The 56,654-nt window shown below is 63.8% G+C and carries 50 protein-coding genes (1 of these 50 only partly in view); 23 read left to right on the forward strand and 27 right to left on the reverse strand.

The genetic code is table 11. The features are described 5' to 3' along the window. The 7 genes from F0Q04_RS14345 to ppa all read right to left on the reverse strand — a co-directional run. Positions 1-931: the 5' portion of an ABC transporter ATP-binding protein gene (locus F0Q04_RS14345; protein WP_182341573.1), read on the reverse strand. 644 nt of this gene lie to the left of the window's left edge; only the first 931 of its 1,575 coding nucleotides appear in the window; its start codon is at positions 929-931; its stop codon lies off the left edge, out of view. A gap of 138 nt (positions 932-1,069) precedes the next feature. Further along, complete coding sequence (locus F0Q04_RS14350; protein WP_116927690.1) at positions 1,070-2,074, reverse strand: BMP family protein; 1,005 nt, start codon at positions 2,072-2,074, stop codon at positions 1,070-1,072. A gap of 426 nt (positions 2,075-2,500) precedes the next feature. Further along, on the reverse strand, positions 2,501-2,839 hold the full coding sequence (locus tag F0Q04_RS14355; RefSeq protein WP_133248230.1) for a hypothetical protein: 339 nt from the start codon (positions 2,837-2,839) through the stop codon (positions 2,501-2,503). A 17-nt stretch (positions 2,840-2,856) separates the two neighbouring features. Further along, a complete protein-coding gene (locus F0Q04_RS14360) occupies positions 2,857-3,255 on the reverse strand; it encodes a phage holin family protein (protein WP_021025096.1) in 399 nt (132 codons plus the stop codon). A 107-nt stretch (positions 3,256-3,362) separates the two neighbouring features. After that, positions 3,363-3,680, reverse strand: coding sequence for a DUF883 family protein (locus F0Q04_RS14365; RefSeq protein WP_043338381.1), 318 nt, complete (start codon positions 3,678-3,680; stop codon positions 3,363-3,365). Between the two features lie 235 nt (positions 3,681-3,915). After that, on the reverse strand, positions 3,916-5,028 hold the full coding sequence (locus F0Q04_RS14370; RefSeq protein ID WP_182341575.1) for an NAD(P)/FAD-dependent oxidoreductase: 1,113 nt from the start codon (positions 5,026-5,028) through the stop codon (positions 3,916-3,918). 136 nt (positions 5,029-5,164) lie between these two features. Further along, positions 5,165-5,692 (reverse strand): inorganic diphosphatase, encoded by a 528-nt coding sequence (ppa, locus tag F0Q04_RS14375; RefSeq protein ID WP_116927687.1) that lies wholly within the window; start codon positions 5,690-5,692, stop codon positions 5,165-5,167. Between the two features lie 262 nt (positions 5,693-5,954). Here ppa and F0Q04_RS14380 point away from each other — a divergent pair, with 262 nt between their 5' ends. The 5 genes from F0Q04_RS14380 to F0Q04_RS14400 all read left to right on the forward strand — a co-directional run bounded on the left by F0Q04_RS14380 (position 5,955) and on the right by F0Q04_RS14400 (position 11,577). Next, on the forward strand, positions 5,955-7,388 hold the full coding sequence (locus F0Q04_RS14380) for an aldehyde dehydrogenase family protein (RefSeq protein WP_116927686.1): 1,434 nt from the start codon (positions 5,955-5,957) through the stop codon (positions 7,386-7,388). 251 nt (positions 7,389-7,639) lie between these two features. After that, positions 7,640-8,269: a DUF2889 domain-containing protein gene (locus tag F0Q04_RS14385; RefSeq protein ID WP_182341577.1), complete on the forward strand. Its 630-nt coding sequence runs from the start codon at positions 7,640-7,642 to the stop codon at positions 8,267-8,269. A 444-nt stretch (positions 8,270-8,713) separates the two neighbouring features. Beyond that, positions 8,714-9,697, forward strand: a complete 984-nt coding sequence (locus F0Q04_RS14390) for a TRAP transporter substrate-binding protein (RefSeq protein WP_116927684.1) — start codon at positions 8,714-8,716, stop codon at positions 9,695-9,697. Positions 9,698-9,782: 85 nt separating this feature from the next. Further along, entirely contained in the window at positions 9,783-10,289 is a 507-nt protein-coding gene (locus tag F0Q04_RS14395) for a TRAP transporter small permease (RefSeq protein ID WP_182341580.1), read from the forward strand. Beyond that, positions 10,282-11,577 carry a TRAP transporter large permease gene (locus F0Q04_RS14400; RefSeq protein ID WP_182341582.1) on the forward strand — a complete coding sequence of 432 codons (1,296 nt, stop codon included), beginning with the start codon at positions 10,282-10,284 and terminating at the stop codon, positions 11,575-11,577. Before F0Q04_RS14395 ends, F0Q04_RS14400 begins: the two co-directional genes overlap by 8 nt. A 63-nt stretch (positions 11,578-11,640) precedes the next feature. On the opposite strand, the gene F0Q04_RS14405 is transcribed toward F0Q04_RS14400, so the two are convergent. The 3 genes from F0Q04_RS14405 to F0Q04_RS14415 form a co-directional block, all read right to left on the reverse strand. Further along, positions 11,641-12,531, reverse strand: coding sequence for a LysR family transcriptional regulator (locus F0Q04_RS14405; protein ID WP_021025105.1), 891 nt, complete (start codon positions 12,529-12,531; stop codon positions 11,641-11,643). 82 nt (positions 12,532-12,613) lie between these two features. Then, the gene (cycA, locus tag F0Q04_RS14410; protein WP_182341584.1) at positions 12,614-14,017 is read right to left on the reverse strand and encodes a D-serine/D-alanine/glycine transporter; all 1,404 of its coding nucleotides are present in this window, start codon (positions 14,015-14,017) and stop codon (positions 12,614-12,616) included. A gap of 132 nt (positions 14,018-14,149) precedes the next feature. After that, on the reverse strand, positions 14,150-14,761 hold the full coding sequence (locus tag F0Q04_RS14415; RefSeq protein WP_182341586.1) for a DUF6630 family protein: 612 nt from the start codon (positions 14,759-14,761) through the stop codon (positions 14,150-14,152). 196 nt (positions 14,762-14,957) lie between these two features. Between F0Q04_RS14415 and F0Q04_RS14420 the strand changes: the two genes are divergently transcribed. The 5 genes from F0Q04_RS14420 to mmsB all read left to right on the forward strand — a co-directional run bounded on the left by F0Q04_RS14420 (position 14,958) and on the right by mmsB (position 19,728). Beyond that, positions 14,958-16,481 carry a CoA-acylating methylmalonate-semialdehyde dehydrogenase gene (locus tag F0Q04_RS14420; RefSeq protein WP_133856063.1) on the forward strand — a complete coding sequence of 508 codons (1,524 nt, stop codon included), beginning with the start codon at positions 14,958-14,960 and terminating at the stop codon, positions 16,479-16,481. 60 nt (positions 16,482-16,541) lie between these two features. Beyond that, complete coding sequence (locus F0Q04_RS14425; protein WP_182341588.1) at positions 16,542-16,967, forward strand: lysozyme inhibitor LprI family protein; 426 nt, start codon at positions 16,542-16,544, stop codon at positions 16,965-16,967. Positions 16,968-17,047: 80 nt separating this feature from the next. Further along, positions 17,048-18,214 (forward strand): acyl-CoA dehydrogenase family protein, encoded by a 1,167-nt coding sequence (locus F0Q04_RS14430; RefSeq protein ID WP_182341590.1) that lies wholly within the window; start codon positions 17,048-17,050, stop codon positions 18,212-18,214. A gap of 42 nt (positions 18,215-18,256) precedes the next feature. Then, positions 18,257-18,757 (forward strand): TfoX/Sxy family protein, encoded by a 501-nt coding sequence (locus F0Q04_RS14435; RefSeq protein WP_182341592.1) that lies wholly within the window; start codon positions 18,257-18,259, stop codon positions 18,755-18,757. 41 nt (positions 18,758-18,798) lie between these two features. Beyond that, entirely contained in the window at positions 18,799-19,728 is a 930-nt protein-coding gene (mmsB, locus tag F0Q04_RS14440; RefSeq protein ID WP_260720271.1) for a 3-hydroxyisobutyrate dehydrogenase, read from the forward strand. A gap of 27 nt (positions 19,729-19,755) precedes the next feature. Here mmsB and F0Q04_RS14445 read toward each other — a convergent pair whose 3' ends face one another. After that, on the reverse strand, positions 19,756-21,069 hold the full coding sequence (locus F0Q04_RS14445) for a glutamate carboxypeptidase (RefSeq protein ID WP_116927675.1): 1,314 nt from the start codon (positions 21,067-21,069) through the stop codon (positions 19,756-19,758). Positions 21,070-21,194: 125 nt separating this feature from the next. On the opposite strand from F0Q04_RS14445, the gene mnmC reads away from it, so the two are divergent. The 8 genes from mnmC (at position 21,195) to F0Q04_RS14485 (ending at position 29,662) form a co-directional block, all read left to right on the forward strand. After that, on the forward strand, positions 21,195-23,225 hold the full coding sequence (gene mnmC, locus F0Q04_RS14450; RefSeq protein ID WP_182341594.1) for an FAD-dependent 5-carboxymethylaminomethyl-2-thiouridine(34) oxidoreductase MnmC: 2,031 nt from the start codon (positions 21,195-21,197) through the stop codon (positions 23,223-23,225). Between the two features lie 335 nt (positions 23,226-23,560). Further along, positions 23,561-25,360: a nitrite/sulfite reductase gene (locus F0Q04_RS14455; RefSeq protein ID WP_182341596.1), complete on the forward strand. Its 1,800-nt coding sequence runs from the start codon at positions 23,561-23,563 to the stop codon at positions 25,358-25,360. An 18-nt stretch (positions 25,361-25,378) separates the two neighbouring features. Then, positions 25,379-25,780: a DUF934 domain-containing protein gene (locus F0Q04_RS14460; protein ID WP_116923947.1), complete on the forward strand. Its 402-nt coding sequence runs from the start codon at positions 25,379-25,381 to the stop codon at positions 25,778-25,780. Next, positions 25,777-26,415: a phosphoadenosine phosphosulfate reductase family protein gene (locus tag F0Q04_RS14465; protein WP_116923948.1), complete on the forward strand. Its 639-nt coding sequence runs from the start codon at positions 25,777-25,779 to the stop codon at positions 26,413-26,415. Before F0Q04_RS14460 ends, F0Q04_RS14465 begins: the two co-directional genes overlap by 4 nt. Before the next feature lie 50 nt (positions 26,416-26,465). Next, a complete protein-coding gene (cysD, locus tag F0Q04_RS14470; RefSeq protein WP_116923949.1) occupies positions 26,466-27,398 on the forward strand; it encodes a sulfate adenylyltransferase subunit CysD in 933 nt (310 codons plus the stop codon). Next, positions 27,398-28,759, forward strand: a complete 1,362-nt coding sequence (locus tag F0Q04_RS14475; RefSeq protein WP_182341599.1) for a sulfate adenylyltransferase subunit 1 — start codon at positions 27,398-27,400, stop codon at positions 28,757-28,759. The genes cysD and F0Q04_RS14475 overlap by 1 nt, the downstream gene beginning before the upstream one ends. Positions 28,760-28,876: 117 nt before the next feature. Continuing rightward, the gene (gene fdxA / locus F0Q04_RS14480) at positions 28,877-29,206 is read left to right on the forward strand and encodes a ferredoxin FdxA (RefSeq protein ID WP_021025807.1); all 330 of its coding nucleotides are present in this window, start codon (positions 28,877-28,879) and stop codon (positions 29,204-29,206) included. A 63-nt stretch (positions 29,207-29,269) separates the two neighbouring features. Further along, complete coding sequence (locus F0Q04_RS14485) at positions 29,270-29,662, forward strand: antibiotic biosynthesis monooxygenase family protein (RefSeq protein WP_232539351.1); 393 nt, start codon at positions 29,270-29,272, stop codon at positions 29,660-29,662. 65 nt (positions 29,663-29,727) lie between these two features. Here F0Q04_RS14485 and F0Q04_RS14490 read toward each other — a convergent pair whose 3' ends face one another. Further along, positions 29,728-30,396 (reverse strand): pyridoxamine 5'-phosphate oxidase family protein, encoded by a 669-nt coding sequence (locus F0Q04_RS14490; protein WP_313900083.1) that lies wholly within the window; start codon positions 30,394-30,396, stop codon positions 29,728-29,730. A gap of 68 nt (positions 30,397-30,464) precedes the next feature. Next, positions 30,465-32,369 (reverse strand): propionate--CoA ligase, encoded by a 1,905-nt coding sequence (locus F0Q04_RS14495; RefSeq protein ID WP_182341601.1) that lies wholly within the window; start codon positions 32,367-32,369, stop codon positions 30,465-30,467. Between the two features lie 254 nt (positions 32,370-32,623). Between F0Q04_RS14495 and F0Q04_RS14500 the strand changes: the two genes are divergently transcribed. The 3 genes from F0Q04_RS14500 to F0Q04_RS14505 are packed head-to-tail and all read left to right on the forward strand — an operon-like array spanning position 32,624 to position 34,532. Then, a complete protein-coding gene (locus F0Q04_RS14500) occupies positions 32,624-33,853 on the forward strand; it encodes a nucleoside recognition domain-containing protein (protein WP_116923953.1) in 1,230 nt (409 codons plus the stop codon). Between the two features lie 29 nt (positions 33,854-33,882). Further along, a complete protein-coding gene (locus F0Q04_RS24045; RefSeq protein WP_232539352.1) occupies positions 33,883-34,077 on the forward strand; it encodes a hypothetical protein in 195 nt (64 codons plus the stop codon). Then, a complete protein-coding gene (locus tag F0Q04_RS14505; protein ID WP_232539353.1) occupies positions 34,050-34,532 on the forward strand; it encodes an N-methyl-D-aspartate receptor NMDAR2C subunit in 483 nt (160 codons plus the stop codon). The genes F0Q04_RS24045 and F0Q04_RS14505 overlap by 28 nt, the downstream gene beginning before the upstream one ends. 11 nt (positions 34,533-34,543) lie before the next feature. Here F0Q04_RS14505 and sbcB read toward each other — a convergent pair whose 3' ends face one another. The 6 genes from sbcB to dnaE all read right to left on the reverse strand — a co-directional run bounded on the left by sbcB (position 34,544) and on the right by dnaE (position 45,524). After that, positions 34,544-36,001: an exodeoxyribonuclease I gene (sbcB, locus tag F0Q04_RS14510; RefSeq protein WP_182341604.1), complete on the reverse strand. Its 1,458-nt coding sequence runs from the start codon at positions 35,999-36,001 to the stop codon at positions 34,544-34,546. A 53-nt stretch (positions 36,002-36,054) separates the two neighbouring features. Beyond that, positions 36,055-37,509: a cardiolipin synthase gene (gene cls / locus F0Q04_RS14515; protein ID WP_182341606.1), complete on the reverse strand. Its 1,455-nt coding sequence runs from the start codon at positions 37,507-37,509 to the stop codon at positions 36,055-36,057. 112 nt (positions 37,510-37,621) lie between these two features. Beyond that, a protein-coding gene (locus tag F0Q04_RS14520; RefSeq protein ID WP_182345607.1) for an IS3 family transposase occupies positions 37,622-38,997 on the reverse strand; the annotation gives its coding sequence in 2 pieces (ribosomal slippage) (positions 37,622-38,508 and positions 38,508-38,997; 1,377 coding nt in all). Positions 38,998-39,084: 87 nt separating this feature from the next. Continuing rightward, the gene (gene clpA / locus F0Q04_RS14525; RefSeq protein WP_116923957.1) at positions 39,085-41,427 is read right to left on the reverse strand and encodes an ATP-dependent Clp protease ATP-binding subunit ClpA; all 2,343 of its coding nucleotides are present in this window, start codon (positions 41,425-41,427) and stop codon (positions 39,085-39,087) included. 63 nt (positions 41,428-41,490) lie between these two features. Continuing rightward, on the reverse strand, positions 41,491-41,865 hold the full coding sequence (gene clpS / locus F0Q04_RS14530) for an ATP-dependent Clp protease adapter ClpS (protein WP_021025816.1): 375 nt from the start codon (positions 41,863-41,865) through the stop codon (positions 41,491-41,493). Positions 41,866-41,978: 113 nt separating this feature from the next. After that, on the reverse strand, positions 41,979-45,524 hold the full coding sequence (dnaE, locus tag F0Q04_RS14535; RefSeq protein WP_116923958.1) for a DNA polymerase III subunit alpha: 3,546 nt from the start codon (positions 45,522-45,524) through the stop codon (positions 41,979-41,981). Positions 45,525-45,752: 228 nt separating this feature from the next. Between dnaE and F0Q04_RS14540 the strand changes: the two genes are divergently transcribed. Beyond that, positions 45,753-46,562, forward strand: coding sequence for an outer membrane protein assembly factor BamD (locus F0Q04_RS14540; protein WP_116924449.1), 810 nt, complete (start codon positions 45,753-45,755; stop codon positions 46,560-46,562). 73 nt (positions 46,563-46,635) lie between these two features. Here F0Q04_RS14540 and F0Q04_RS14545 read toward each other — a convergent pair whose 3' ends face one another. Continuing rightward, positions 46,636-48,684 (reverse strand): ATP-dependent DNA helicase, encoded by a 2,049-nt coding sequence (locus F0Q04_RS14545; protein WP_182341608.1) that lies wholly within the window; start codon positions 48,682-48,684, stop codon positions 46,636-46,638. 197 nt (positions 48,685-48,881) lie between these two features. Here F0Q04_RS14545 and F0Q04_RS14550 point away from each other — a divergent pair, with 197 nt between their 5' ends. Further along, a complete protein-coding gene (locus tag F0Q04_RS14550; protein WP_182341610.1) occupies positions 48,882-49,706 on the forward strand; it encodes a PP2C family protein-serine/threonine phosphatase in 825 nt (274 codons plus the stop codon). Positions 49,707-49,784: 78 nt separating this feature from the next. Here the strand turns inward: F0Q04_RS14550 and F0Q04_RS14555 are convergent, their stop codons facing one another. The 7 genes from F0Q04_RS14555 to F0Q04_RS14585 all read right to left on the reverse strand — a co-directional run bounded on the left by F0Q04_RS14555 (position 49,785) and on the right by F0Q04_RS14585 (position 56,648). Beyond that, positions 49,785-50,582 carry a MetQ/NlpA family ABC transporter substrate-binding protein gene (locus F0Q04_RS14555; protein WP_027010639.1) on the reverse strand — a complete coding sequence of 266 codons (798 nt, stop codon included), beginning with the start codon at positions 50,580-50,582 and terminating at the stop codon, positions 49,785-49,787. A 111-nt stretch (positions 50,583-50,693) separates the two neighbouring features. After that, positions 50,694-51,824, reverse strand: coding sequence for a DUF6817 domain-containing protein (locus F0Q04_RS14560; protein WP_116924451.1), 1,131 nt, complete (start codon positions 51,822-51,824; stop codon positions 50,694-50,696). A 148-nt stretch (positions 51,825-51,972) separates the two neighbouring features. Continuing rightward, entirely contained in the window at positions 51,973-52,638 is a 666-nt protein-coding gene (locus tag F0Q04_RS14565) for a methionine ABC transporter permease (RefSeq protein ID WP_021025822.1), read from the reverse strand. Between the two features lie 20 nt (positions 52,639-52,658). Then, positions 52,659-53,711 carry a methionine ABC transporter ATP-binding protein gene (locus F0Q04_RS14570; protein WP_182341613.1) on the reverse strand — a complete coding sequence of 351 codons (1,053 nt, stop codon included), beginning with the start codon at positions 53,709-53,711 and terminating at the stop codon, positions 52,659-52,661. 172 nt (positions 53,712-53,883) lie between these two features. Continuing rightward, a complete protein-coding gene (locus tag F0Q04_RS14575) occupies positions 53,884-54,603 on the reverse strand; it encodes a hypothetical protein (protein ID WP_182341616.1) in 720 nt (239 codons plus the stop codon). A gap of 3 nt (positions 54,604-54,606) precedes the next feature. Then, complete coding sequence (locus tag F0Q04_RS14580; RefSeq protein ID WP_116923963.1) at positions 54,607-55,059, reverse strand: DNA polymerase III subunit chi; 453 nt, start codon at positions 55,057-55,059, stop codon at positions 54,607-54,609. A 14-nt stretch (positions 55,060-55,073) separates the two neighbouring features. Further along, on the reverse strand, positions 55,074-56,648 hold the full coding sequence (locus F0Q04_RS14585) for a leucyl aminopeptidase (protein ID WP_182341619.1): 1,575 nt from the start codon (positions 56,646-56,648) through the stop codon (positions 55,074-55,076). Positions 56,649-56,654 lie beyond the last annotated feature (6 nt).

Genomic DNA, 56,654 nt, shown 5'->3' on the forward strand with positions numbered 1-56,654 from the left:
TATCGGCCAAGGCCACCTGGCCGTTACCCGAAACACCGGCAATCGCCACCATCTCCCCGGCCTTGAGCACCAGCGACACATCGACCAGGCGATCGCGCGCGGTGGATTTGGCCGAGGCCGTGGTGTGCACATTGCGCAGGCTGCAGACTTCGTCGCCCACCTTGGCGGCAGGTTGGCGCTCGGGCAGGCTCACCGCCTCGCCCACCATCCACTGCGCCAGCTGCGCCTGCGTGGTGCCTGCGGTCGGCGCCTCGGCCACCAACTTGCCGTGGCGCAGCACGGCCACGCGGTCGGCCACGCGCAGCACTTCGCCCAGCTTGTGGCTGATAAAGATGATCGACAGGCCTTGGGCCACCATCTGGGACAAGGTCGCAAACAGCGCCTCGCTCTCCTGCGGGGTCAGCACGGCCGTGGGCTCGTCCAGAATCAAGATCCTGGCGCCCCGGTACAGCGCCTTGAGGATTTCCACCCGTTGGCGCTCGCCCACCGACAGGTTGCCCACCCGTGCATCGGGGTCCACCACCAGGCCAAACTGGCGTGCGACCTCGACCAGTTTGGCGCGGGCCTGGCGCTTGGCTGACTTGAGGCGCAGCAGCGATTCGCTGCCCACCATGATGTTGTCCAGCACACTCAGGTTGTCGGCCAGCGCAAAGTGCTGGTGCACCATGCCGATGCCCGCAGCCAGCGAGGCGCGCGGCTGGCCCGGCGGCAGCGGCTGGCCCATCACCTCAATGCGCCCCTCATCGGCCACATAGTGGCCAAACAGGATCGACATCAAGGTGGATTTGCCCGCGCCGTTCTCGCCCAGCAAGGCCACGATCTCGCCCCGATGCAGGGTCAGCGAAATGGCGTCATTGGCTACCAGCGGGCCAAAGCGTTTGGTGATGCCGTGCAGCTGGAGCACAACAGGAGAGGAACTTGGAGGAGACATGGGCAACAGGCCGCTGGGTTCGCTGGGCAGGCGACGGGGCCTGGCAGCTGGCACAAAAACAGCCCCGGCATGGGCCGGAGCTGGAAGTTGGTGGCGCCGAGCTGCTATAGCGCTGCGCCTAGGCAATCCAGGCCCGGCTTACTTGGCCGTGGACTTGGGCTGCGAGTCGTCGACCTTCACGACGAACTTACCCGACAGGATATCGGCCTGCTTGGCCTGCACCTTGGCGATCAGGTCCGCCGGCAGCTTTTTCTCGAAGGTGCCAAACGGTGCCAGCGAGGAGCCCTTGTACTTCATCATCGAGTACGGGCCGTAGTCCTCGGCCTTGTAGCTGCCGTCCCTGACCGCCTTGATCGCGCGCTCGACGCTCGGCTCCATGTGCCACAGGGCCGAGGCCACCACGGTGTCGGGGTACTGCGCCTGGGTGTTGATCACATTGCCAATGGCCAGCTTGCCCTTTTCCTTGGCTGCATCGCTCACGCCAAAACGCTCGGCGTAGAGCACATCGGCGCCCTTGTCGATCATCGCAAAGGTCGCTTCCTTGGCCTTGGGTGGATCAAACCAGCTGTTGATGAAGCTGACGGTGAACTCCACCTTGGGATTGGTTTCCTTGGCGCCCGCCATGAAGGCGTGCATCAGGCGGTTGACTTCGGGGATGGGGAAGCCGCCGACCATGCCGATCTTGTTGGTCTTGCTCATGCCGCCAGCGACCATGCCCGACAGGTAGGCAGGCTCCTGGATGTAGTTGTCGAACACGCTGAAGTTGGGCGCCTGGATCTTGCCCGACGAGCCCATCACAAAGGCGGTCTTGGGAAAGTCCTTGGCAACCTTGCGCGCGGCCGCTTCCACGCCAAACACCTCACCAAACATCAGCTGCGCGCCGCCGGTGGCGTACTCGCGCATCACGCGCTCGTAGTCGGCATTGGCCACGTTTTCGCTGGACTTGTACTCGATCTCACCCCGCGCCTCGGCGGCCTTCAGTGCCTCATGGATGCGGCTGACCCATTGCTGCTCGTACGGCACGGTGTAAACCGCCGCGACCTTCACCTTGGTCTGCGCCCAGGCCGGTGCAGCCGACAGGCCAGCCAGCGCGAGGGGCAGTGCAGCCAGGCAGGTTTGAACAATACGACGCCGTGTAGTCATCAAGAAACTCCTTAGGGGTGAGATCCACTTGCCATCCAAGTGGGCGGGCGAGAGAAGCAAGTTCTGTACCGTGTCTTGTGCCAACGTGCTGCACTCGCTTGTGGCCGCTACTGCATTAAGAGCAGCAAAGTGCAGCTGGCCGACAAGCAACAGCGCTTGCAGCAGCAGAACACACACACAAAACAAGCGCAACACGCAATGCGTATATACACAGCGCGCCGCGCATTCTACCCACATCAGCGGCGCTTGAAAGCCATTTTTCGCCACGCGATCGCCGGCAGCAAGCGGGCAGTCCCTATCTTCGGGAATATGCGTAGGCCGATGTGGCACAAAAAAACCGCCATGCATCGCGGCATGGCGGTCTCAGGGGGTTGGTAGATACCGAGCAGCGCGATCGCAGCGCGGAGGCACCGCGCAAGACGCCACTCAGTGGTTGCGGCGCAGCTTCATCACAATCGGCATCGCAATGGTGGCCATGCGAATGAGCTTGCGCGGCCCCAGCAGCAGGCCAGCGCCGACCAGGCCAGCGCAGACCAGCGGATGCTCGCGGCCAAAGCTGATCAGGCGCTCGGCCAGCGTGCCATAGGCCATGGGGTGGTGCTGGCCGCCGGTGGCATCGCGGCGCAGCGCCAAGGCTTGTTCACGCGCCAGGCGGCGGCCATCCAGGCGCTCGCGCTGGTTCTGGATGCGCAGCAGCACTTCCCGGGCCTCAGGGTCTGTGGCCTGCAGCAGTTGCAGCTCCGCGTCTTTGCTTGGGTTGATCATCGCTTGGGTCCCCTGCATTACTTGAGACGGCCCTTGACCGCTTGCCAGTCCTGGCGCAGCACGGTCTTGGTCAGTTGGAAGGGGTTGGCGGCCTTCTTCGTGGTCAGGTACAAAAAGGCCAGCACACCCAGCCACAGCACCAGCCAGACACCGGCGACCAGCCAAGTGGCCAGCATGCGGTTGGGCGTATCCCAGAACGAAATGATGATGGCGCCTGAGAGCACCGTCAGGGCCACAATGGTCAGACCCGCGACCACCAAACCCATCAGGACCAGCCAGATCAGGTTCTTTTTCTGCTCCTGCCATTCAATGGCCAGCAGATCCATTCGGTCTTCAGCCGCTATGGCGCTTTCCGACAGCAAGGCGCGAAAACGCGCCAGCATGTCATCGACGCCCAGCACAGACAACCAGTTCATGGACTCTCCTCGTGCATATGGGGCACCTGCGTGCCCCTTGTTCTTAGTGTCGGCCCGGCGGGCCTTGCCAGCGCGGCCATGGGGCCCACGCTGGCTTCGGGCTCAGCTTAGCGGCGCGAAAAGATAAAACCGATCAAGGCGCCGACGGCCAGCGCTGCACCGGCAACACGCCATGGCTCGTCATGGGCGTAACGGTCAGCAGCCAGCGCAGCTTCCTTGGCCTGGCGGGCGGCTTCTTGGGCCGCGCGCACGGCGCCCTCACGGGCATCACCGGCGCTGTCTTCCAGGCGTTGGCGCAATTGCTTGATGTCGGGCACGCCGTCCAGGTCCTTGCTCGACAGCACGCCGCGCAGATCGCTCACCAGTTTTTCCAGATCAGCCTGGGCATTCTCAACGGTATCGCTCAGCAAATTGGATTTACGCATGTTCATCATCCTTTTCTTGGTCAGGCTACAGGAAAGTTCCGCATCCGCCCTGCGCAGCCAAGGCTGGCTGCTGCATGGCATTCGCTCCGTTACATGTTAACGGAGAAAGCTGCGGCCCCGGGTTCCGATATGCACCCCTACCTGTCAGAAGATTCCGACTATCGCCGTCAAACTGTGGCTTTTGTCGCATTTATGTGCGCATCGAAGGTCCTGCGCGTCTGCCCCTTGACGGCGGTCAAGCCGCTTCCTGGGCCACCGCCTCATTGACCGCCTTGGCAATGGCCAGGCAGCTGGTCAGCCCGGGCGATTCGATGCCCAGCAAGTGGAACAGGCCCGGCGCGCCATGCACTTCGGGCCCTTGCAGCACAAAATCGGCATCGGGCGCGCCCGGGCCAGTGATCTTGGGCCGGATACCGGCGTAACCTGCGACCAGCGCGCCATCTTGCAGGCCAGGCCAGTAGCGGCGCACGGCAGCATAAAAGGCCTCACCCCGTGCCGGGTCCACCACCAGGTCATCGGCGCTGTCCACCCATTGCACATCCGGGCCAAACTTGGCCTGGCCGCCCAGGTCAAGGGTCAGGTGCACACCCAGGCCGCCCACCTCGGGGACGGGGTAGATCAGCTGCTTGAATGGCGCGCGGCCACCCAACGTGAAGTAATTGCCTTTGGCGTAGTGGGCGACTGGCAGCTGCGACAGATCAGCGCCTGCAAACTTGCGCGCCAAGTCAGGCGCCCACAGACCTGCGGCATTGACCACGGTCCTGGCCTGCAGCTCGGTGCCGTCTTCGGTGCGCAGAACGATGCCGCCCTCCTCGCAACGGGCAGTGGCCAGCGGGCTGTTGAACACCACCATGCCACCGGCGTTTTCCAGATCGCCTTGCAGGCTCAGCATCAGCCCGTGGCTGTCGACAATGCCGGTGCTGGGCGAATGCAGCGCGGCCACGCATTCCAGCGCGGGCTCCATGGCCCTGGCCTCCTCGCGGCTGAGCGGCACCAGGTCATCCACCCCGTTGGCAGCGGCATGGCGGGCAATGTCCTGCAGCTTGGCGCGTTGCGCTTCCGACGTGGCCACGATCAGCTTGCCGCTGCGCTGGTGGTCAATACCGCGCTCCTGGCAGTAGGCATACAGCAAGGCCTTGCCCTCCACGCACCAGCGCGCCTTGCGCGAGCCCTGGGCGTAGTAGATGCCCGCATGGATCACCTCGCTGTTGCGCGAACTGGTGCCCATGCCAATGGCGTCCTGCGCCTCCAGCACCAGCACCTCACGCCCGGCCAAGGCCAGCTCGCGGGCAACAGCCAGCCCCACCACACCCGCACCAATCACCACGCAATCGACAATATCGGCCACTTGCTCGCTCCTTCGCTTTTATATGCCCGCCAGCTTAGCGCCTGGCGCGTCGCCCCAAAACAAAAAGCCGGTTAAAAACCGGCTTTCGTCAGCGTTGCCCGGCCAGGGCCGCAGGGCCCCAGCAGGCGGCGTCTGCTTACTTGTTGTAGTTGGCGATGCCGTCCACGATTTCCTTGTGGGCTTCGTCCACACCCTTCCAGCCCAGCACCTTCACCCACTTGCCCTTTTCCAGGTCCTTGTAGTGTTCGAAGAAGTGCGAGATCTGCTGGAGCACCAGGTCATGGATGTCGCTCAGGTGGTTGATCTTGTCGTAGGCAGGCAGCAGCTTTTGGGTGGGCACGGCCAGCACCTTGCCGTCCACGCCGGACTCGTCTTCCATGTGCAGGATGCCGATCGCGCGGCAAGGCACGACCACGCCGGTAGGCAGGGGGAAAGGCGTCATCACCAGCACGTCCACGGGGTCGCCGTCACCCGACAGGGTCTGGGGCACATAGCCGTAGTTCACCGGGTAGTGCATGGCGGTACCCAGGAAGCGGTCCACGAACACGCAGCCCGAATCCTTGTCCACTTCGTACTTCACAGGAGCGGAGTTGGCCGAGATTTCGATCACAACATTGAAGACATCAGGGGCCTTGGAGCCAGGGGTCAGTTTTTCGAAGGACATGCGATTCCTATGAGGTCAATTGAATGGAGGGCCGACAGCACGCGAGCGGCCCGCCAGCGGCAAAACCCCGTGATTTTAGGTGCATTGGCCAGCCATTGGCCAAAAAATGCCTAGCGCCTGGGCAAATGGGGCGGTCAAACCCGTGACAACCGCGGGCTCATCCCGGTAGGCGCAGCCCCATTCCTGCGCTATCGTGGGGGCCGTTTCGAGCCTGCCGCCTGGCAGACTCTGCCGCCTATTGCACCCATAACGGAACCACGCCATGCAATTGCATTACATCGCCAACGCCTCTGTGCCCTCGCTGTCGGGCAAGACCATCCCTGTCATTGACCCCTCGGACGGCCAACCTTTTGATGAAATCCAGCGCGGCAATGCGGAGGACGTGGACCACGCGGTGCAAGCTGCGCGCCTGTGCTACGACAACGTGTGGCGCAAGACCAGCCCGGCCGAGCGCAGCCGCCTGATGATGCGCCTGTCGGCCAAGGTGCTTGAGCACGCCGACGAACTCGCCGCCATCGAGCAGCGCGACTGCGGCAAGCCGACCAAGCAGGCCAAGGCCGATGCGCTGGCCCTGGGCCGCTATTTCGAATTCTATGCGGGCGCGGCCGACAAGCTGCATGGCGAGACCATTCCCTACCCCAACGATTTCAGCGTGCTGACCTGGCGCGAGCCCCATGGCGTGACCGGCCACATCGTGCCCTGGAACTACCCGATGCAGATTTTTGGCCGCTGCGTGGGCGCGGCGCTGGCAGCGGGCAATGTCTGCGTGGTCAAGCCCTCCGAAGATGCGTGCCTGAGCCTCATCCGCGTGGCGCAGCTGGCCGCTGACGTGGGCTTTCCTGCCGGGGCGATCAACATCGTCACCGGCTTTGGCCATGAGGTGGGCGATGCGCTGGCGCGCAACCCCGATGTGGACCACATCAGCTTTACCGGCAGCCCCCGCATCGGCACCTTGATCGAGCAAGCGGCTGCGGAGCGCCACTGCCCCTGCACCTTGGAGCTGGGCGGCAAGAGCCCGCAGATCGTGTTCGCCGATGCCGATCTGGATGCCGCCATCCCCACCATCATCAACGCCATCATCCAGAACTCCGGCCAGACCTGCTCGGCCGGCTCGCGCCTGCTGGTCGAGCGCAGCATCTACGAAACCCTGCTCGCTCGCCTGGGCAGCGCCTTCGAAGCGCTGCGCGTTGGCCCCGCCAGCCTGGACCTGGACCTGGGCCCGCTGATCCGCCAGACCCAGCAGCAACGCGTCTGGGACTTTCTGAGCGATGCGCACAACGACGGCATCTCCGTCGTCGCCCAAGGCCAGATCATCGACGAGGCGCCCGAAGGCGGCTACTACCAGGCCCCCACCTTGCTGCGCGATGTGCCGGTGGACCACCGCCTGGCCCAGGAAGAGATCTTTGGGCCTGTGCTGAGCGCCATGGCCTTCGACAGCGAAGAAGAAGCCATCAAGATGGCCAACGCCACCCAGTTCGGCCTGGTCGCCGGCGTCTGGACGCGCGATGGCGGCCGCCAGTTCCGCGTGGCCAAGCGCCTGCGCAGCGGCCAGGTCTTCATCAACAACTACGGCGCCGGCGGCGGCGTGGAGCTGCCCTTTGGCGGCACCAAGGCCAGCGGCCATGGCCGCGAGAAGGGCTTTGAGGCGCTGTATGGATTCACCACGCTGAAGACCGTCGCCATCCGCCACGGCTGATACGGACCTGGGGGCGATCCACCCGCCCTCCCCCCCAGCGCCGCCCCTGCTCTGCAGCGGCGGCGTGATTGTTTTTACAATGGAGGGCTGCGCGCAGCACACAGCCGGCCTGTCACCTGCTGCACAGACAGCCCGCAGCAACAGCCCCATAGTGATCAGCACGGTGGGCATCGCAGCGCCGTCCACCAAGCGCTGGTCTGCACCAAGCTGGGTCATCCACAACAACAATCCCACCGCGACACCCTCTTTCCATGCCTTTGTCTCCCGTCCCCAACCGAGTCCCCAAACATTTGCGTGATGTGCGCTACCGCAGCTTTGCGCGCGAAGATGGCCTGTGGGATGTCGAAGGCGAGCTGGTGGATACGAAAGCCTATGACCTGGTGCTGTCCGGCGAGCGCAAACGCAAAGCCGGAGAGCCCATTCACCATATGTGGATTCGCTGTACCATTGATACAACACTTACAGTGGTTGCCATCGAAGTCGCGATGGATGCGCACCCACTGGGCGAGTGCCCGCTGGCCCTGCCTGCCATGCAGAAAATGGTCGGCTGCTGCATGGCCCGGGGTTGGCGCAAGGCCATCGAGGCCAACCTCGGCCATATCGAGGGCTGCACCCATATGCGCGAGCTGTTGTTCAACATGGCGACCGCCGCTTTCCAGAGCGTGAACCAGGCCTTTGCCCGCCCCCAATCGGACCAGCCACCGCGCCATCTGGGGCAGTGCAAGGGCTGGGATTTCAATGGCGCGGGCGTGGCCGCCATCTACCCCCAATTCGTCGGCTGGCAAGCGCCCAAGCCAGGCAGCACCAGCGCTGCAGCGGTGGCAAGCACTAGCGATCGCGCTGCGGACAAGCCCGCAACGGACAGCGCCAGCAAAGGCTGATGACCCAGCGAGCGCCCTAACTGATACCCTCCAGCCACCACCGCGCGCAAGCCGCGACGGTGGTTTTTTTTCACCTGTATCGGCCAGGCTTTTGCCGCTCTGGATACCAGTTGCATACCCTGCTGCCGGAACTGCGCATCGGCCCCAGTTTCAGACAAACCTAGCATAAACCCTAGGAAACAATGACAGCAAAATGCATGGGCGTGTTCGCTCAAAATCAAAAATCGTTGAACAATTTTTAATAACACATCCCACAAAAGAAAATTTGAAACCTACAAAATTTAATTATTGTTGAAACCCCGTATAGCGCGACTTTGCAATAACTGTTAATTTTGGCAAACAATTCACCAGCATAGCAGTTGCTGCACGCTCTGCTGTGGCTGTTGATCGTATTCATCCCGGGCAGCATCCGCTGCGCCCTATTTGTCTCTAGAAGGAGCCGTCATGAAGCGTCGAGTTTTTTGTGCCACCGCCACCCTGGTTGCCAGCATCGGATTTGCCACCGCAGCCGCTGCCCAAACCAAATGGGATTTCGCCACCGCGTATGCGCCATTTAACTTCCACTCCAAAAACAACGAGCAGTTCGTCAAGGACGTGGACGCAGCGACCAGCGGCAAACTCAAGATCACGCCCCATTTTGGTGCATCGCTATTCAAAATGCCCGAAATCAAGCGCGCCGTGCAAACCGGTAATGCCCAGATGGGTGAATTCTTTCTGGTGAGCTTCCAGAACGAATCGCAGATCTTCGGTGTTGACGGCCTGCCCTTCCTGGTGAACAACTACGACGAAGCGTTCAAGCTTTACCAGGCCCAAAAGCCGGCGCTGCAAAAGCTGCTGGACAAGCAAGGCCAGGTGCTGCTGTATTCGGTGGCCTGGCCACCGCAGGGCATCTACACCAAAAAGCCCATCAGCTCGGCAGCGGACCTCAAGGGCATGAAGTGGCGCGTGTACTCGCCCACCACCGCCCGCATTGGCGAGCTGATTGGCGCGCAACCGGCCACCGTGCAAGAGGCCGAGCTGTCCCAGGCGCTGGCCACTGGCGTGGTCGATGGCCTGATCACCTCGTCGGCCACCGGCGCCGACAACAAGCTGTTTGAAAACCTCAAGTACTACTACAACGTGCAGGCCTGGATTCCCAAGAACGCCGTGACCGTGAGCAAGAAGGCCTTCAACGCGCTGGGCAAGGCAGAGCAAGACGCGGTGCTCAAGGCTGCCGCTGCCGCTGAAGAGCGCGGCTGGAAGGAATCGAAGGAAGTCGATGCCAAGTCGCTGGCGACCTTGAAGCAAGGCGGCATGAGCATCGAGCAGCCATCGGCCCAGCTCAAGGCAGACCTGGCCAAGGTCGGTGAGACCGTGATCAAGGAATGGACCGACAAGGCCGGCGCCGAAGGCAAGGCCATTTTGGACGCCTACCAGGCCTCCAAGTAAGCCACGGCCCCTTGTCTTTGCGGCCCACCGGCCTGGTCCTGGCGGGCTGCACAGTCAGCAACCCTTACTGCTTTGAATGACAAGCATGCGCAAGCTACTCAATGGACTGTATGACGCCTCTGCCTGGCTGGCGGGGCTGTCGATGATCGGCATCCTCGTGATGGTGCTGCTCACCGTGGTCAGCCGCCTGATCGGCTTCAGTGCCCCCGGCACCGATTCCTACGCCGGTTACGCCATGGCGGGAGCGGGCTTCATGGCCCTGGCCAGCACCCTCAAAAAAGGTGAACACATCCGCGTGACCCTGCTGCTGGGCGCGCTCAAAGGTGGCGCCCTGAAAACCATGGAAGTGATTGCCCTGGGCATCGCGACCATCCTCTCGGGCTTTTTGGCGTTCTACGCCGCACGCCTGGTCTGGCAATCCTGGGAGATCGACGATATCTCCGTGGGCATCGATGCGACGCCGCTGTGGATTCCCCAAATTTTCATGGCACTGGGCACCCTGGTGTTTTTTATCGCCTTTTGCGACGAGCTGGTGCTGGAGCTGATGGGCAAACGCAAACCTGTGGCCAAGGAGGACGCCCACCATGAATGAAATTACCGCCAGCATTGCGCTGATCGTGGTGCTGCTGATCCTGCTGGGCGGCGGCGTCTGGGTGGGCCTGACCCTGGCCGGGGTCGCCTGGTTCGGCATGGAGTTCTTTACCGCCCGCGCCGCCGGGGATGCGATGGCGATCACCATCTGGGGCTCGGCCAGCAGTTGGACCCTAACGGCGCTGCCGCTGTTTGTCTGGATGGGTGAGATTCTCTACCGCACGAATTTATCGGAGAGCATGTTCCGGGGCCTGGCTCCCTGGGTCAACCTGCTGCCCGGCCGCCTGCTGCACACCAATGTGATCGGTTGCACGATTTTTGCGGCGGTGTCGGGCTCGTCGGCCGCGACCTGCGCCACTGTGGGCAAGATGAATGTGCCCGAGCTGATGAAGCGCGGCTACCCCGAGAACATGGTCATCGGCTCGCTGGGCGGCCCTGCCACGCTGGGTCTGCTGATTCCGCCCTCGATCATCCTGATCGTCTACGGCGTCGCTGCCGAGATGTCGATCTCCAAGCTCTTCATGGCCGGCGTGTTGCCCGGCATCATGCTGGCTTTGATGTTCAGCGGCTGGATCGTGTTATGGGCGCTGCTCAACCCGAACAAGATTCCCAAGGCCGACAGCACGATGAGCTTCAAGCAAAAGCTCCACGAGTCGCGCCACCTGATTCCTGTGGTGCTGCTGATCGCCTCGGTCATTGCCAGCATCTACACAGGTATTGCGACGGCGACCGAAGCGGCTGCCATTGGCGTGGTGGGCTCGCTCGTACTGTCTGCGGCGCAAGGGGCGCTCACCTGGAAGAACTTCAAGGACTCGCTGTTTGGTGCCACGCGCCTGTATTGCATGATCGCGCTGATCCTGGCCGGTGCCGCCTTCATGACCTTGTCGATGGGCTATATCGGCCTGCCGCGCCAGCTGGCCGAGTATGTCGGCAGCCTCAACCTGTCGCCTGCGATGCTGATCATCGTGCTGGGCATCTTCTACATCCTGATCGGCTGCTTCCTCGATGGCATCTCCACCATCGTGCTGACCATGGGTGTGGTGCTGCCGATCATCCAGGCCGCGGGCATCGATCCGCTGTGGTTCGGCATCTTCCTGGTGATCACCGTGGAGACCGCGCAGATCACGCCGCCGGTGGGCTTCAACCTCTTTGTGCTGCAAGGCATGACAGGCAAGCAGATCACCTACCTGGCACGCGTCTGCGCACCCTACTTTGCGCTGATGGTGCTGGCCCTGGTGATTCTCTGGTTCTTCCCCCAGATCGTCACCGTGCTGCCCAACAACATGTAAACCTCTCCTTGGTCCGCGACGAACCGGCTGCCTTGGCAGCCGGTTTTTTTTATGCGCCAGCGATCAGCACAGCAGCAGGTCCTGCTGCTCCTGCACCGTGGCCTGCAAAAAGCGCCACACCACCTGGATACCCGGCACCGAGCGCAGCTCGGGCGGCATCGACATCCAGAAGGTGCGGGTGAACTGCGCCTGCTCGGGCAGCACGCGCTGCAGCAAGGGATCCTTGTCGGCCAGAAAGCCCGGCAGCACGCCCAAGCCCGCGCCCGTGCGCACGGCGGTGTACTGCGCCAGGATGCTGGTGCTGCGAAAGCTAAAGCGCTGAGGCGCGCTCAGGCTGTCGAGGAACTGCAGCTCCTTGGTGAACAGCTGGTCATCGACATAGTGCACAAAGCGGTGGCTGGCCAGGCCCTCGGTCGAGGTGATCAGCGGGTGGCGCGCCAGGTATTCACGTTGGCCATAGAGGTACAGCCGGTACTCGGTCAGGCGGCTGGTGACGACGGTATCGCGCACTGGACGCTCGAGCGAGATGACGATATCGGCTTCGCGGCGCGAGAGCTGCAGCATGCGCGGCACGGCCAGCAGGTCGATCGTCAGCAAGGGGTAGCGCTGGGCCAGCAAGGCCAGGTGCTTGGCCAGCACCTGGGTGCCAAAGCCTTCGGTCACGCCAATGCGCACCACGCCGCTGGGCGTCTCGGCGCTTTGGCTCGCGGCAATGGGAGCGATGCCGCGCGCAATCTGGTCCATGGCTTCGGCGCGCGGCTGCAGCTGGCGGCCGGCATCGGTCAGCTTGTAGCCACTGCCCTCGCGGGTGAACAAGGTCGCACCCAGCTGCTTTTCCAACGCCTGGATGCGGCGCGAGACTGTGGTGTGCTCCACGCCCAGCGCCTTGGCCGCACCCACCAGGGTGCCGGCCTGCACCAAGGCCCAGAAAAAGCGCAAATGATCCCAATCCATGCCAGCCCCTTGTCGATGTTGCACAGCATTATTGTGCAAATTTGCAACAGGGGCAGCAGATGGGGACCGTGCCTGGCTCCGATCAGGCGGCTTGGGCGCGCTTGCGCTGCCAGGCGTAGGCCAGGCCCAGCAGCACAAACCAGGCCGGCGTCGCGATCAGCGCCTGGCGCGTGTCCAGCTCCAGGCTGAGCAGCACCAGCACGGCGGCAAAAAACGCAAGGCAGACCCAGCACATGAACACGCCACCGGGCATGCGGTAGTGGGAGGCTTGGTGCAGCGCGGGGCGCTGCTTGCGGTAGCTGATGTAGGACAGCAGAATCAGCGACCAGACAAACATGAAGAGGATGGCCGAGACGGTGGTCACCAGCGTGAAGGCTTCCACCAGGTTGGGTACCACCCACATCAAAAAGGCACCGCCCAGCAGGCAGACGCAGGAGAACAGCAGGCCGCGCGAGGGCACGCTGCTGACCGAGAGCTGGCCAAAGGAGCGCGGGGCATCGCCCTTGAGCGCCAGGCCGTAAAGCATCCGGCTGGTGGAGAACACGCCGCTGTTGGCCGACGAGGCGGCCGATGTCAGCACGACAAAATTGATCACGCTGGCCGCAGCCGGCAGGCCGGCGAGCACAAACAGCTCGACAAACGGGCTCTTGCTGGGCACCACATCGCGCCAGGGGGTGACTGCCATGATGGCGATCAGCGCGCAGACGTAGAAGATGATGATGCGCACAGGGATCGAGTTGATCGCGCGCGGCAGGGTGCGGTGCGGATCCTTGGCCTCGGCGGCCGTGGTGCCGACCAGCTCGATACCGACAAAGGCAAACACCGCAATCTGAAAGCCGGCAAAAAAACCCATGGCGCCATGGGGGAAGAGCCCGCCATCGTTCCAGAGGTTGGCAATGTTCGCCTGGCGCCCGGCCGGCGAGCTAAAGCCGGTGCTGACCATGTACAGGCCCGTGCCCACCAGCGCGACGATGGCCACGATCTTGATCATCGCAAACCAGAACTCGACCTCGCCAAAGAGCTTGACGGTCAGCAGGTTGAGCGACAGCAGCACGGCCACGCAGGCAATGGCCGGTGCCCACTGCGGCAAATCAGGCCACCAGAACTGCGCATAGGCCGAAATGGCAATCACATCGGCAATACCGGTGATGATCCAGCAGAACCAGTAGGTCCAACCGGTGAAGAAGCCGGCCCAAGGGCCCAGCAGGTCGTCCGAGAAATCGATGAAGGACTTGTAGTGCAGGTTGGACAGCAGCAGCTCACCCATGGCCCGCATCACAAAGAACAGCATGATGCCGATGATGGCGTAGACCAGCACGATGGAGGGCCCCGCCAGGCTGATGGTCTTGCCCGAGCCCATGAAAAGCCCGGTGCCGATGGCGCCACCGATGGCGATCAACTGGATATGGCGGTTGCTGAGGTTGCGTTGGAGGTCATCGGTGCCGGGCGAAGCCCCCGATTGCTCCGCTGGGGCCTGTTTGCTCATGAGAAAAAAGCGCAGTGCGTTAGCGAGAAAGGTGGTGCGGCCTGCGAGCCTAGGCCCGGACGCACCGCGAAGGTGCGCAAGGATAAAACAGCGTCAGGCCAGCCAGGGGCAAAAGGTTATTCTGCTGCGCAACTAATTGTGCAAAGGCAGCAATTTACCGCCCACCTGCGCGGCCAAGGCCTGCAAAGGCGCAACCGCGCTGGCCTCCAGCACCGACAGCGGATAGCTGTCGCTATCGATGTCGATACTGACCAGCGCCAAACCCTGGCGACGCAGGTAGTCGCCCGCCTCCTGCAAGGCCTCGTGGTTCAGCGCTCGGCTGCCCGCCAGCGCCTGCAGGTCCAGCCCCCGCTGCTGCACGGTCCGGAGCTGCTGCAGCGCCCAGATGGTGTCATCCATGTTCAGCTTCCAGTCCAGTTCGACGTTCTGGCTGCGGCGTTGCAGGCCCTCGACCAGCGCCAGCCAGGGCGTCACATGCGCGGGCTCGTCCATGCCTCGGTTGACCAATTCATCGGCAAAGCGATCGAGGTACTGCGCGGGCTGCTCGATCGCCTGCCGCACCTCGCCCCACAGTTCATCCCTATCGTCCAAGGCCAGCGCTTGGCCGAGGGCCATGCACAAGGCCTGCCAATCGTCCATCGTGGGCTCGGGTGCGGGGTCCGGCGCAAGAGCAGACGCGGCGCGTTCGCCCTGCACAGGCGCCTTGGCGCCCAACAGCTGACCGATTTTGTTCAACCAACCCATGGAAATCTCCCTGCTGCATGCGATCGAAGCAGTATGCACCAGGCCACCTGCAAGCCGCAGACTGTGCAGCGCCGCACAGCCCTGTGCACCCAACCTCTTGTTTGGGCGAATGCGCACATCTACCATGTGCACAACGGTGCGCCGCCTGCGGGCAGCCTGCCGCCTCTCTCTATCCCAGATTCCCAGGAGACAAACCATGAACGCACCGCAATCCACCAGCACCTTGGCGCCGACCGTCAAGCTGCTGATCAACGGCCAGCTGGTCGAATCCAAGACCACGCAATGGCGTGATGTGGTCAACCCCGCCACCCAGCAGGTGCTGGCCCGCGTGCCTTTTGCCACGCCCGAAGAAATCAACGCCGCGGTGGCCAATGCCAAGGAAGCGTTCAAGACCTGGAAGAAGACGCCCATTGGCGTGCGCGCCCGCATCTTCCTAAAGCTCCAGCAGCTGATCCGCGAGAACATGAAGGAGCTCGCCGCCATCCTGACGGCCGAGCAAGGCAAGACCTTGCCCGATGCCGAAGGCGATGTCTTCCGGGGCCTGGAGGTGGTCGAGCATGCCGCCAACATCGGCTCGCTGCAGCTGGGGGAATTGGCCAACAATGTGGCCAATGGCGTCGACACCTATACCCTGAACCAACCGCTGGGCGTGTGCGCGGGCATCACCCCCTTCAACTTCCCGGCGATGATCCCACTGTGGATGTTCCCGATGGCGATTGCCACGGGCAACACCTTTGTGCTCAAGCCCTCCGAGCAAGACCCGATGGTGACCATGCGCCTGTGCGAGCTGGCCCTGGAAGCCGGCGTGCCCCCGGGCGTGCTCAACGTCATCCACGGCGGCGAAGACGCGGTCAACGCCATCTGCGACCACCCCGATATCAAGGCGATCAGCTTTGTTGGCTCGACCAAGGTCGGCACCCATGTCTACAACCGCGCATCGCTCAACGGCAAGCGCGTGCAATGCATGATGGGCGCGAAGAACCACGCCATCGTGCTGCCTGACTGCAACAAGGAGCAGTCGCTCAACGCCCTGGCGGGTGCCGCATTTGGCGCCGCTGGCCAGCGCTGCATGGCCTTGTCGGTGGTGGTGCTGGTGGGCGAGGCGCAGAAGTGGATCCCCGAGCTGGTCGAAAAGGCCAAGACCCTGAAGGTGTCTGCAGGTACCGAAGCGGGCACCGATGTGGGCCCGGTCGTCTCCTGCCAGGCGCTGTCGCGGGTGGAGAGCCTGATCGAGCGCGGCATTGCCGATGGCGCCAAGCTGGAGCTCGATGGCCGCAAGCCTGCCGTCGCCGGCTTTGAAAAGGGCAACTTTGTCGGCCCAACGGTCTTCTCTGGCGTCAAGCCCGGCATGGCCATCTATGACCAGGAAATCTTTGGCCCCGTGCTCTGCATTGCCGAGGCCGCCGATATCGACGAAGCCATTGCCTTCATCAATGCCAACCCCAATGGCAACGGCACCGCCATCTTCACGCAAAGTGGCGCCGCTGCGCGCAAGTTCCAGGAAGAGATCGATGTCGGCCAGATCGGCATCAATGTGCCGATCCCTGTGCCCGTGCCGCTGTTCTCGTTCACCGGCAGCCGCGCCTCCAAGCTCGGCGACCTGGGCCCCTACGGCAAGCAGGTCGTCATGTTCTACACGCAGACCAAGACCGTGACCGCCCGCTGGTTTGACGACAGCACCATTGCCCATGGGGTGAACACCACCATCAGCCTGAAGTAAGCCCAGCACAGCTGCGGCCCTTTGCTGGGCCGCTGCTGTTTTGCGGCGATGATTGCAGGTATGCCTATTCCCCCCGCATCCCGCCCAGCGCTGCTGGCTCTGTTTTTTGCAGCCTCGGCGGCACTCGCCCCGCAGACCGTGCTGGCCCAGGCCGGTGCGGCCTGCGTGAGCGGCGGCAGCACCGAGCAAACCAATGCCTGCGCGGTGCAGGCCTTTCAGCAAGCCGATACCGACAACAACATCCTGTATGCCGATGTGATGCGCATACTCTCGGCGCACGAGCGCCCTGCCTTGCGCCGCGACCAGAACGAGTGGATACGCCAGCGCGCAGCCACCTGCAAAAAGCAGCAGGCCGCGCACGAGGCCCAGCCCGACTGGCCACGCCGCTACCACGAATGCCTGGTGGCCGAAATCGGCAAGCGCAAGAAGGAGTTAATGGTCTGGCTGCACGAAGGCCCGCCGCCCGAGCCGCTGCAAAAACCATAGCCAACCGCGTTCACAACAAAACGGTGCTGCCCAGGCTTCCCATGCCCGGCGCAGCACGATAAGAGACAGGAGACCAGCCCATGGATTTCGAGCTATCAGAAGACCAACGCGCCTTTGCCGACACCGCGCGCGCCTTTGCCCAGGCGGAGCTCGCCCCGCATGCCGCGCACTGGGATGCCGAAGCCGTCTTTCCCCGTGAGGCGATTGCCAAGGCAGGTGAGCTGGGCTTTTGCGGCCTGTATGCGCCCGAAAACGCCGGCGGCCTGGCGCTGCCCCGGCTCGATGCCACCTTGGTGTTCGAAGAGCTTGCCGCGGTGGATCCGTCCACCACCGCCTTCATCACGATCCACAACATGGCCACCTGGATGCTGGGCACCTGGGCGAGCGACGCGGTTCGCGACGAGTGGGGGCCCCTGCTCGCCAGCGGCCAAAAGCTCGCCAGCTACTGCCTGACCGAGCCCGGCGCCGGGTCGGATGCCGCCTCGCTCAAGACCCGGGCCGATCTGGTCGGCCATGACTACGTCATCAATGGCAGCAAGGCCTTTATCAGCGGGGCCGGCGCCACCGACATGCTGGTGCTGATGGCCCGCACGGGCGATGCGCAATCGGGTGCCTCGGGTATCAGCTCCTTTGCGGTGCCCGCGCACCTGGAAGGCATCAGCTACGGCAAGAAGGAAGAAAAAATGGGCTGGAACAGCCAGCCCACGCGCACGATCAGCTTTGACAATGTGCGCATTCCCGCCCACCACCTGCTGGGCCGCGAGGGCGAAGGCTTCAAGATTGCGATGAAGGGGCTCGACGGCGGTCGCATCAATATCGCCACCTGCTCCGTGGGCGCGGCCCAGGGCGCCCTGACCCAGGCGCAACGCTATATGCAGGAGCGCAAGCAGTTCGGCAAGGCAATTGCGAGCTTTCAGGCGCTGCAGTTCAAGCTGGCCGACATGGCCACCGAGCTGGTCGCCGCGCGCCAGATGGTGCGCCTGGCCGCCAGCAAGCTCGATGCCGGCGCGCGCGACGCCTCCACCTACTGCGCGATGGCCAAGCGCTTTGCAACGGACGCGGGCTTCAATGTCTGCAACGATGCGCTGCAACTGCACGGCGGCTACGGCTATATTCGTGAGTACCCGCTCGAGCGCCTGGTGCGCGACACCCGGGTGCACCAGATTCTGGAAGGCACCAACGAGATCATGCGGGTCATCATCGCCCGGCGCATGCTCGATGGGGATGCGCCTGAGGCCATCCGCTAAGCAGGCACTGCCCCTCCCCTCCTGCCCAAACACCATCCCACCATGCCACGCCGCCCTTTGGACCCAGAAACCCTGCGCCTCATCGACGCCGTGCGCCTGGCGCTGGCCGAGCAAGCCGTGGGCGTATCGGTCGAAGAGAAAACCATGTTCGGCTGCCATGTGTTCATGGTCGACGGCAAGATGTGCCTGGGCGTGGAGAACGACGAGCTGCTGGTGCGCCTGGCGCCAGAAACCCATACCCAGGTGGCAGAACTGCCGGGAGTGCGGCCGCTGTCATCCAAGGGCTTGATGGACGGTTATTTTCTGGTGGGGCCCGCGGCCTATGCGACGCGGCAAGCCTGGCAGCACTGGATCGATGCCGCGCTGGCATTTAACCCACGGGCCAAGGCGACGCCGAAGAAAAAACCCAAGGCAGCCCCCACCGCCCCATCGGCCAAGCAGGCCCATTCGGTCAAAAAAGCTAAAACCGCCAAGGCGGCTGGCGATGCGAACCCAGCGCCTGCCGCCCGCAAACGCCACAGCGTGTTTGACAGCGATCTTTAAACTCTGACGCTGTCTTTCCCTATCCATGCCAACCCACAACCCTGTGCAATAACACCTTCAAGGAGACAAATATGGCAACTATCGCATTTATCGGCCTGGGCAATATGGGCGCGCCCATGGCCATCAACCTGGCCAAGGCCGGCCACCAGGTCCGCGCTTTTGACCTGAGCCGCGAGGCGGTGGCCAAGGTCGTGGCAGAAGGCGGCAGCGCGGCAACCAGCGCCCAGGAGGCGGTCGAAGGCGCCGAGGTCATCGTCAGCATGCTGCCCGCCAGCCAGCATGTCGAAGGCCTGTTTCTGGGCAACGGCAGCCAGGCAGGCCTGCTGCAAGGCATTGCCAAGGGCGCGCTGATCATTGACAGCTCCACCATTGCAGCAGCGACCAGCCAGAAAGTGGCCAAGGCCGCACAGGCGCTGGGCATTGGCTTTATCGATGCGCCGGTCTCCGGCGGCACCGGCGGCGCCATTGCCGGCACGCTGACCTTTATGGTCGGCGGCAGCGCAGCCGACCTGGAGCGCGCCCGTCCGCTGCTCGAGAAAATGGGCAAGAACATCTTCCACGCCGGCGATGTGGGTGCGGGCCAGACCGCCAAGATCTGCAACAACATGCTGCTGGGCATTTTGATGGTGGGCACCAGCGAGGCGATTGCGCTGGGTGTGGCCAATGGCCTGGACCCCAAGGTGCTCAGCGAGATCATGCGCCGCAGCTCGGGCGGCAACTGGGCACTGGAGGTCTACAACCCCTTCCCCGGCGTGCAGGAAGCCAGCGCCGCCACGCGCGGCTACACCGGCGGCTTTGGCACCGACCTGATGCTCAAGGACCTGGGCCTGGCCCAGGAAAGCGCGATGACCGTGAAGGCCAGCACCCCGCTGGGCGGCATGGCGCGCCAGCTGTATGCGGCGCACAGCATTGCCGGCCATGGCGCGGAGGACTTCTCCAGCGTCATCAAGATGCTGCAGAAAAAGGGCTGAACCCCACCCCTGCTTGGAACCCGGCGATCAGGGTGCGGTCGGCGGCTCCGACAGCGCCATCACCATGCGCGCGACCAGGTACAGGCGCGGCGCAATGCAGTCCAGCAGGATGTATTCGCCATACATGTCATGCGCGCCATAGCCGCACACGCCCATGCCCTCGACCACGCCACCCCGGGTGTTGAGGGCGGCAAAAGCGGCATCGGTGCCGCCGCCCAGTGCTACGTCGTTCACATGCAGCGGCAAGCCCAGCTCCTCGCGGTAAATGGTTTGTGCCTGCGCGGCGATGCGGCGTGCGGCGTCGCTCGCCTGCATCGGCGGGCGGCGCAGCTCAAAGCGGGCCGTCACCTGGCTGCCCTCCAGCAGGCGGTTCTTGATTTTTTCCTGCACCGCATCCTGCAGCGCCTGAAAGTCCTGCGCCCGCAGCGCCCGCACATCGGCCTGCGCCTGCGCATGCGGCGGCACCACATTGCGGCTGGTGCCCGCCTGCGCGATGGTCCAGTTCAGCTTCAGGCCATTGTCGGGTTGCGACAGATCGCGCATCTGCAGCAGCTGGTGCGACAGCTCATAGAGCGCATTCACCCCAGCCTCCGGCTTGGCACCGGCGTGGGACGATTTGCCCTGCACATCCAAAAACATGGCACCAATGCCGCTGGTGGCCAGGTGCAGGCTGCCCTGCAGGCCGCCACTCTCGAACGAGAAAATGGCATCCTGGTCGCGCGCCAGTGCGCTGATCAGCCGGCGCGAGCCCGGCGAGCTGATCTCCTCGTCGCTGTTGAACAGCACGGTAATCTCGCCAAAGCTGTCATAGCCCACCTTTTGCAGCATCGCGATGCTGTGCAGCACCAGCGCCACGCCCTGCTTTTCGTCCTCCACGCCCAGGCCGTAGACGCGATCGCCCTCAATGCGGAACGGCTGCTTGTCCACATCGCCGCGCTGGTAGACGGTGTCCATATGCGCAATCATCATGATGCGCGACTGCCCCCGGCCCTTGAAGATGGCCTGCACCATAGGGCCGACTTGCTCGGGCGTATCTTCCAGCCGCACCACATCCGTCGCCGGAATGATCTGCACCTCGCCGCCCAGTGCTTTCAGCCGCTCGGCCGCCACCTGGGCGATATAGCTCACGCCGCCATAATCGCGGCTGCCCGATTCGATATGCACCAGGTTTTTCAAGGTCGCCAGCATCGGCGTTTGCTCTGCCTGCGCAGCGGCATAGACGGCAGGCTGGGCCTGGGCGGGCATGTGGGCTTGCGTTTGGGCGTGGACGGGTGCAGCACAGGCCAGCGCGAGCCACAAGCAGTGAGCGGCAAGAGAACGGGCAGACGGTCGATCAGGCATGGAGCCATGATAGTACGGGTTTAACAACAAATTGTCACAAAACCGCCATCCAGGGAATGCTGCGCCGCGCGCTGGGACTGAACTCCCTACAATCCCCCTTCTTTGAGAAATAATCTTTGCAAGCCATGACTGAGACCGTGCAATGGATGGCCGACGGCACGCCCTACAGCCCCCGCTTTGGTGACCGCTACCACAGCGAAGCCGCCCATGCACTGAGCCAGGCCGAGCAGGTGTTTCTGGCCGGCTGCGGCCTGCCCCAGGCCTGGGCGGGCCATCCGCAATGGCGCATTCTGGAGACCGGCTTTGGCTTTGGGCTCAATTTTCTGGCCACCTGGCATGCCTGGCAGCAAGACCCGGCCCGCCCGGGCCTGCTGCATTTTGTCTCGACCGAGGCCTTTCCGATCGCAGCGGCCGACCTCTTGGCGCAGGCGCGCAAGTTTCCCCATCTGCTGCCGCTGGCCGAAGAACTCGCCGCCCAGTGGTGGGGGCTGCTGCCGGGCGTGCACCGCCTGCGCCTGGCCGGTGGCCGGGTGCTGCTCAGCCTGCTGATTGGCGACAGCCAGACCATGCTGCGCCAGCAGGAGCTGGTGGCAGACAGCATCTACCTGGACGGCTTCAGCCCTGCGCGCAACCCCGATATGTGGAGCCTGCACAGCTTGAAGGCCGTGGCACGCTGCGCCCGGCGCGGCACCCAGCTGGCGACCTGGACCATTGCCGCCCAACTGCGCCGCGACCTGGCCCAGTGCGGCTTTGCGGTGCGCAAGGTGCCGGGCGTGCCGCCCAAGCGCGACAACCTGCAGGCGACCTTTGCCCCCCAGTGGGAGCCGCGCAAGGCGCCGCTGTGGCCGCTGGGCGCGCAGGCCCTGCCGGCGCGGCTGGCGGGCGGCGGTGGGCACGCGGCCATTGTCGGCGCCGGCATTGCGGGAGCTGCCTGCGCGCGCCAGCTGGCGCTGCGCGGCTGGCAGGTCACCGTGCTCGATACCGCCAGCCATCCGGCCGCCGGTGCCTCTGCGCTGCCCGCTGGCATTTTTGCGCCCCATACCAGCAGCGACGACAGCCCCCTCTCGCGCATCACCCGCGCCGGCCAGCGCTGCAGCCTGCAATGGGCGCAGCAGCTCTTGCAAGCAGGGCAAGATTGGGAGATGACCGGGGTGCTGGAGCGCCGCCAGCTCGCCACGCCGCCCGATGAAACCGCTGCGCTCAGTGACAGCCCTGCGGCCGTGCCCACCCGCCGCAGCGCCCACGAGCGCCCCCCCGCCTGGAAGGACGCCTTGGCCGCGCCGGCGGCCGACTGGAGTGAAGAGGCCAGCGCCGCCACGCTAGAGGCACTGGGCTTGCCGGCCGACACCCCCGCGCTTTGGCACCCGCGCGGCGGCTGGCTGCGGCCGGCCGCGCTGGTGCAGGCGTTGCTGGACCACCCTGGCATCCATTTTGTCGGCGATGCCCAGGTACAGGCGCTCGACGCGCTGAAGACCGCCGAGGGCCAGCCGCTCTGGTCGCTGAGCGATGGCCAAGGCCAGCAATGGGCGCAGGCCGATCTGGTCGTCCTCTGCGCCGGGCCGCAATCGGCCAGCATCCGCATCAACGGCCAAAGCCTGGCCGCTGCTCAGGCGCTGCAAACCATTCTCGGGCAGGTCAGTTGGGGCCGCTATGCCGAAGGCCAGGCGCCCGCGGCCCACCAACCCGTCAACGGCCATGGCAGCTGGGTGCCCTATTTCCGCATTGGGCAGGATGCAGACGCGGCCTGGGTCATGGGATCGAGCTTTGAGCGCGGCCAATCCGCACTGCCGCCGTCGGCCGAAGATGCCGCCGCAGCGCATGCCGGTAACGGGGCCAAGCTGCAAACCCTGCTGCCGGAAGGCCACCGGCCGGATGCCCAAGCCTTTGCGCGCGCCCAGCACTGGGCCCAGCTGCGCTGCGCATCGACCGACCGGCTGCCGCTGGTGGGCCCGCTGCTGCCCACGCAGGCCCTGCAGGCGCTGCACACGCTGCCTGAAGGCCTGGCCAGCCCCTGGGTCGCCACGGCGATGGGGTCGCGCGGTCTGACCTGGGCGCTGCTCTGCGCCGAGCTGCTGGCCGCCCGTCTGCATGCCGAGCCCTTGCCACTGCCCAATCCGCTGGCCCTGGCGCTGGCCAGCGACCGCTACTGCAAATAAGCGAGCGCTTTAGCGGGAGGGGCGAATGCGAACGCCGTCTTCGCTCCGCCCTGTCCATGGGGTGGCCTGCGGTGCCCCCTATGCCTTTTTAGAGTGAGGGGCGGAGCAGACGCCACCTCCGCTCCGCCCTGTCTTTGGGGCGCCCTACAGCGTCCCATATGCGATTTGCTCACTAGCATTCGCCATTTTCATATAACTCAATGTCATACAGGACTGAGAAAAATGTAGTTTGAGTTTATATGAAATTTTTTTACAGTACATCGCAACAGCCCAGCTCCGCCGCCATTGGGGCAGCGGGCACACCAGGGCTCGGTAGCTGCAACTTCCGCACCACGATGTACCAATACACCCCATTTGATCGCCAGTTTGTCCAGGCCCGAGCCGACCAGTTCCGTGACCAGCTCCAACGCTGGGAGACGGGCCGGCTGAGTGAAGAAGAATTCCGCCCGCTGCGTCTGCAAAACGGCTGGTATGTGCAACGCTACGCACCGATGCTGCGGGTGGCAGTGCCTTATGGCGAGATCAACTCCGCGCAGATCCGCGTGCTGGCCCGCATTGCCCGAGAGTACGACGCGCCCGACGCCCAGCTCTACCAGGATGCGCTCAAGACCCAGGGCGCGATGGGCACCACCTACCTGCCCACCCACTACGCGCATTTCACCACCCGCACCAATGTGCAGTTCAACTGGATTCCGCTGTCCAAGTCCGCCGATGTGATGGACCTGCTCGCCAGCGTCAACCTGCACGGCATCCAGACCAGCGGCAACTGCATCCGCAACACGACCACCGATGCGCTCGCTGGCGTGGCCGTGGACGAGCTGGTCGACCCCCGCCCGTATGCTGAGTTGCTGCGCCAATGGACCACCTTGCACCCCGAGTTCGCCTTCCTGCCGCGAAAGTTCAAGATTGCGATCAGCGGCTCGCAAGAAGACCGCGCTGCCACTGGCTGGCACGATGTGGGCCTGCATCTGACGAAGAACGAAGCCGGTGAGATCGGCTTCAAGGTGTTTGTCGGCGGCGGCATGGGCCGCACGCCCGTCATTGGCACTCCGATCCGCGAGTTTCTGCCCTGGAACCAGGTGCTCAACTACATCGAGGCGATTGTTCGCGTCTACAACGAGCGCGGCCGCCGTGACAACAAGTACAAGGCCCGCATCAAGATCCTGGTGAAGGCTGAAGGCCAGGTCTATATCGACTCGGTGGAAGAAGAGTTCCGCCAGATCGTCGAGGTCGATGGCGGCCCGCACACCATCCCCCAGGCCGAGTTTGACCGCGTGGCGGCCTGCTTTGTGGCACCGGACCTGTCGGGCTATCCGCAGGTCAACGCCACCGAGGCCAAGCACCAGCTGACCGAGCAAGGCGTGCGTGAGCCAGCCTTTGGCCGCTGGGTGAGCCGCAATGTGCGCGCCCACCAAAACCCGCAGCTGCGCGCGGTGGTGCTGTCGTTCAAGCGCGTCGGCCAGGCACCGGGTGATGCCTCGGGCGAGCAGCTCGATGCGCTGGCCCAGCTGGTGGACCAGTTCTCAGCCGGCGAAGCCCGAGTGACCCACGACCAGAACGTGGTGCTGCCCTGGGTGCATGTGAGCCAGTTGCATGACCTGTGGCTGAAGGCCAAGGCCCTGGGCCTGGCCAGCACCAATGTGGACCTGCTGACCGACATGATCGCCTGCCCCGGCGGTGACCTCTGCGCCTTGGCCAATGCCCGCAGCCTGCCGATTGCAGCAGCCATCACCGAGCGCTACCAGGACCTGGACGAGCTCGACGACATTGGCGATATCGACCTGCATATCAGCGGCTGCATCAACAGCTGCGGCCACCACCACAGCGGCCATATCGGCATCCTGGGCGTCGACAAGGACGGCAAGGAGTGGTACCAGATCACCGTGGGCGGCTCCGATGGTGCCACCTTGTCGGGCGCGCCCCAGGCTGGCAAGGTGATTGGCCCCTCGTTCAGCGCCGCCGAAGTGCCCGGCGTCATCGAGGCAGTCCTCTCCACCTACCGCGATCTGCGTGGCAACGGCGAGCGCTTTATCGACACCGTGCGCCGCGTGGGGCTGGATCCCTTCAAGGAAGCGGGCAAGTCCGCCCGCCTGCCCGAAGCCGCTGACACCGCCGCAGAAACCACCCAAGCCTGAGCATTGAGCAGAACAACGATGAGCATTCCGAACGATTTCCAGATCCTGGCCGCCGGCGACCACCAGCCCGCTGGCGAAGGCGACCGCAGCGTGCTGCTGCTGGCCAACGATGCCGATGCGCTGCAGGTAGCACTTGACGGCGTGGCGCGCATTGACCTCGAGTTTCCCGCGTTCACCGATGGCCGCGCGTTCAGCCAGGCCTACTTGCTGCGCCGCCGCCGTGGCTTCAAGGGCGATATCCGTGCGCTGGGCGATGTGCTGATCGACCAGCTGGTGCAGATGCACCGCACCGGCTTCAGCAGCGCGGTGCTCAAGGAAGGCGTGGACGTGGCCGATGCTGCGCGCCAGTTCGAGCGTTTTGCCGGGTTCTACCAAGGCGACGTGGAAGCCAAGCCCCATTTTGACCAGGCTGCCGCATGAGCACGACCACCCTCACCCCCCAAGAACTGGTCCGCGTGAATGCCGAGCTGGGCAAGGACGCCGCAGCCCTGGTGCGCTGGGCGCTGTCGCTGGGCCAGACCAGCATCGTGACCACCAATTTCCGCCCCTTTGAAGCGGTGATCCTGCACCTGGTGAGCCAGGTCCAGCCCGATGTGCCCGTGGTCTGGATGGACAACGGCTACAACACCGAGGCCACCTACCGCTTTGCCGACGAGGTGACGCGCCAGCTGGGGCTGAACCTGCAGATCTACCTGCCACGCCGCTCGCGCGCCCACCGTGAAGCCGTCGAAGGCGCCACGCCCGCGCTGGATGACCCGCGCCACGCCGCCTTTACCGAAGAGGTCAAGCTCGAGCCCTTTGCCCGCGCGCTGCGCGAGACCCAGCCGCGCGTGTGGTTCACCGCGCTGCGCGCCACCGACACGGCCGTGCGTGCCCAGATGGATCCGGTCAGTCTGAACCCCGATGGCCTCATCAAGGTCGCACCCCTGCTGCATTGGTCGTCCAAGGATCTGTACGACTACTGCGAACAACACGGTCTGCCCAACAACTTCGACTATGTGGATCCCACCAAGGGCGAAGACAACCGCGAATGCGGCCTGCACATTGCGCACTGATATCGCCCACTGACCGCATGCAGCCCGCCCGACAAGAAAGTCCATCCGATATGAACGCCCGTGTTGAAACCGATGTGCTCAACCACCTGAGCAACCAGCACCTCGATGCGCTGGAAGAAGAAACCATCTTTATCCTGCGCGAAGTCGCCGCCGCCTTTGAGCGCCCTGCGCTGTTGTTTTCCGGCGGCAAGGATTCGCTGGTCATGCTCAAATGCGCCGAAAAAGCCTTTGGCGCCGGCCGCATCCCCTACCCCTTGCTGATGATCGACACCGGCCACAACTTCCCTGAAGTGACCGATTTCCGCGATCTGCGCGCCAAGGAACTGGGTGCCGATCTGATCGTGCGCAGCGTCGAGGACTCGATGGCGCGCGGCACCGTGCGTCTGGCCCACCCGGGCGAATCGCGCAATGTGCACCAGTCGGTGACCTTGCTCGAAGCGATCGAGGAGTTCCGCTTTGACGCGCTCATTGGCGGCGCCCGCCGTGACGAAGAAAAGGCCCGCGCCAAGGAACGCATCTTCAGCCACCGCGACAGCTTTGGCCAGTGGCAGCCCAAGGCCCAGCGCCCCGAACTTTGGACCCTGTTCAACACCCGCCTGGCTCCGGGCGAGCATTTCCGCGTGTTCCCGATCAGCAACTGGACCGAGCTCGATGTCTGGCAGTACATTGCCCGCGAAAACATAGCGCTGCCTAGCCTCTACTACGCCCACCAGCGCGATGTGGTCGAGCGCAAGGGCCTGCTCGTGCCCATCACGCCGCTCACCCCCGCCCGCGACGGCGAAACGGTCGAGAGCCGCACCGTGCGCTTTCGCACCGTCGGTGACATCACCTGCACCTGCCCGGTGAGCAGCGATGCCGCCTCGGCCGACGACATCGTGCTGGAGACGCTGGCCGCCGATGTGAGCGAGCGAGGTGCTACCCGCATGGACGACAAGACCAGCGATGCCTCGATGGAAAAGCGCAAGAAAGACGGATACTTCTGATGACTACCGATACCCTGACCGCCGTGCGCACCCCTGCCCAAGACCACCTGCACACCGCATCGGCGCTGCGTTTCATCACCTGCGGCTCCGTCGATGATGGCAAATCCACGTTGATCGGCCGCCTGCTGGTCGACAGCAAATCGGTGCTGCAAGACCAGCTCGCCGGCGTGCAGCGCAGCGGCGAGACCGACCTGGCCCTACTCACCGATGGGCTGTCCGCCGAGCGCGAGCAAGGCATCACCATCGATGTGGCCTACCGCTACTTCGCCACCGAAACGCGCAAGTTCATCATTGGAGATGCGCCTGGCCACGAGCAGTACACCCGCAACATGGTGACCGCGGCATCGAGCGCCGACGCCGCCGTGGTGCTGGTCGATGCCACCAAGCTGGACTGGCAAAACCCGCAGCTCGCGCTGCTGCCCCAGACCCGCCGCCACAGCCTGCTGGCCCATCTGCTGCGCGTGCACTCGCTGGTGTTTGCGGTCAACAAGCTCGACGCGGTGGCCGACCCGGCGCTGGCCTTTGCCAATATCCGCAATGCGCTGGCCGCCTTCGCCCAGGCGGCCGGCATCACCGTGGCAGCCACTATTCCCGTCTCGGCCCTGAAGGGCTGGAACGTGGTGACCGCGCACCCCGACTGGGCCGGCTACCAGGGCCCGAGCCTGCTGGAGCTGCTCGAGACGCTGCCGACCACGCCGGCTGATGCCGGTCAACCGCTGGCGTTTTCGGTGCAGTGGGTGGAGAAGTTCTCCGCCTCGGCCGACACTCACCAGGGCCGCCGCATTTTCTGGGGCCGTGTGGGCACTGGCGATGTCGCGCCCGGCACTGCGGTGCAGATTCTGCCCAGCGGCCAGCGCGCCAGCGTGGCCCAAGTGCTGGACCACACCCGCAAGCCCATCGCACGCGGCGCAGGCCAGAGCGCCGGCATCGTGCTGGACCGCGAGGTCGATGTCTCGCGCGGCGACTGGATCATTGCGGCCCCGGCACCGGCTGCGACGATTGCCGCCGACGATGACTTTGACACCCCCGCCGAGCAGCCTGCCTGGCCCGTAACGCGCGAGATCACGGCCACCATCGCCTGGATGGACAACGAACCCCTGCTGGCCGGCCGCGTGTACTGGGCGCTGCATGGCCGCCGCTGGATCAAGGCCAAGGTGCGCAAGGTGCTCAACCGCCTGGATATCAACAACTTGGAGCGCCAGGCTGCTGAGCAGCTCGAACCCAATGCCATTGGCCGGGTGGAGATCAGCCTGCAAGAAGCGATTCCGGCAGCGGCCTTTGTGCGCTCGCGTGAGCTGGGCTCCTTGATCCTCGTGGACACGGCCTCCAACAGCACGGCCGCTGCGGTACTGGTGGAGTAAAGCCAGCAGTCCCGCAGTTAAAAACCACGTTATTCGGAGGTCGGCTAGGTGCTTGTGCACAAAAACCGTAAAATCCTCCGCTGTTTGTTTGTCTGAATCACTGGCGAAAACCATTCCATGACCCACGTCGTCACCGAAAACTGCATCAAGTGCAAATACACCGATTGTGTGGACGTCTGCCCTGTTGACTGCTTCCGCGAAGGCCCGAACTTCCTGACCATCGATCCGGACGAATGCATCGACTGCGCCGTCTGCATCCCCGAGTGCCCTGCCAACGCCATCTACGCCGAGGAAGATGTGCCCGCAGACCAGCTGGCCTTCATCAAGCTCAATGCCGAGCTGGCACTGGCCGATGGCTGGAAGAGCATCACCAAGCGCAAGGCGCCGATGGAAGGTGCCGACGAGGCCAACGGCCAGCCCGATAAGCTCAAGGACTTGATCCGCTGAGCCAGCTAATGCAGGGATTCCAGGCTGTGATGCCCGCACCCTGAACCCGCCAAGCCAGCCTCCATGCTGGCTTTTTTGTTGTTCGCGCCCCCCCAGACCACCGCCATGCACAGCGCCACCTTTGCCAACACTCCCCAGCCCCCGTACTACGCTGTCATCTTCACCTCGCAGCGCACCAACAGCGAGGGCCAGCCCTATGCCCACATGGCCGATGCAATGGTGGCGCTTGCCGAGCAGCAACCTGGCTTTTTGGGCGCTGAGAGCACCCGGGGCAGCGACGGCCTGGGCATTACCGTGTCGTACTGGCAGACCGAGGACGACATCCGCCGCTGGAAGGCCCAGAGCGACCACCTGGTTGCCCAGCGCATGGGCGCCGAGCGCTGGTGTGCGCATTACCAGGTGCGGGTGGCGAAGGTGGAGCGGGCCTATGGCATGCAGCACGCCAGCGCAGCCTGAACGAGGCATGCCCTGCGCCATGGGCCATGGTGCAGGGCATGCAGTTGGAGCCGATGGCCCGAGATTTACAGCTTGATCTCGCGGTGCTCGCCCATGCCATCGGGTCGTTCACCGGTCACCGCTGATTTGGCCATCTTGAACAGCTGCACTAGCTTGTTTTCTTTCACATCCCAGTATTCGGCAAAATCAACCCGCGCCACCAGGATCTGCAAATTGGGGTCGGACGGGCCATCGGGAAACCATGCTTTGGCCATCGGGCTGAACAACTGCTCTTTCAGCGCCAGATCGTCACTGATGGACCCCGTTGCCGATACGGAAACATAGCTGTCCTTATTGGGATCGGCGTACGACACGTTAATGGCGCTGGAGGTGCTTAGGCACCGGGACAAATCGGAATCCCTACCCAACAAGAAATACAGATTTTTATCCTCGTTCATGCCCTCTTTGTTGGCCGTGGTCATCGGCGCGGCATGCAAGCTGCCATGTTCATGCTGGTGCGTGATCATCGCAAAGCGAATGTCCTTGATCAGTTCCCACAATTTTTCACGCGGATTTTCTTGGGCCATAGCGCAACTCCTGTCAAATTGGAAAATTTCACTGTATCGACGGGTCAGCGCATCCCATGTAAGGCAAATACCCTCCATCAGATCGGCGCTTGCAGGGTCTGCCTGTGCTGGCTTGGCGCGCCAGCTGTAATCCGGGCTGGAGGGTAAGCGTTGATTCAATGCGTCCACAACCCCATGGGATGCGTGCCCAGACAGCCTCCAAGGAGCGCGCAAGGCGCTCTTGCTGGAGACTCGCCTTAGCGCTCAGCCGCCGCCATCGCCGCCACCACCTGCTGCAGCGCTGCCGGGTCTTCCATCGTCGACAGATCGCCCGTATCGCGCTTCTCGGCCACCGCCTGCAGCGCGCGGCGCAGCAGTTTGCCGCTGCGCGTCTTGGGCAAGGTGGCGACAAAATAGACGCGCGCTGGCCGCGCCACGGCACCGAGCTGGCTGTCCACATGGTTGCAGACGGATTTTTCCAGCGCGCTGCATGCGGCGCTGTCACCCGCGACCGCATTGCTGCGCGGCACCGCAAAGGCCAGTGCCACCTGGCCTTTCAAGGCATCGGCCACGCCTACAACGGCAACTTCTGCAATATCGGGGTGGCCGGAGATGCTTTCCTCAATCTCGCGCGTGCCCAGGCGGTGCCCGGCGACATTGATCACATCATCGGTGCGGCCCAGGATGAAGTAGTAACCGTCCTTGTCACGCACACCCCAATCAAAGGTGCTGTAGACCAGGCGGCCTGGAATGCTCTTCCAGTAGGTGTTGACAAAGCGCTGGTCATCGCGCCATACCGTCATCAGGCAGCCAGGGGGCAAGGGGCCTTCTATGGCAATCACGCCCTTTTGCATCGGCTCGACCAACTCGGCGCCGGTCTCGCCATCGATCAGCTTGATGTGGTAGCCAAACACGGCCTTGCCCGGGCTGCCAAAGCGCGATGGCTGGGGCTCGACGCCGTTGCACAGCGTGAGGATCGGCCAGCCAGTCTCGGTCTGCCAGTAGTTGTCAATGATGGGGCGCCCAATGGCGCCGCTGATCCAGCTGGCTGTGGGCTCATCGAGCGGCTCGCCCGCCAGCCACAGCGCCTGCAGGCTGCTCAGGTCGTACTTGCTGAGGTACTCCGGGTCCTGCTTTTTGAGCACACGGATCGCGGTGGGCGCCGAGAACATGTGCGTGACCTTGTATTTCTCGACCAGGCTCCACCAGATGCCCGGGTCCGGGCGCAGCGGCACACCTTCGTACATGAGGGTGGCCATGCCGCCGATGAGCGGCGCATAGATGATGTAGCTGTGGCCCACGACCCAGCCGATATCGCTGGTGCAAAAAAAGGTCTGGCCGGGCTTTGCATCAAAGATCGCCGGCAGGCTGGCGGCCAGCGCCACCGTGTAGCCGCCGGTATCGCGCTGCACGCCCTTGGGCCTGCCGGTGGTGCCGCTGGTGTAGAGCGTGTAGCTGGGGTGGGTGGCCTCCACCCATTCGCAGGGCACCTGGGCATCCAGGTGCTGGGCACGCAGATCGGCCCAATGATGGTCCCGGCCAGCTACCCGCTTCATGGGAGCCAAGCCCCGGTCCACCATCAGCACCGCTTGCGGCTTGTGGCGGGCCAGCGCAATGGCCTCATCCAGCAAGGGCTTGTAGGGCACGACTTTGCCGGCGCGCGAGCCGGCATCGGCGCTGATGATGACCGTGGGCTGGGCATCGTCAATGCGGGTGGCGAGCGAGCCCGAGGCAAAGCCGCCAAACACCACCGAATGGATGGCGCCGATGCGCGCGCTGGCCAGCATCGCGATGGCGGCCTCGGCAATCATCGGCATGTAGATCTGCACCCGGTCGCCCTTTTTGACGCCCAGCGCCAGCAGCGCTGCGGCCATGCGCTGCACTTCGCGGTGCAACTCGGCATAGCTGTAGCTGCGCTCGGTATTGGTCTCGGTCGATACCGCAATCAGCGCGGCCTGGTCGCCGCGCTCGGCCACATGGCGATCGATGGCGTTGTGGCAGAGGTTGGTCTGGCCGCCGACAAACCAGCGCGCAAATGGCGGGTTGCTGTAGTCACAGATCTGCTGCGGCGGCACATGCCAGTCGATGCGCTGCGCCTGCTCGGCCCAGAAGGCATCGCGGTCGTGGATCGAGCGGGCGTAAAAGTCGGCAAAACGGCTCATCGAAGTCTGTCTCCATCTTTTGTTGTGCAGCCATTATTTCCCTTTGCCTTGCATCGCGCTGACAAACGGGTGCGGGCTGCAGCCCGCATGCCTGTGGTTTTCCCGCATAAGCGCGGGGTGCCCAGAGAGGCTTTTGCAGCACCTGGCCCAGTTTCCGCATGGGCCAGCGCCGGGCAGGCTGCGGCATCGCGCACAATCAGCGGCATGGCGCACCGCCCCGGTGCTGCGGCGCGCCGGATGACGAAGGATGTCCCATGCTCAATGGCTTGTGGCTGGGTTTTTTTGTGGTGGCGGCCTTGGCCGCGTTCGCGCAGTGGCTGGTGGGCGGCAATGCGCAGATTTTTGGCGACATGGTGCAGGCGCTGTTTGCGATGGCCAAGCTCTCGGTCGAGGTGATGGTGCTGCTGTTTGGCACGCTCACGCTGTGGCTGGGCTTTTTGAAGATTGCGGAAAAGGCCGGCCTGGTCGATATGCTGGCCCGCTGGCTTGCGCCGTTGTTTGCCCGGCTGATGCCCGATGTGCCGCGCGGCCACCCGGCGCTGGGCCTGATGACGCTGAACTTTGCTGCCAACGCGCTGGGGCTGGACAACGCAGCCACCCCCATTGGCCTCAAGGCCATGCGCGCGCTGCAAGAGATCAACCCCTCGCCCACGGCCGCCAGCAATGCGCAGATTCTGTTTCTGGTGCTCAATGCCTCGTCTCTGACCCTGCTGCCAGTGACCATCTTCATGTACCGCATGCAGCAAGGCGCGCCCGACCCAACCCTGGTGTTTCTGCCGATCTTGCTGGCCACCTCGGTCTCGACGCTGGTCGGCCTGGTGTCGGTGGCCATCGTGCAGCGCCTGCCGCTGTGGCACCCGGTGGTGCTGGCCTATCTGCTGCCGGTCGGCCTGGTGCTGGCCGGATTCATGGCCTTTTTGGCGACCTTGACGTCCACGGCGATGGCGCAGGTGTCTTCCCTCTTGGGCAACCTCACCTTGTTTGGCCTGGTGGTACTGTTTGTCGTGGTGGGCGCGTTGCGCAAGGTGCCCGTGTACGAGAGCTTTATCGAAGGCGCCAAGGAAGGCTTTGATGTCGCCAAGGGCCTGCTTCCCTACCTGGTGGCCATGCTCTGCGCCGTGGGGCTCTTTCGCGCCTCGGGCGCGCTGGGCTATGCGCTCGACGGCATCCGCTGGCTGGTGGATCTGAGCGGTATGGACACGCGCTTTGTCGATGCGCTGCCTACTGCCCTGGTCAAGCCCTTCTCGGGCAGCGCCGCGCGCGCGATGCTGATCGAGACCATGCAAAGCCATGGCGTGGACAGCTTCCCGGCGCTGGCCGCTGCCATCATCCAGGGCAGCACCGAGACCACGTTCTATGTGCTGGCGGTGTACTTTGGCGCGGTCGGCATCCAGCGCGCGCGCCATGCGGTGCCCTGCGCGCTGCTGGCTGAGTTCTCGGGCGTGGTGGCCGCCATTGTGGTCTGCTACCAGTTCTTTGGTTGATTACAGACGAGACGTCTTCAAGAGTTGCCATGACCAACAGCAGCGCAGAAGCCCAGATCTTCAGCGCCGCTTGGGAACGGGCCTGGCAGGATCTGGGCCTGACCCCTGCGCCCAACGCCTTGCCCCAGCTGCTGGCAGCGCATGCCGGGCCGGATCGCCATTACCACGGCCTGCAGCATATTGCCGAATGTCTGCAATGGCTCGAGCAGCTGCCCCGCAGATAGCGCAGCCGGCAGAGCTGGCACTGGCCCTGTGCTTTCACGACGCGATTTATGACCCGCAGGCCAAGGACAATGAACGGCGCAGTGCCAACTGGGCGCAAGCGGTGATGCAGGCAGCCGGGGCCGCGCCCGATGCCTTGCAGCGGGTGGATGCACTGGTCATGGCCACCTGCCATTTCCAGCCCGCGCAAGCGCCGCTGCCGGCAGACAGCGCCTGGATGCTCGATATAGATCTGTCTATCCTGGGCGCGCCAGGCGCGCGTTTTGCGCAGTACCAGGCGCAGATCCAGGCCGAATATGCCTGGGTGCCCGCTGCCGACTATGCGCTGCGCCGCCAGTCGGTGCTGCGCGGCTTTTTGCAGCGCCCGGCGATTTACCAGACGGCGACCATGCGGGCCCGGCTGGAGGCGCAGGCGCGCCAGAACCTGGAGCAGGCCCTGGCGCTGGCGATAGCCTGATTCAATGCCGCTCAGGCATCGGGCATGATCGCATCGGCCCAGTCGTAGAGTGCGCCCAGAAGCTCTTCGGCGCGCTCATCGGCCGTCTCCGACAGCTGGTCGATTTCGGCAAACATCTGCTCGGCCGTGCGCGCGCCGCCCAAGCCCTCTTGCAAAAAGGCCACGCGCAGCTCCAGCCAGCGCTGCTGCTCCTCTGGGTTGAGCGAATCGGGAAAGTTGCGCGCCCGGTAGCGGAACAGCAGCTCATGCAGTCGTTCATCGTCAAAACCGGGCTTGGCAACGGCCAGCTCCTGCGGGTGCATGGTCGTCAGCTGGGTCAGGCGCCGGCGGTCGGCCTGGCCGATAAAGCCGCTGTACAAATCCTGGTCCACATCCACACCCTCGAGCGGTGGGCGGTCAAACACGGCAGCCCAGGTGGCGCTCATATCGGGCAGATCGCGGGCAATCGCGGCATGGCGCAGGGCCTGGTCCATGTCGATCTGCCAGCGGGCGGCCTGCTCGGCGCTGAGCGTACGCAGGCTGCTGACGACCATCGGCGATTTGTTCAGGTGCACCGTCTTGATCGGCAGGCGCGTCACGCCTTCGGGCAGATCAGCAGCTGCGCTGAACATGCGCAGGCGCATCTCGTCGACCGACAGCTCAGCGAGGTGGCTGGGGTCCTGGGCCAGATCCCAGGCGATGACCTCGTTCTTGTTGGTCGGGTGCTGGGCCAGCGGCCAGACCACGGCAATGCAGCCGCGCTCGACCCCGTACATGCCCGAGACATGCAAAAAAGGCCGGGCATTGGCGGAGGTGGCTGGCAGGGCCAGCTCCTGCATCACACGGTCCTTCTTGTGCAGACCCAGCGCAAAATCAAAGAGGCGCGGCTGCAGGCGCTTGATGAGGCGCGCCAGGCCAATGGTGGCGCGCACATCGCTCAGTGCATCGTGCGCCGATTCATGCAGGATGCCGTTGGCGCGGGCCAGGTCTTCGAGCTTGAAGCTGACCGAGCCATCATCCTTTTGGGGCCACTCGATGCCTTCGGGGCGCAGCGCATAGACCATGCGCACGACATCGAGCAGATCCCAGCGGCCGCAGCCGTTTTGCCATTCGCGGGCATAGGGGTCGCGCAGGTTGCGCCACAGCATGTAGCGCGTCACCTCGTCATCAAAACGGATAGTGTTGTAGCCCACGCCAATGGTGCCCGGGCGGCCCAGCTCGCCCTCTACAGCCGCGGCAAACTGGTGCTCGGGCACGCCCTGCTCCAGGCAGTGCTGGGGCGTGAGGCCGGTGATCAGGCTCGCCTGCGGGCTGGGCAGGTAGTCAAGCGCAGGCTGGCAGTACAGCATGACCGGCTCGCCGATCTCGTTGAGGTCCATGTCCGTGCGGATGCCGGCAAACTGTGCGGGCCGGTCACGGCGCGGCACGGCACCAAAGGTTTCGTAGTCATGCCAGAAAAAGCTGGCGGAGGCGGACGAGAAGTTCTGCATGCCCGCTAGTATGCCTGCTCCGGTCACTGCCGCAGAGCAACGTGGGCCCGCAACTACAGAAGCGGCGAGAACAGGCGCGCGATCGAATCACCCAGCCGGGGCAAAAAGCGCTGCTTGCGGCGCGAAGCCACCTGCTTGGAACGCATCAGATCGGTGTTGAACTGGTCCTGCAGCCGGGCGTTCAGCTCCGGCCCGTAGCCAATCGCACACACCTCGTAGTTCAGGCGAAAACTTCGGTTGTCAAAGTTGGCCGTGCCGATGATGGTCAGGTTGTCATCGACCACCAAGGTCTTGGAGTGCAGCATGCGCGCGCTGTATTCGTAGACCTTGGCGCCGGCGCTGATCAGCTCCTCGTAGTACGAGCGGGCAGCGGCCGTCACAAAGATGGAGTCCGATTTCTCCGGCACCAGCAGCCGCACATCGACGCCGCGCAGCGCGGCGCTGGTCAGCGCATACATGGCCGGCTCGGTTGGCACAAAGTAAGGCGTGGTCAGCCAGACCCGCACGGTGGCTGACTGGATGGCGGCCACATGGGCGCGGTGGATGGGCTCGGTCGGGTTGTCCGGGCCTGAGCTCACCAGCTGCATCGCGTGGCGGCCATCGGGCATATCGGGCAGCAGCAAGTCCAGGTTGGCAGGCATGTCCTGGGCCGACTTCTCCAGCGCATAGGCCCAGTCTTCCAAGAAGGTGGTCTGCAGCCAGGTGACGATGGGCCCCGCCATGCGCAGGTGCACATCGTGGTAGGCGTTGGTGTTGACGCGGCGGTCTTCTTCGTCGGTGATATTGACGCCGCCGGTAAAGCCGATCTGGCCATCTACCACCAGGATCTTGCGGTGGCTGCGGAAGTTGATTACCGGGCGCAGACGCCTGCCGATGCGAGTGGGGTGGAACACCGCAAACTCGCCGCCCGCTGCCAGCAAGGGCGCGATGAACTTGCGGTTGACGCGCTTGGAGCCCAGCGCATCGACCAGCATGCGCACCTTAACCCCCGCTTTGGCCCGCTCGACCAGCGCATCGCGCAGGCGCGTGCCGGTCTGGTCGGGCTCGAAAATATAGTATTCCAGATGCACATGGTGGCGGGCCTGTGCGACGTCTTCCAGAATGCGGTCAAAGGTGGCCGCGCCGCCGCTGAGCAACTCCACACTTTCGGCCGAGGTGATCGGGAAGCCGCAGGTGGCCTCGACCAGCTTGACCATCTCGCGCAGCTGGGCCGGGGCCTCGGGCTGGCCGTCGCGGATGCGGCGCGTGGTCTCGCGCACATGGTTTTTGTTGCGGGCGCGCAGGCGTTTGATGCGCTGGCGCTTCATGCGCTGCGGGCCGATGAAGTAGTAGACGATCAGCCCCACCACGGGCAAGGAGCCCATGGACAGCAGCCAGCCCAAGGTGGCCACCGGCGCGCGGCGCTGCATCAGAATCCAGATACCCACCACCCCGAGGTAAATCGGCCAGATCACGGACAGCACCGCGAAGATATTTTCCTTGGTCAGATACGGAGAGAGGGACGCCACAGCAGCGCGCTCCTGTTGAGGGGACTGCCCAGTGTAGCCTGCCACCGTGACAGCCCGGCGCAAAAAAACAGCCGCATGGTGAACTGACCCCAAGAAGTTGGACAGTTGGAAGCTAGGGACTGAAGGCCTGAATCCGGTATTGCACCGGACTCAGGCCTTTTAGTTTTAGCTTGATGCGTTGGTGATTGTAGTAATGGATGTAGTGGTGAAGACCTTCTTGAAGCTGCGCCACACTGCTGAACTTGTTGAGGTGGAAGAACTCGGACTTCAAGGTTCCGAAGAAGCTCTCCATCGCTGCGTTATCCAAGCAATTGCCCCGACGTGACATGCTTTGCACCAGGCCATGATCGGCCAGCAAGCGGCGATAGGCACGACTTTGGTACTGCCAGCCCTGGTCGGAATGCAGCAATGGTTTTTCCTCCCTGCCCAGCTTGCCTAGCGCCTTGCGCAACATGTCACCCACCATCTTCAAGCGCGGTTGCGTATTCATCTGATAGCTCACCACCTCGCCATTGAATAGATCCATGACAGGCGACAGGTATAGCTTTTTACCCAAGACGTTGAACTCTGTCACGTCCGTCACCCATTTCTGGTTAGGCTGCTCGGCCATGAACTGGCGCTGCAACACATTGGCCACGTCCGCGTGCTGCCCGGCGCGATAGGAGCGATATTTCTTGGGCCGAACCAGGGACTTCATCCCCATTACCTGCATCAGGCGCTGCACGCTCTTGTGGTTCACATGACAGCCATTGCGCTTGAGTTCAAGCGCAATACGCCGATAGCCATAGCGTCCTTTGTGAAGCTCGTAGACAGATCGGATCTGAGCCTTGAGCTCAGCGTATTTGTCGCCTCTCCTGTGCACTTGAGCCTGGTAATAGAAGGTGCTGCGCGCCAGCTTACCTGCCCGCAGCAAGTCCTTGAGGTCGTGATCTGGCCTTAGCTCAAGCACTATCCGCGCTTTTTCTGCGCAGCTTGTTTTTTCGCCTGAACCAAGGCCTCCAATTTTTTTAGGTACGCCACCTCCGCGCGCAGGTACTTCACCTCTTTGAGCAAATCTGCGTGCGAACGCGTGTCGTCCGCAGACATAACTGCTTGTGCCTGTGCGGGCTTGGCTGTGGGTGGGTTTGGCATCTTCTTGGAGCGTCCTCTTGGCCGGGGTGCAAGTGCTTGCGGCCCACCGTCGTGATATTGCAGCTCCCAGGCGCTGATGACACCCGTGCCACCCCGGATATCAAACAAGGTAATCGTCTCTCGTGCAGACAGATCATCTCGCCACATCCGCTGCAACACTGCCAGTTTGAAGTCAGCGCTGTAGCGACTGAACTTCTTGCGCAACCCTGATAGGCCATGCTGCTGGTAGCTCTTTACCCAACGTCGCACTGTCGCTTGGTCGAGACCGTGAGCATGGGCCAGTGCTCTGAACCCATGCTGCCCCTGCACGTAGCCCTGGACAACTTCCAGCTTGTAACTCTCGTCGTACTTCGCCATGAAAAACACCCCAAAGGTTGGATTGATGTCCAACTTTTGGGGTGCAGTTCATGGAGCGGCTGTTTCTGTCCTCAAGGCGCAGGGGCCTCAATCGGCGGCGACTTCCTCTTCAGGCTCGGCCGGCTCTTGCTTGGCGCGCTCCTTCTTGGGCAGCGGCTGGATGTCGAGCATCACCTCGGGCTTGTCGGCGTTGCTGTCGTCCCAGTCGACGCTCAGGCGCCCGCCATCGGTCAGGCGGCCAAACAGCAGCTCGTCGGCCAGCGACCGGCGGATCGTGTCCTGGATCAGGCGCTGCATCGGCCGCGCACCCATCAGCGGATCGAAGCCGGTCTTGGCCAGGTGCTTGCGCAGCTTGTCGCTGAACGTGACCTCGACCTTCTTCTCGGCCAGTTGCTGCTCGAGCTGGAGCAGGAACTTGTCGACCACACGCAGAATGACCTGTTCGTCGAGCGGCTTGAAGCTGACGATGGCATCCAGCCGGTTGCGGAACTCGGGCGTGAACAGGCGCTTGATGTCGCCCATCTCGTCGCCCGCCGCACGCGGGTTGGTAAAGCCAATGACGGCCTTGTTCATCGTCTCGGCGCCCGCATTGGTGGTCATGATGATGATCACATTGCGGAAGTCGGCCTTGCGTCCATTGTTATCGGTCAAGGTGCCGTGGTCCATCACCTGCAGCAGCACATTGAAGATATCCGGATGCGCCTTCTCGATTTCGTCGAGCAGCAGCACCGCATGGGGCTTCTTGGTCACCGCCTCGGTCAGCAGGCCGCCCTGGTCGAAACCGACATAGCCCGGAGGCGCACCGATCAGGCGCGAAACCGCATGGCGCTCCATGTACTCGGACATGTCAAAGCGGATCAGGTCGATGCCCAGGATGTAGGCCAGCTGCTTGGCCGCTTCGGTCTTGCCCACACCCGTGGGGCCCGAGAACAGGAACGAACCAATCGGTTTGTCGACCTTGCCCAGGCCAGAGCGCGCCATCTTGACGGCCGAGGATAGCACTTCGAGCGCCTTGTCCTGGCCAAAGACCACGCTTCGCAGGTCACGCTCCAGGGTCTGCAGCTTGCCGCGGTCGTCATTGCTGACGTTGGCCGGCGGAATGCGGGCAATCTTGGCGACGATCTCTTCGATCTCGGTCTTGCCGATGGTTTTCTTGCGCTTCGAGGGCGCCAGAATGCGCTGCGCGGCACCAGCCTCATCGATCACATCGATCGCCTTGTCGGGCAGATGGCGGTCATTGATGAACTTGGCCGACAGCTCAGCGGCTGCCTGCAAAGCGGCCACCGCGTACTTGACGTTGTGGTGCTCTTCGAAGCGCGACTTCAGGCCCTTCAGAATATCGATGGTTTCGGGCACGGTCGGCTCGACCACATCGACCTTCTGGAAGCGGCGAGAGAGCGCTGCATCTTTTTCGAAGATGCCGCGGTACTCGGTGAACGTGGTTGCGCCAATGCACTTGAGCTGGCCGCTCGACAGCGCCGGCTTGAGCAGGTTGGACGCATCCAGCGTGCCGCCCGAGGCCGCACCGGCACCGATCAGGGTGTGGATCTCGTCAATGAACAAGATCGCATGGGGCTTGTCCTTCAAGGCCTTGAGCACGCCTTTCAGACGCTGCTCAAAATCACCGCGGTACTTGGTGCCCGCCAACAGCGAGCCCATGTCCAGCGAGTAGACCGTGGCCTCGGCCAGCACTTCGGGCACATCTTCTTGCGTGATGCGCCATGCCAGGCCCTCGGCAATCGCCGTCTTGCCCACGCCGGCCTCACCCACCAGCAGCGGGTTGTTCTTGCGGCGGCGGCACAGGATCTGGATCGTGCGCTCGACCTCGTACTGGCGGCCGATCAGCGGATCGATCTTGCCGTCCTTGGCCTGCTGGTTCAGGTTGACGGTGAATTGCTCCAGCGGCGAGGCCTTTTCAGCGCGCTCGGCGCTGTTGCTGCCCACCTCTTCCGCATCCGAGCTGGACTCGGACTTGGGCAGCTCGGGCGTGTCGTTCTTCTTGATGCCATGGGCGATGTAGTTGACCACATCGAGGCGCGTGACGCCCTGCTGGTGCAGGTAGTACACGGCATGCGAGTCCTTTTCGCCAAAAATGGCCACCAGCACATTAGCGCCGGTCACTTCCTTCTTGCCATTGCCGGTGCTTTGCACATGCATGATGGCGCGCTGGATCACGCGCTGGAAACCCAAGGTAGGCTGGGTGTCCACTTCGTCTTCACCGGCCACCTGCGGGGCATTGTCCTTGATGAAATTGGTCAGCGACGCGCGCAGATCGTCGATATTGGCAGAGCATGCGCGCAACACCTCGGAAGCACTCGGGTTGTCCAGCAAGGCCAGCAGCAAATGCTCCACGGTGATGAATTCATGGCGCTGCTGCCTGGCTTCGACAAAAGCCATGTGCAAGCTGACTTCCAGTTCCTGAGCAATCATTTGAAACTCCTTTATTGCTTGCCAAATACACTCAACTTGCTTCTAGATGAGGACCAGATTCCGTTATTCAACAGGCTCCGATACGGCTTGAAGCGGGTGACCCGCTCCGTTGGCGGCATCCATCACCTGCGCCACCTTGGTTTCGGCGATTTCATGCGAGTACACCCCGCAGACACCTTTCCCATCCAGGTGGATCTTCAGCATGATCTGCGTGGCCGCCTCCCGGCTCTTGCCAAAAAAATGCTGCAGTACCTCAATCACAAACTCCATCGGCGTGAAATCATCGTTGAGCATGACCACCTGGTACATCTTCGGTGGCTCCACCCGCTGGGCGATGCGCTCGACCACCAGCGCCCCGCCGCCGTCCTCCGGGGGCTGGGGCGTTGCAGGCAGATTCGGCGAGGGAGGAACAACAGGTTTCGTGGCCATTGAGATCATTCTATAAGGCTAAATTTCCACATGGACAAAGATGGTGATGCTTTTATGAACTTCAATACGGCGGCACCAGCAACCGCTGGTCCAGCCGTTTTTCAGCCCGGGCACAATTGCTCTTAGGCCATGCTTTCGTAAACGATTTTGATGGCTTCGTGGCCCGCTTCCTGGGACCAGGCCGCCATGGCCTGGTCGCTGGGGAAAAAGCGTGCGGCGTCGCCCAGGTTGAGTTCCACCCCGGCCCGCGCCTGGCCCTGGCCGCAGACGACGCCCAGGCGAATCTTGAGGCCGTGGCGCAGCACGCCCTCGTCGGTGTGCTCCTCGACAGCGGGAAACTCCTGAATCAGCCGCGCAACATCGGGCTGGTGGCGGTCGGTGTTGACCAGCAGATAGCGGCCAAAACGGGCACGCGCATCGGCCAGGCCCCAGACATGCTGCGCCTTAGCGCGCAGCCCGCCGCTGAAGTGGTCCTGCCCGATACGGGCGCTCAGAATGACGAATTCATCGTCCTTGAGCTGCTCCTTGTGGCGGTTCCAGGTGGCCTCATCCAGCGATCCCTCGATGACACCGGACTTGTCGTCGATCTTGAACAGCACCAGCTTGCCGCGCTGGCCGTTGATGACGCGCATGTCGCTGATGATGCCCGCCACCGTCTGGGGCTCGCGGCTGTCCTTGAGCTGGGAGATGGGGGTGCGCACAAACTGGCGCACCTCCAGCTCCACCTCGTCAAACAAATGGCCCGAGAGGTAGAAACCGATGGCGGTCTTCTCCTGCACCAGGCGCTCCTTGATGCCCCAGGGCAGCACATCGGCCAGTGGCGGCTCCTGCGTGCTCGAGCCCACGGCGTCATCGCCCATCATGTCAAACAGGCCGCCCTGGTTGGCGTTGGCATGGGTGGTGGCGGCAAATTCAAAGGCTACGTCGACCGATTCGATCAGCGCGCGGCGGTTGAGCTGGATGCTGTCAAAGGCACCGCCCTTGATCAGCGCCTCGACCGTGCGCTTGTTGAGCTTGCTGCGGTCCACGCGCAGGCAGAAGTCGAACAGGCTCTTGAACGGGCCCTTGGTATCGCCCTGCGGCCCTGTGCCCTTACCTTCGCGCGCAGCCACAATGGCCTCGATGGCGGCCTGGCCAGTGCCCTTGATGGCGCCCAGCCCATAGCGGATCACCTTGTCGGTCACCGGCTCGAAGCGGTGGTGGCCCCGGTTCACATCGGGCATCTCAAAGGTCACGCCCATTTTCAGCGCGTCCTCGTACAGCACCTTGAGCTTGTCGGTGTTGTCCATTTCCACGGTCATATTGCCGCAGTAGAACTCGGCCGTGTAGTGCACCTTGAGCCAGCCGGTATGGTAGGCCAGCAGCGAGTAGGCCGCGGCGTGCGACTTGTTGAAGCCGTAGCCGGCAAACTTCTCCATCAAATCGAACACTTCGTCGGCCTTGGCCTCGTCGATGCCGATCTTGGAGGCCCCTTCGCGGAAGGTGGCGCGGTGCTGCACCATCTCCTCGACCTTTTTCTTGCCCATCGCGCGGCGCAGCAAGTCGGCGCCGCCCAGGCTGTAGCCGCCCAGCACCTGGGCGGTCTGCATCACCTGCTCCTGGTAGACCATGATGCCGTAGGTCTCGGACAGCACCTTCTCGACCAGCGGATGCGGGTACTCCACCACTTCCTTGCCGTGCTTGCGCGCCACAAAGCTGGGGATCAGGTCCATCGGGCCCGGCCGGTAGAGCGCGTTCAGCGCGATCAGGTCTTCCAGGCGGCTGGGCTTGGCTTCCTTGAGCATCTGCTGCATGCCGCGCGATTCAAACTGGAACACGGCTTCGGTCTTGCCGGCCGAAAAGAGCTGGTAGGTGCGGGCGTCGTCGAGCGGAATCTCTTCGAACTTGAAGTTCTCCTGCCCCTTGTGGCGCTTGATGATGAATTCGCGCGCGATCTCCAGAATCGTCAAGGTCGCCAGGCCCAAGAAGTCGAACTTGACCAGGCCCACGGCCTCGACGTCGTCCTTGTCATACATGGCCACCGCCGAGGTGCTGCCCGGCTGCTGGTAGAGCGGGCAAAAATCGGTCAGCTTGCCCGGCGCAATCACCACGCCCCCTGCGTGCATGCCGATGTTGCGGGTCATGCCTTCGAGCTTCTGGGCCATCTCGATCAGGGTCTTGACGTCCTCTTCCTTCTCGATGCGCTCGGCCAGGATCGGCTCTTCCTTGATCGCATAGGTGTACTTGTCGCCGTCCTTCGGAGGATTGGGCGGGTACTTCAAGGTCACATGCAGGCCCGGCTTGTTTGGGATCAGCTTGGAGATGCCATCGCAAAAGCCATAGCTCATATCCAGCGCGCGGCCCACGTCGCGGATCGCCGCACGCGCGGCCATCGTGCCGAAAGTCGCAATCTGGCTCACCGCATTGCGGCCGTAGAGGTCCTTCACATAGTCGATCACCCGGTCCCGGTTGGCCTGGCAAAAGTCCACGTCAAAGTCGGGCATCGAGACGCGCTCTGGGTTCAGAAAGCGCTCGAACAGCAGGTTGTAGTGGATCGGGTCCAGATCGGTGATCTTGAGCACATAGGCCACCAGCGAGCCCGCCCCCGATCCCCGGCCCGGCCCCACCGGGCAGCCATTGTTCTTGGCCCAGTTGATAAAGTCCGCCACGATCAGGAAGTAGCCGGGAAAACCCATCTTCAAGATGATGCCCAGCTCGAACTCCAGCCGCTCGACATACTTGGCCCGCTCGGCCTCGCGCTTGGCCGCGTTGGGAAACAGCAGCTGCAGGCGCTCCTCCAGCCCGTCGAACGAGGCCTTGCGGAAATACGCGTCAATCGGCATGCCATTGGGCGTGGGGAAATCGGGCAGGAAGTACTTGCCCAGCTGCAGGGTGACGCTGCAGCGGCGGGCGATCTCGGCGGTATTGGCAATCGCGCTGGGCAGATCGGCGAACAGGGCCTCCATCTCGGCAGCAGATTTCAGGTACTGGTCGCGGGTAAAGCGCTTGACGCGCTTTTTATTGCCCAGGGTCTCGCCCTCGGCAATACAGACGCGGGCTTCGTGCGATTCAAAATCGGTAGGCTTGGTGAACTGCACCGGGTGCGTGGCCACGACTGGCAGTTTGAGATTGGCAGCCAGCGCGACCGCAGCGGCCACATGGCTTTCGTCATCGGCGCGGCCAGCGCGCTGCAGCTCGATATAGAAACGGTGCGGGAACAGCCCCGCCAGGCGCAGTGCCACGCCCCGGGCGGTCTTTTCATCCCCACGCATCAGCGCCTGGCCGACGGGGCCGGCCTGGGCGCCCGACAGCAGGATCAGGCCGTCTGACAGCTCCTCCAGCCAGGCCCAGGTGCACTGCGGCTGCGCTTTGATGGTGTCGGCCATCCAGATACGCGCCAGCAGTTCCGACAGGTTCAGGTAGCCCTGCTGGCTCTGGATCAGCACGATGATGCGCGACAGCGGCCCGCCTGCCACCTCAGGCTCCAAGGTCAGCTCGGCGCCCAGAAGGGGTTTGACACCTGCGCCGCGCCCGGCTTTGTAAAACTTGATGGCGCCAAACAGGCTGTTCAAATCGGTGAGCGCCATCGCCGGCTGGCTATCACCCGCAGCAAACTTGATCAAATCGCCCACGCGATTGGTGCTGTCGATGATGGAAAACTCGGAATGGATGCGAAGGTGTACGAACATATCCCTGCATTGTAGGAAAGCCGCAGCACCGCCGCTGCAAACCATGGCATATCCGGCGCGGAATGTTACACAGCCCTACAGGCGACAAGTCCGGCTCTGCGGCAGCGGGCTGCGCGCCGATTACAATGGCCCAGATCAGAGGGCGCGGCACGGGCTGCCCCGCTGCGTGGCGGGCTTTGCCGCCCCACGCAGTTTTTCAGCTTTCCGTCCATGGATTTCAAGCCAAAAATGCTGTTTGCGTACCCCAAATCGAAGGTTCCCGCTATCGCTTCTGTAGCACTTGCCGCGTTGCTGGCAGGCTGTTCATCGACCGATGTGGATCCCACCGCCGGCTGGAGCCCGAACAAGATTTATTCGGAAGCGCGTGACGAGGCGTCGTCCGGCTCGTTCGACAAGGCCATTCCGCTGTATGAAAAGCTCGAAGGCCGTGCCGCTGGCACCGCGATGGCGCAGCAAGCCCAGCTGGAAAAGGCCTATTCCCAGTACAAGAGCGGTGAAAAGGCCCAGGCCATTGCCACGTTGGACCGCTTTGTCAAGCTCCACCCCGCCAGCGAAGGCGTGGACTATGCGCTCTACCTCAAGGGCCTGGTGAACTTCAACGAAAACCTGGGTCTTTTCTCCTGGGTGTCCAAGCAGGACCTGTCCGAGCGCGACCAGAAGGCCGCCAAGGATTCGTTCGAATCGTTCCGTGAGCTGACCACGCGCTTTCCCGAGTCCAAGTACGCGCCCGACGCTGAAAAGCGCATGCGCTACATCGTCAACTCGCTGGCTCAGTACGAAGTGCACGTCGCCCGCTACTACTACGAGCGCGGCGCCTATGTGGCCGCCGTCAACCGCGCGCAAGCCGCTATTGCCGACTACAAGGAAGTGCCTGCACAAGAGGACGCGCTCTACATCCTGATGCTGTCCTACGAGCGCCTGAACATGGCCGACATGGCCGCCGACACCAAGCGCGTGCTGGAAGCGAGCTACCCCAACACCCGCCTACTGGCCAATGGCTTCCGCAAGGAAGAGCGCCCCTGGTGGAAGATGTGGTGATGCTACGCGCCTGAGGCGCGTGATTAGATAGCCAAGCGGCTGCTGCGGGTCACCACTTGCAGCAGCCGTTTTCTTACGGCCGGAGCTCTTTTTCTGCCAAGGTTTGCAAAAACGCCGGCAAGGCTGCGTCATCCAGACTGGGCAGCGGCGGCAGCGCCGCCAGCAAGGCCGCGCCATAGCTGCGGCTGTGCAGGCGTTCATCGGCGATCACCACCACACCCTGGTCGCTGGCAGACCGAATCAGCCGCCCAACGCCCTGGCGCAGCTGCATCGCCGTTTGCGGCAGGACATAGCGCTCGAAAGCATCCCGGCCCGCAGCCCGCAGCGCCTGCACGCGCGCTGCATGCAGAACATCATGGCGCGGCGGAAACGGCAGTTTGTCGATCACCAGGAGCTGCAGCGCCTCGCCAGGCAGATCGACCCCCTCCCACAGGCCCAGGGTGCCCACCAGCACGCGGCCGGTATTGCCGCCGGGCGCCGTGCGCATGGCCTGCAGCAGGCTGCGCTTGGGCTGCTCGCCCTGCTGCAGCACGGTGATGGCCTGGCCCTGCAGGCCCTGGCGCAAGGCCTGGGCCAAGGCCTGCATGGCAGCCGTTGATGTGCACAGCACCATGCAGCGCCCGCCCAGCGCCTTCAGATGAGGCAGCAGCCACTGGGCCAGTGCCTGCGCGCGCTCGGCCGCCGGTGCATCCGTGCCGGGCAGGCCCTGGGGCACCACGAGCCGGGCCTGTTGGCCCCAGTCGAAATGGCTGCGCAAGCGCAGGCTGGCGAGCAAGAGCGCATCACCAGTCTCACTGTTATCGCTGCTGTCACTGCGCAAGCCCAGGCCCTGGGCAAACCAGGTCAGCGCCGCATCATCGCCCAAGGTGGCCGAGGTAAACAGCCAGCGCTGCACGCCCTGACCCAGCCAGCTGCTGGCCTGCACCTGGGGGCCCAGCGCCTGCAGCGCCTGCCACAGCCACAGGGGCGACTCCCGAAAGCCCTGGCGCCAGGCATAGCGCCCATGGGCCTGCAGGTCGCCCGCCTGGCCCGCGCGCACATAACCGGGGGAATCCCACCAGCGCACCCGGTCCTGGCCGCCGCCCTGGGCCCACTGGCGCAAGGCCTGCAGCATCACATCGCCCTGGCCTGCCAGCTGGGCCACTGCGGCCGCACTGCCGGCCACCCCTTGCAAGGCGGCGACCAGGGCCGATAGCAGGTTGTGCAGGTTGACCAGCGCCTGGCGGCCTGTGGTGCGGCTTGCCGCATCGGTGAGGGCATCGGCGGGGCCCAGCAAGCGCTGCTCGGCCCCCATCCACTGCACCAAGGCCTGCTGCACCTGCTGCAGCAGGGCATGCCAGGGCGCAAAGCCGCGTGCATGCAGGCTGGTCTCGCGCTCCACCGTCTGGAGGTAGTCGCGCATATCGCCCACATTCAGGCCCTTGGCCAGCACTTTGAGGCCAATGGCCTGCAGCTGGTGGGCCTCGTCCATCACCATGGTCTGCGCCAGCGGCACAAAGCCGTGTCTCACCCCCAGCATCTGGCGGTGGCGCAGCTCGCTGAAAAACAGATGGTGGTTGATCACCAGAATATCGGCCTGCGCGGCGCGGGCCCGGGCCTGGTTGGAAAAGCAGCGCTCAAAGTGGCTGCAGCGCTGGCCCAGGCATTCGTCATGGCTGGCCGTGATGTGCGGCACGAGGCTGGTCAGATGGCTGATATCGTCCAGCTCGGACAGATCACCCCCTTGCGTGCTCTGCGCCCAGCGCTCTACCTGGGCCAACGCCCCCGCATGCTGGCCTTGCAGCTTGCTGCGCGCCTGCTCCAGGCCCAATAGGCACACATAGTTCTCCCGCCCCTTGAGCACGGCCACCTTGCGCTGCAGGCCCTGGTGGGCCAGCAGCGCCGGGATGTCACGGTCTACGAGCTGGTCCTGCAGCGCCCGGGTGGCGGTGCTAACCACAAAGCGCTCCTGGCGGGCCAAGGCCGCTATCAGATAGGCATAGGTCTTGCCAGTGCCCGTGGGCGCCTCGATCGCCACCCGCTGGCCCTGGGCCCAGGCCGCCTCGATGGCCGCGATCATCTGCTCCTGCTGCGGACGCAGGCGCAGCGGGGCATCAATGGCAAGGGCGGGAGGACGGGGCATCGGTGAAGAGTGGTTTCGCGGGCATCGCAGTCTAGCGCGTTCGACGCCCTGCCCCGGCTTGCGCTTGCCCAACGGCCCCAGACGTTGGTATACAAACATCGGTTGGCAGCATCACCCCGCATGCTTTGGCGCCCCGCCGGGCAATCTGCTCTATGATTCCTCCTTCGTCACCCCACTTGCCCACCACCCCCTCGCGCATGAGCACCAGCTACCGACTCTCTGCCGCTACCGGCCTCCACAAAGGCGACCGGCCCTACCAGCAGGACCAGGTCATCATGCTCGCCCACCCGCGCGCCAAGGGCTGCGTGCTGGCCGTGGTGGCCGATGGCATGGGCGGGCGCAGCGGCGGGCGTGCAGCATCGGACCAGGTGATGCTGACAGCCAAGCAGGTGTTCGAGCGCTACTCGCCAGAGACCGACAACGCCGAAGAAATGCTCGGCAACCTGGTGCGCGAAGCCCATTTGCTGATCCGCCTGGTGGCCATTGCGGCCGAGCAAGAGCCCCACAGCACTATTGCGGCTTTTCTGATTTTGCCCAACGGCGCTTGCGCCTGGGTGCATTCGGGCGATTCGCGCATCTTCCATTTCCGTGACGGGCAGCTGCTCTACCAGACCAGTGACCATTCCTATGTGCAGACCCTGGTCGACCAGGGCCAGATCACGCTGGAAGAAGCACGCTACCACCCGCAATCGAATATCTTGCTGCACTGCCTGGGCACGGCCGATGACCCGCCTTTGATCCACCACCGCATCCCCATGCTCAAGCAAGGCGATGTGCTCTTGGCCTGCAGTGACGGTATATGGCATTACTTCTCGCCCGATGAGCTGTCATCGATCACACGCCTGCTCTCGCCGCGCGAAGCCAGCCAGTTCCTCATCGAGCGCGCCCGCATGCGCGCTTCGGGCTCGGGCGACAATATGTCGCTGGCCATCGTCAAGGTCGAGCCGCTGCCGGCAGAGGCGACCCAGGCCGTCGTGCCCGGCAGCAAACGCGCCAAGGCCAAGCCACCGGTGCGCAGTTAAAGCGGTTAAGCCGATGCGTTTAAAAGCAAAAGCCTCGCAGTCCTAAACCGCGAGGCTTTTTGTTGTGTCTAGAGTCGCTTAGAAGCCAGGCATCACCGCACCCTTGAACTGGGTGTCGACAAACTTGCGAATCTCCTCGCTGTGGTATGCCTTGACCAGCTTGGCCACCCAGGGCTGGTTCTTGTCCGCTTCGCGGATCACCAGAATATTCACATAGGGGTTCTTGGCGTTTTCAACCACGATGGCGTCGGACTTGGGGTTCAGACCCGCCGAGATCGCGAAATTGGTGTTGATCGCAGCGGCGTCCAGGTCATCGAGCGAGCGCGGCAGCTGGGCGGCGTCCAGCTCGACAAAGCGCAGCTTCTTGGGGTTCTCGACCACATCCAGCGGCGTGGCCTTGAGACCGGCGCTGTCTTTCAACTTGATCAGGCCATTGGCCTGCAGCAGCAGCAATACGCGGCCACCATTGGTCGGGTCATTGGGCAGGCCAAAGCGCGCGCCTTCCTTCAACTCCTCGATCTTCTTGATCTTCTTGGAGTAGATGCCGATCGGGAAATTGACGGTGTCGGCGGCGGCCACAAACTTGTAGCCACGGTCCTTGATCTGGGCGTCCAGATAGGGCTTGTGCTGGTAGCTGTTGGCATCGAGCTCACCGGACTGCAGCGCGGCATTGGGCTGGATGTAGTCGCTGAACTCGATGACCTTGATCTTCAGGCCGTCTTTTTCGGCGATCTTCTTGACCTGCTCCATGATCTGGCCATGCGGGCCAGCGGTCACACCGATCTTGATTTCCTTGTCTTGTGCGACTGCGGCGCCAGAGACACCGGCGGCCAAAGCCAGGGCCAGCACGGATTGCAGCAATGTACGTTTTTGCACGGGAGCGATACCTTTTCAAATGCGATACCGAACTGTACGCCCGATTTTGCAACGCAACAAAGAACTTTTTGCCATTTGCTTACAACCCGCCGGCCGCTGTCGGGGCGCGTTTTACTCCGGCCGCAGTGCGACGTTGTTGAGCTTGTCGAGGCGCTCGGGCCAGTTGCCGTTCCTGGCGTGCTGCTGCAGGATGCGGGTCCAGGCGACCCAGGCATCCCATTGCACGCGCTTATCCCAGGCATTGCCCCATTGGCTGAAACACTGCAGCGCGCTGTCGGCAGCGGCCAGCGCATCGGCCTCGCGCCCGGCGCTCAGGTAGAGCTGGGCCAGCACCATCTGCGGCTCACCCACCCAGGGGTTGAGCTGCACGGCCTGCTCCAGCACGCCGGTGGCCACATCCAGGTCCGTGAGCGGCTGGTCCTGCTGGATCACCGACCAGTAGAGCGACGCGGCCGCCGCATCGGCCGATGGACTCAGACCCTGGGTGCAGTTGGCAAACACCGGCGGCGTGGGCAGCAGACCCTGCAAGGCCGGGTGCTGCAAGGCCAGGCCCAGGCTGGCAATCTGCGACAGCATGCGGCCGCTGGGGCGCATCGGGCCGGGCCAGAGCGAGGCCATCCAGTGCGCCTTTTGCGGGCGCTGGGGCACCTGCGGGAAGCTGGAGAAAATATCGTCCTGCCAGCTGAACCACTGCTCGATGGTGTCGGCCATGCTGACGATGATGAAGGCGGCTACGGTATAGGGCGCAACCCGGCGCGGCGCGCCCTTGTGGTCCAGCAGCACGGCGCCATCGGGCTCGATGGCCCCAGCGAGCACCTTCTGCACAAACTGGGCGCGCGAGAGAATGCAGAACTCGTAGACCAGCTGCTCGGCAGGCTCGCCCACCAGCGCGGCGAGCTGGCTGCGCTCGCTGCTGGCATCGAACTTGACCAGGTCGACAAAGGCATTGCCGTAGACACTGTGCAGCAGGCCCAGCAGCTTGACATCTTCCGGTTGCTGCCACAGCTGCAAGGTCCGCGTCACCCCCAGCAAATGGTGGCGAAAGGTGCCGGCCTTGTGCCAGTCCTGACCCACATCGCGGGCCAGCACCACCGGCAAGGCCCGCGCCAGTGCCGGGTGGGCGTGGATCCAGTTCTCATCGAGCAAGGGCTTGGCCCGCAGCCATTGCGCGGGATCCAGCGCCTGCAGTGGCAGGGCATGTGCGGTGGCAGTGGCCGTGGCGGTGGGCAAGGCGGCATTCATGGCAGTCTCCAAGGCGTGGGCAATGCGCCATTGTAGGCAGCGCCCAGAGCGCGCAATGCCCTTGGGTGACAGCCGCGGCTGGCCCCAAGCAAAAAGCCCATGGGCAGGGCACATGGGCTTTGGACGGGCAAGCGTTTGCGCCAGCGGATTATTTGTGGCTCAGGCGCCGCACCGCCCAGTCACCCAGGCTTTGCACCAGCTGCACAAAGATGATCAGGATGACCACCACCGCCAGCATGATGTCCGGCAAAAAGCGCTGGTAGCCATAGCGGATACCCAGATCGCCCAGACCGCCGCCGCCAATGGCGCCGGCCATGGCCGAGTAGCCGGTCAGCGACACAAAGCTGATGGTCAGGCCCGCGACGATGCCGGGCAGCGCCTCGGGCAGCAGCACCTTCCAGACGATTTGCCAGGAGGTCGCACCCATGGCCTGGGCCGCTTCGACGAGGCCATGGTCCACTTCACGCAGCGAGGTCTCCACCAGGCGGGCGATAAAAGGCGCAGCGGCCAGGGTCAGCGGCACAATGGCCGCGGCCGTGCCGATGGACGAGCCGGTGATAAAGCGGGTGAACGGGATGATGGCGACCAGCAAGATGATGAAGGGTGTCGAGCGCACGGCATTCACCAGCCAGCCGACGATCTTGTTGGCAGCGCCGTTTTGCAAGATGCCGCCATGGTCTGTCAGGCGCAGAAACACACCCAGCGGAATGCCGATCAGCGCACCGGCCACGCCGGAGATGCCCACCATGATCAGCGTCTCCCACAAGGATGTGGCAAACAGCTGCAGCATCATTTCAGAAAAATTCTCAAACATCGATGACCTCTTTGCGGGTGTTAAGCGGCCGAGGCCTCGGTATTGACTTCCTGCACCATCACGCCCGAGGCGCGCAGCGCTTCCACAGCGGCATGGAGCTGGGCCAGATCACCGCTGGCGTAGACCGCCAGGAAGCCGAAGGTCTGGTCCTGGATCTCATCGACCTGGCCGTTGAGGATGCTCACATCCAGGCCAAAGTCACGGATCAGGCGCGAGAGGATGGGCTGGTAGGCGAGGTTGCCAGCATAGGACAAGCGCAGCAGCTTGCCCTGGCCGCTGGAGAGCGCACCATTGAGGCTGCGCACGCGGTCGATGACGCTGGCGGGCAACTCCTGGGGCACGATCTCGTCGATCAGGCTCTTGGTGATGGGTTGCTGGGGACGGGTGAAGACCTCGATGACCGAGCCCATCTCGACGACCTTGCCGGCCTCCATCACCGCCACGCGGTCGGCGATCTGCTTGACCACCTGCATCTGGTGCGTGATCAGCACCACCGTCAAACCCATGTCCTTGTTGATCTGCTTGAGCAGGGCCAGCACCGAGCGCGTGGTTTCCGGGTCCAGCGCCGAGGTCGCCTCGTCGCTCAGCAGCACCTTGGGCTCGCTGGTCAGCGCGCGGGCAATGCCCACGCGCTGCTTTTGGCCGCCCGACAGCTGCGCGGGGTAGCGGTCACTCAGCGCTGCCAGGCCCACCAGGTCCAGGAGCGGGTCCACGCGCTTTTTGATGGCAGCCTTGCTCATGCCTGCCAGCTCCAGCGGCAGCGCGGCATTGTCAAACACCGTGCGCGAGGACAGCAGGTTGAAGTGCTGGAACACCATGCCGATCTCACGGCGCGCAGCACGCAGCTGCGCATCGTCCATCGCCGTCAGCTCCTTGCCATTGACCACCACCTGGCCAGTGGTGGGGCGGTTGAGCAGGTTGATATTGCGCACCAGGGAGCTCTTGCCCGCACCACTGCGTCCGATGATGCCAAACACTTCACCAGCGGCAATGCTCAGATCGACACCGCGCAGCGCATGGACCGGGCCGTTTTTGCCCGGGTAGGTTTGGGTGATACCCCGTAGTTCAATCATTGGAATAAAGAAAGCGCCCTGCAGCTTGAGGCGGGCGCTCGAAAAACCGTGAATAGCCGTACTGTAAGCGATGCGACAGACAGCCGCAAAGAACGAAATTTTAGTTCTTTACAACCGCCGGTTATTTCACTAGGTCTTTTTTGTCATCAAAAAGCAGATAACGCAAGAATTCCTAGCGTGGCGGGTTCTGGCTCTCGCGCAAAATGCGGGCCACCGCATCGGCCACTGCCTCACGGATGGTGCTGTCAATCTCCAGTTGCAGCGACGATTGCAGCAAGGCCGTCTGCTGCTCCACCACCTTCAGCACGGCAGCCGACAGGCGCGTGTCCAAGGTCTCCTGCACGCGCCGGGTGACGCGGCGGGTGATCGCGTCTTCGAGCGCCTGCGCCGTCTCGGCTGCGGACTCGACCAGGTGGCTGGTCGCATCCGACACGGCCATGCCCTCGCCGCCCAGCGCGTTTTGCACCAGGCCGGGGTTGCCCTGGCCATCGCTGTCATCCACCACCGCCCCAGCGCCTGCGGGCGGCAAGGCGGCCGCTGGGCCTACGCCCTGCACCAAGCTCGGAAGGCTGTTGCTGTCCGCTGCAGGCGGATTGGGGGCGGCAACAGCTTGCGCGCTGCTGCCCAATGGCAATGCTGCATCTGCCTGCTGCGCCCAGCCGCTGTGGGTGGGCAGGTCGGCAATATCGGCAGCGGGCTGCGCCCAGGCGCCCGAGGCCGGCACATCCGCATCGCGGCGCCTGCGCAGCACATCCACGCCAGCCGGTGTGCTGTCGGGCGCGCCCGCGGCAGCCCCGCCGGGCACCACCTGGGGCAGCGCGTCCGCGGCGTCCTGTGCGGCTTCCTCGGTCAAGGTGGGCACAAACTTGGGAGGGATTCTGGACTCGGTCATGGCTCAGTCCTCCGACTTCATCACCAGATCGCGGCGCTCGATGGCATAGCCCATGGCGGCGTAGGCGCGCCAGCGCACCCTCGCCTGCTGCCGGTCCTGCTCATCGTCGGCACTGACCACCTCGATCACCCGCTCAAAGCGGGTAACGTCAGCGGGCATCTCCGAGCCCAGGTTCAGCAGCACGCGGGTATGCGGCAGGTTATCGGCCAGCTCACTCAGCAGCACCGTGGGCGAGCGCTCAAGCACCTGCGGCGCGGCATCCCCCCGGCAGTGGGCCAGAAACTGGCTGGCACCACCAAAGGACCACAGCGCCTCGTCGAGTTGGGCCACCATGGCCGGCTCGCCGAGCACCACCAGCGGAATATCCATGCGCTGGAGCTTGCGCGCCAGCTTGCAGGCATAGGCCAGCTTGCTGGGCGCGTTGAAGTGAAAGGCTACCGTCGTGGAGGTCGTCATAAGGCAGGCTGTGCTTATTGGGCGTCCGCCTTGTCAGCGCCGTCCACATTGACCGCCGCCTTGCCCGGCTTGGCCGCTGCGGCAGGCTTGTCCGCCTTGCTGGCCTTGGCGGGCTTGACCGTCTTGGCTTGTTCGGCAGGTGCTGCGCCTTGGGCGCTGCCAAGCAGGTACTGCAGCAGCAAGCCCACCGGGCGGCCGGTGGCGCCCTTCTTGGCGCCGCTGCGCCAGGCGGTGCCGGCGATATCCAAGTGCGCCCAGGCCATGCTGCCGACAAAGCGCTGCAGGAACTTGGCGGCCGTGATGGCGCCGGCCGGCCGGCCGCCGACATTGGCCACATCGGCAAAGTTGGTCTTCAGGCCTTCGGCGTATTCGTCATCGAGCGGCATGCGCCAGCAGGTATCTTGCGCCTGCTCGCCAGCGGCTTGCAAGGCCTGGGCCAGCGCATCGTTGTTCGAGAACAGGCCGCTGCGCTGGGCGCCCAGCGCAATCACGCAGGCACCGGTCAAGGTGGCGATATCGACCACGGCGCTGGGCGAGAAGCGCTCGGCATAGGTCAGCGCATCGCAGAGCACCAGACGGCCTTCGGCGTCGGTGTTCAGGATTTCGATGGTCTGGCCGCTCATGCTGGTGACCACATCACCGGGCTTGACCGCGCCGCCATCGGGCATGTTTTCGCAGGCCGGGATCAGGCCGACCACATTGATCTCGGGCTTCAACTCAGCCAGCGCACGGAAGGTGCCCAGCACGCTGGCAGCGCCCCCCATGTCGTACTTCATCTCGTCCATGTCGCCCGCAGGCTTGATGGAGATGCCACCGGTATCAAAGGTGATGCCCTTGCCCACCAGCACCACCGGTTGGCGGTCCTTGTCGGCGCCGTGGTAATGCAGCTCGATAAAGCGCAGCGGCTCCTTGGAGCCCTGGGCCACGGCGATGAAGGCGCCCATGCCCAGCTTGGCCACGTCCTCGGGCTTGTGGATCTTGCACTTGATGCGCTTGTGCTCTTCGGCCAGCGATTCGGCCGCATCGGCCAGCAGCTTGGGCGTGGCGTAGTTCGCAGGGCGGTTGGCCCATTCGCGGGCAAAGGCCACGCCCTGGGCGGTGGCCTTGGCCACCTCAAACGCCTGCTCCAGCTCAGGAGCATTGGGCGCGCCCAGCACCACGGACTTGAGCGCCACGGCCTTGGCCGATGGCTTGGTGGTGCGGTAGAGGTAGGCGCTGTCTGCCAGGCATTGCAGCAATGCGTGCAGCGAAGCAGCGTCAAGCGGCTGGGCGCTCACAACAGCTGCGCGCTCGATGCCCTCACGCGTCAGTGGAGCGGAAGCAGCCGCCAGCGCCTGGCGCACGGCCTGGGGGGAACCATCGCCAATGCCCAGCAGCAACAAATGCCGGGCTTCGATGGCGGGCACCGCATACATGGCCAGCAACTTGCCGGTTTTTGCCTCAAAATCACCATTTTTCTGCGCGTGCGCAATCAGGGTGGACAATGCATCACTGGTTTTGGGCTGCTTGTCAGCCACCAACACGATCAGCAGGTCGCCAGACTGCAATGCGGCCGAAGCCAAATCCAGAGTTTTGAGTTCAAAGTTCATAATCGG

This window comes from Comamonas koreensis (assembly GCF_014076495.1).
Taxonomy (GTDB): Bacteria; Pseudomonadota; Gammaproteobacteria; order Burkholderiales; family Burkholderiaceae_C; genus Comamonas; species Comamonas squillarum.

Bases quoted from the DNA above. Each gene is read 5' to 3' on its own strand.
- F0Q04_RS14350 (WP_116927690.1), bottom strand. From the start codon at position 2,074: ATGACTACACGGCGTCGTATTGTTCAAACCTGCCTGGCTGCACTGCCC.
- F0Q04_RS14355 (WP_133248230.1), bottom strand. From the start codon at position 2,839: ATGATCAACCCAAGCAAAGACGCGGAGCTGCAACTGCTGCAGGCCACA.
- F0Q04_RS14360 (WP_021025096.1), bottom strand. From the start codon at position 3,255: ATGAACTGGTTGTCTGTGCTGGGCGTCGATGACATGCTGGCGCGTTTT.
- F0Q04_RS14365 (WP_043338381.1), bottom strand. From the start codon at position 3,680: ATGCGTAAATCCAATTTGCTGAGCGATACCGTTGAGAATGCCCAGGCT.
- ppa (WP_116927687.1), bottom strand. From the start codon at position 5,692: ATGTCCTTCGAAAAACTGACCCCTGGCTCCAAGGCCCCTGATGTCTTC.
- F0Q04_RS14380 (WP_116927686.1), top strand. From the start codon at position 5,955: ATGCAATTGCATTACATCGCCAACGCCTCTGTGCCCTCGCTGTCGGGC.
- F0Q04_RS14385 (WP_182341577.1), top strand. From the start codon at position 7,640: ATGCCTTTGTCTCCCGTCCCCAACCGAGTCCCCAAACATTTGCGTGAT.
- F0Q04_RS14390 (WP_116927684.1), top strand. From the start codon at position 8,714: ATGAAGCGTCGAGTTTTTTGTGCCACCGCCACCCTGGTTGCCAGCATC.
- F0Q04_RS14395 (WP_182341580.1), top strand. From the start codon at position 9,783: ATGCGCAAGCTACTCAATGGACTGTATGACGCCTCTGCCTGGCTGGCG.
- F0Q04_RS14400 (WP_182341582.1), top strand. From the start codon at position 10,282: ATGAATGAAATTACCGCCAGCATTGCGCTGATCGTGGTGCTGCTGATC.
- F0Q04_RS14405 (WP_021025105.1), bottom strand. From the start codon at position 12,531: ATGGATTGGGATCATTTGCGCTTTTTCTGGGCCTTGGTGCAGGCCGGC.
- cycA (WP_182341584.1), bottom strand. From the start codon at position 14,017: ATGAGCAAACAGGCCCCAGCGGAGCAATCGGGGGCTTCGCCCGGCACC.
- F0Q04_RS14415 (WP_182341586.1), bottom strand. From the start codon at position 14,761: ATGGGTTGGTTGAACAAAATCGGTCAGCTGTTGGGCGCCAAGGCGCCT.
- F0Q04_RS14420 (WP_133856063.1), top strand. From the start codon at position 14,958: ATGAACGCACCGCAATCCACCAGCACCTTGGCGCCGACCGTCAAGCTG.
- F0Q04_RS14425 (WP_182341588.1), top strand. From the start codon at position 16,542: ATGCCTATTCCCCCCGCATCCCGCCCAGCGCTGCTGGCTCTGTTTTTT.
- F0Q04_RS14430 (WP_182341590.1), top strand. From the start codon at position 17,048: ATGGATTTCGAGCTATCAGAAGACCAACGCGCCTTTGCCGACACCGCG.
- F0Q04_RS14435 (WP_182341592.1), top strand. From the start codon at position 18,257: ATGCCACGCCGCCCTTTGGACCCAGAAACCCTGCGCCTCATCGACGCC.
- F0Q04_RS14445 (WP_116927675.1), bottom strand. From the start codon at position 21,069: ATGCCTGATCGACCGTCTGCCCGTTCTCTTGCCGCTCACTGCTTGTGG.
- mnmC (WP_182341594.1), top strand. From the start codon at position 21,195: ATGACTGAGACCGTGCAATGGATGGCCGACGGCACGCCCTACAGCCCC.
- F0Q04_RS14455 (WP_182341596.1), top strand. From the start codon at position 23,561: ATGTACCAATACACCCCATTTGATCGCCAGTTTGTCCAGGCCCGAGCC.
- F0Q04_RS14460 (WP_116923947.1), top strand. From the start codon at position 25,379: ATGAGCATTCCGAACGATTTCCAGATCCTGGCCGCCGGCGACCACCAG.
- F0Q04_RS14465 (WP_116923948.1), top strand. From the start codon at position 25,777: ATGAGCACGACCACCCTCACCCCCCAAGAACTGGTCCGCGTGAATGCC.
- cysD (WP_116923949.1), top strand. From the start codon at position 26,466: ATGAACGCCCGTGTTGAAACCGATGTGCTCAACCACCTGAGCAACCAG.
- F0Q04_RS14475 (WP_182341599.1), top strand. From the start codon at position 27,398: ATGACTACCGATACCCTGACCGCCGTGCGCACCCCTGCCCAAGACCAC.
- fdxA (WP_021025807.1), top strand. From the start codon at position 28,877: ATGACCCACGTCGTCACCGAAAACTGCATCAAGTGCAAATACACCGAT.
- F0Q04_RS14485 (WP_232539351.1), top strand. From the start codon at position 29,270: ATGCTGGCTTTTTTGTTGTTCGCGCCCCCCCAGACCACCGCCATGCAC.
- F0Q04_RS14495 (WP_182341601.1), bottom strand. From the start codon at position 32,369: ATGAGCCGTTTTGCCGACTTTTACGCCCGCTCGATCCACGACCGCGAT.
- F0Q04_RS14500 (WP_116923953.1), top strand. From the start codon at position 32,624: ATGCTCAATGGCTTGTGGCTGGGTTTTTTTGTGGTGGCGGCCTTGGCC.
- F0Q04_RS24045 (WP_232539352.1), top strand. From the start codon at position 33,883: ATGACCAACAGCAGCGCAGAAGCCCAGATCTTCAGCGCCGCTTGGGAA.
- F0Q04_RS14505 (WP_232539353.1), top strand. From the start codon at position 34,050: ATGGCTCGAGCAGCTGCCCCGCAGATAGCGCAGCCGGCAGAGCTGGCA.
- sbcB (WP_182341604.1), bottom strand. From the start codon at position 36,001: ATGCAGAACTTCTCGTCCGCCTCCGCCAGCTTTTTCTGGCATGACTAC.
- clpA (WP_116923957.1), bottom strand. From the start codon at position 41,427: ATGATTGCTCAGGAACTGGAAGTCAGCTTGCACATGGCTTTTGTCGAA.
- clpS (WP_021025816.1), bottom strand. From the start codon at position 41,865: ATGATCTCAATGGCCACGAAACCTGTTGTTCCTCCCTCGCCGAATCTG.
- dnaE (WP_116923958.1), bottom strand. From the start codon at position 45,524: ATGTTCGTACACCTTCGCATCCATTCCGAGTTTTCCATCATCGACAGC.
- F0Q04_RS14540 (WP_116924449.1), top strand. From the start codon at position 45,753: ATGCTGTTTGCGTACCCCAAATCGAAGGTTCCCGCTATCGCTTCTGTA.
- F0Q04_RS14545 (WP_182341608.1), bottom strand. From the start codon at position 48,684: ATGCCCCGTCCTCCCGCCCTTGCCATTGATGCCCCGCTGCGCCTGCGT.
- F0Q04_RS14550 (WP_182341610.1), top strand. From the start codon at position 48,882: ATGAGCACCAGCTACCGACTCTCTGCCGCTACCGGCCTCCACAAAGGC.
- F0Q04_RS14560 (WP_116924451.1), bottom strand. From the start codon at position 51,824: ATGAATGCCGCCTTGCCCACCGCCACGGCCACTGCCACCGCACATGCC.
- F0Q04_RS14565 (WP_021025822.1), bottom strand. From the start codon at position 52,638: ATGTTTGAGAATTTTTCTGAAATGATGCTGCAGCTGTTTGCCACATCC.
- F0Q04_RS14570 (WP_182341613.1), bottom strand. From the start codon at position 53,711: ATGATTGAACTACGGGGTATCACCCAAACCTACCCGGGCAAAAACGGC.
- F0Q04_RS14575 (WP_182341616.1), bottom strand. From the start codon at position 54,603: ATGACCGAGTCCAGAATCCCTCCCAAGTTTGTGCCCACCTTGACCGAG.
- F0Q04_RS14580 (WP_116923963.1), bottom strand. From the start codon at position 55,059: ATGACGACCTCCACGACGGTAGCCTTTCACTTCAACGCGCCCAGCAAG.
- F0Q04_RS14585 (WP_182341619.1), bottom strand. From the start codon at position 56,648: ATGAACTTTGAACTCAAAACTCTGGATTTGGCTTCGGCCGCATTGCAG.